The 56341-nt window shown below is 65.8% G+C and carries 50 protein-coding genes and 2 pseudogenes (2 of these 52 running past the window's edge); 18 read left to right on the top strand and 34 right to left on the bottom strand.

The genetic code is table 11. The annotated features are described in order from the left end of the window. On the bottom strand, positions 1–906 hold the 5' portion of the coding sequence (locus M3I54_RS10825; protein WP_309249600.1) for an anhydro-N-acetylmuramic acid kinase. It extends 249 nt beyond the left edge of the window; 906 of the gene's 1155 nt are visible here — the first part of the coding sequence; it begins with the start codon at positions 904–906; its stop codon lies beyond the left edge, outside the window. 350 nt (positions 907–1256) lie between these two features. On the opposite strand from M3I54_RS10825, the gene tyrS reads away from it, so the two are divergent. The 4 genes from tyrS (at position 1257) to M3I54_RS10805 (ending at position 5162) form a co-directional block, all read left to right on the top strand. Next, positions 1257–2522, top strand: a complete 1266-nt coding sequence (tyrS, locus tag M3I54_RS10820; protein ID WP_254335615.1) for a tyrosine--tRNA ligase — start codon at positions 1257–1259, stop codon at positions 2520–2522. Then, positions 2519–2989, top strand: coding sequence for a D-aminoacyl-tRNA deacylase (gene dtd, locus M3I54_RS10815; RefSeq protein ID WP_254335613.1), 471 nt, complete (start codon positions 2519–2521; stop codon positions 2987–2989). The genes tyrS and dtd overlap by 4 nt, the downstream gene beginning before the upstream one ends. A gap of 17 nt (positions 2990–3006) precedes the next feature. After that, positions 3007–3690, top strand: a complete 684-nt coding sequence (locus M3I54_RS10810) for a histidine phosphatase family protein (protein WP_254335604.1) — start codon at positions 3007–3009, stop codon at positions 3688–3690. Positions 3691–4010: 320 nt separating this feature from the next. After that, complete coding sequence (locus tag M3I54_RS10805; RefSeq protein ID WP_254335602.1) at positions 4011–5162, top strand: branched-chain amino acid ABC transporter substrate-binding protein; 1152 nt, start codon at positions 4011–4013, stop codon at positions 5160–5162. 89 nt (positions 5163–5251) lie between these two features. On the opposite strand, the gene M3I54_RS10800 is transcribed toward M3I54_RS10805, so the two are convergent. From M3I54_RS10800 to M3I54_RS10760, 9 genes are all read right to left on the bottom strand, one after another. Further along, the gene (locus tag M3I54_RS10800) at positions 5252–6118 is read right to left on the bottom strand and encodes an oxygenase MpaB family protein (RefSeq protein WP_254335782.1); all 867 of its coding nucleotides are present in this window, start codon (positions 6116–6118) and stop codon (positions 5252–5254) included. A 115-nt stretch (positions 6119–6233) separates the two neighbouring features. Further along, the gene (gene ruvB, locus M3I54_RS10795; protein WP_254335594.1) at positions 6234–7310 is read right to left on the bottom strand and encodes a Holliday junction branch migration DNA helicase RuvB; all 1077 of its coding nucleotides are present in this window, start codon (positions 7308–7310) and stop codon (positions 6234–6236) included. Between the two features lie 99 nt (positions 7311–7409). Continuing rightward, positions 7410–7991: a Holliday junction branch migration protein RuvA gene (ruvA, locus tag M3I54_RS10790; RefSeq protein ID WP_254335591.1), complete on the bottom strand. Its 582-nt coding sequence runs from the start codon at positions 7989–7991 to the stop codon at positions 7410–7412. 106 nt (positions 7992–8097) lie between these two features. Then, positions 8098–8640, bottom strand: a complete 543-nt coding sequence (gene ruvC / locus M3I54_RS10785; RefSeq protein ID WP_254335584.1) for a crossover junction endodeoxyribonuclease RuvC — start codon at positions 8638–8640, stop codon at positions 8098–8100. A 201-nt stretch (positions 8641–8841) separates the two neighbouring features. Beyond that, positions 8842–10407, bottom strand: coding sequence for a bifunctional phosphoribosylaminoimidazolecarboxamide formyltransferase/IMP cyclohydrolase (gene purH / locus M3I54_RS10780; protein ID WP_254335582.1), 1566 nt, complete (start codon positions 10405–10407; stop codon positions 8842–8844). Positions 10408–10477: 70 nt separating this feature from the next. Further along, the gene (locus M3I54_RS10775) at positions 10478–10711 is read right to left on the bottom strand and encodes a Fis family transcriptional regulator (RefSeq protein WP_254335580.1); all 234 of its coding nucleotides are present in this window, start codon (positions 10709–10711) and stop codon (positions 10478–10480) included. Further along, the gene (gene dusB / locus M3I54_RS10770; RefSeq protein WP_254335573.1) at positions 10708–11775 is read right to left on the bottom strand and encodes a tRNA dihydrouridine synthase DusB; all 1068 of its coding nucleotides are present in this window, start codon (positions 11773–11775) and stop codon (positions 10708–10710) included. The genes M3I54_RS10775 and dusB overlap by 4 nt, the downstream gene beginning before the upstream one ends. A 194-nt stretch (positions 11776–11969) precedes the next feature. Then, positions 11970–13250, bottom strand: a complete 1281-nt coding sequence (locus tag M3I54_RS10765; RefSeq protein WP_254335571.1) for a UbiH/UbiF/VisC/COQ6 family ubiquinone biosynthesis hydroxylase — start codon at positions 13248–13250, stop codon at positions 11970–11972. Positions 13251–13295: 45 nt separating this feature from the next. Further along, positions 13296–14720 (bottom strand): aminopeptidase P N-terminal domain-containing protein, encoded by a 1425-nt coding sequence (locus M3I54_RS10760; protein WP_254335768.1) that lies wholly within the window; start codon positions 14718–14720, stop codon positions 13296–13298. A 271-nt stretch (positions 14721–14991) separates the two neighbouring features. Here M3I54_RS10760 and M3I54_RS10755 point away from each other — a divergent pair, with 271 nt between their 5' ends. Continuing rightward, positions 14992–15603, top strand: coding sequence for a glutathione S-transferase N-terminal domain-containing protein (locus tag M3I54_RS10755; RefSeq protein WP_254335569.1), 612 nt, complete (start codon positions 14992–14994; stop codon positions 15601–15603). Positions 15604–15690: 87 nt separating this feature from the next. On the opposite strand, the gene M3I54_RS10750 is transcribed toward M3I54_RS10755, so the two are convergent. From M3I54_RS10750 to M3I54_RS10740, 3 genes are all read right to left on the bottom strand, one after another. Further along, positions 15691–17298 (bottom strand): FMN-binding glutamate synthase family protein, encoded by a 1608-nt coding sequence (locus tag M3I54_RS10750; protein WP_254335566.1) that lies wholly within the window; start codon positions 17296–17298, stop codon positions 15691–15693. A 247-nt stretch (positions 17299–17545) separates the two neighbouring features. Then, positions 17546–18736 carry a tRNA 2-thiouridine(34) synthase MnmA gene (mnmA, locus tag M3I54_RS10745; protein WP_254335564.1) on the bottom strand — a complete coding sequence of 397 codons (1191 nt, stop codon included), beginning with the start codon at positions 18734–18736 and terminating at the stop codon, positions 17546–17548. Between the two features lie 12 nt (positions 18737–18748). Continuing rightward, the gene (locus tag M3I54_RS10740; protein ID WP_254335562.1) at positions 18749–19255 is read right to left on the bottom strand and encodes an NUDIX hydrolase; all 507 of its coding nucleotides are present in this window, start codon (positions 19253–19255) and stop codon (positions 18749–18751) included. Positions 19256–19550: 295 nt separating this feature from the next. Here M3I54_RS10740 and M3I54_RS10735 point away from each other — a divergent pair, with 295 nt between their 5' ends. The 3 genes and pseudogenes from M3I54_RS10735 to M3I54_RS10725 all read left to right on the top strand — a co-directional run bounded on the left by M3I54_RS10735 (position 19551) and on the right by M3I54_RS10725 (position 22383). After that, positions 19551–20702: a Re/Si-specific NAD(P)(+) transhydrogenase subunit alpha gene (locus tag M3I54_RS10735; protein ID WP_254335560.1), complete on the top strand. Its 1152-nt coding sequence runs from the start codon at positions 19551–19553 to the stop codon at positions 20700–20702. 18 nt (positions 20703–20720) lie between these two features. Continuing rightward, positions 20721–21050: an NAD(P) transhydrogenase subunit alpha gene (locus M3I54_RS10730; RefSeq protein ID WP_028201972.1), complete on the top strand. Its 330-nt coding sequence runs from the start codon at positions 20721–20723 to the stop codon at positions 21048–21050. Further along, a pseudogene (locus M3I54_RS10725) lies at positions 21051–22383 on the top strand (NAD(P)(+) transhydrogenase (Re/Si-specific) subunit beta). 75 nt (positions 22384–22458) lie between these two features. On the opposite strand, the pseudogene M3I54_RS10720 reads toward M3I54_RS10725, so the two are convergent. The 7 genes and pseudogenes from M3I54_RS10720 to M3I54_RS10690 all read right to left on the bottom strand — a co-directional run. Further along, positions 22459–23151, bottom strand: a pseudogene (locus M3I54_RS10720) (helix-turn-helix transcriptional regulator); the annotation flags it as partial. Between the two features lie 78 nt (positions 23152–23229). Continuing rightward, a complete protein-coding gene (locus M3I54_RS10715) occupies positions 23230–23622 on the bottom strand; it encodes a VOC family protein (RefSeq protein ID WP_375542124.1) in 393 nt (130 codons plus the stop codon). Between the two features lie 304 nt (positions 23623–23926). Then, entirely contained in the window at positions 23927–25243 is a 1317-nt protein-coding gene (locus M3I54_RS10710; RefSeq protein WP_254335549.1) for a class I SAM-dependent RNA methyltransferase, read from the bottom strand. Positions 25244–25481: 238 nt separating this feature from the next. Further along, positions 25482–26195, bottom strand: a complete 714-nt coding sequence (locus tag M3I54_RS10705) for a membrane integrity-associated transporter subunit PqiC (RefSeq protein WP_254335547.1) — start codon at positions 26193–26195, stop codon at positions 25482–25484. Beyond that, positions 26192–27805: an intermembrane transport protein PqiB gene (locus M3I54_RS10700; RefSeq protein ID WP_254335545.1), complete on the bottom strand. Its 1614-nt coding sequence runs from the start codon at positions 27803–27805 to the stop codon at positions 26192–26194. The genes M3I54_RS10705 and M3I54_RS10700 overlap by 4 nt, the downstream gene beginning before the upstream one ends. Beyond that, positions 27802–28461, bottom strand: coding sequence for a paraquat-inducible protein A (locus M3I54_RS10695; protein ID WP_254335538.1), 660 nt, complete (start codon positions 28459–28461; stop codon positions 27802–27804). Before M3I54_RS10695 ends, M3I54_RS10700 begins: the two co-directional genes overlap by 4 nt. Further along, entirely contained in the window at positions 28458–29273 is an 816-nt protein-coding gene (locus M3I54_RS10690) for a paraquat-inducible protein A (RefSeq protein WP_254335536.1), read from the bottom strand. Before M3I54_RS10690 ends, M3I54_RS10695 begins: the two co-directional genes overlap by 4 nt. Positions 29274–29656: 383 nt before the next feature. Between M3I54_RS10690 and M3I54_RS10685 the strand changes: the two genes are divergently transcribed. Both M3I54_RS10685 and M3I54_RS10680 read left to right on the top strand, forming a co-directional pair. Then, a complete protein-coding gene (locus M3I54_RS10685) occupies positions 29657–30256 on the top strand; it encodes a YceI family protein (protein WP_254335533.1) in 600 nt (199 codons plus the stop codon). Between the two features lie 42 nt (positions 30257–30298). Further along, entirely contained in the window at positions 30299–30868 is a 570-nt protein-coding gene (locus M3I54_RS10680; protein WP_254335766.1) for a YceI family protein, read from the top strand. A gap of 87 nt (positions 30869–30955) precedes the next feature. Here the strand turns inward: M3I54_RS10680 and secF are convergent, their stop codons facing one another. From secF to queA, 5 genes are all read right to left on the bottom strand, one after another. Next, positions 30956–31906, bottom strand: a complete 951-nt coding sequence (secF, locus tag M3I54_RS10675; RefSeq protein ID WP_254335530.1) for a protein translocase subunit SecF — start codon at positions 31904–31906, stop codon at positions 30956–30958. Between the two features lie 15 nt (positions 31907–31921). Beyond that, complete coding sequence (gene secD, locus M3I54_RS10670; protein ID WP_254335528.1) at positions 31922–33979, bottom strand: protein translocase subunit SecD; 2058 nt, start codon at positions 33977–33979, stop codon at positions 31922–31924. Positions 33980–34146: 167 nt separating this feature from the next. Next, on the bottom strand, positions 34147–34476 hold the full coding sequence (gene yajC, locus M3I54_RS10665; protein WP_254335526.1) for a preprotein translocase subunit YajC: 330 nt from the start codon (positions 34474–34476) through the stop codon (positions 34147–34149). Between the two features lie 248 nt (positions 34477–34724). Continuing rightward, the gene (gene tgt / locus M3I54_RS10660; RefSeq protein WP_254335522.1) at positions 34725–35924 is read right to left on the bottom strand and encodes a tRNA guanosine(34) transglycosylase Tgt; all 1200 of its coding nucleotides are present in this window, start codon (positions 35922–35924) and stop codon (positions 34725–34727) included. Positions 35925–36031: 107 nt separating this feature from the next. Beyond that, positions 36032–37093, bottom strand: a complete 1062-nt coding sequence (gene queA, locus M3I54_RS10655) for a tRNA preQ1(34) S-adenosylmethionine ribosyltransferase-isomerase QueA (protein ID WP_254335520.1) — start codon at positions 37091–37093, stop codon at positions 36032–36034. A 291-nt stretch (positions 37094–37384) separates the two neighbouring features. On the opposite strand from queA, the gene recG reads away from it, so the two are divergent. From recG to ubiA, 6 genes are all read left to right on the top strand, one after another. Continuing rightward, complete coding sequence (recG, locus tag M3I54_RS10650) at positions 37385–39688, top strand: ATP-dependent DNA helicase RecG (RefSeq protein ID WP_254335512.1); 2304 nt, start codon at positions 37385–37387, stop codon at positions 39686–39688. Between the two features lie 150 nt (positions 39689–39838). After that, positions 39839–40798, top strand: coding sequence for a hydrogen peroxide-inducible genes activator (locus M3I54_RS10645; protein ID WP_028201988.1), 960 nt, complete (start codon positions 39839–39841; stop codon positions 40796–40798). Positions 40799–41192: 394 nt separating this feature from the next. Continuing rightward, positions 41193–42632, top strand: a complete 1440-nt coding sequence (locus M3I54_RS10640; protein ID WP_254335510.1) for a catalase — start codon at positions 41193–41195, stop codon at positions 42630–42632. Between the two features lie 88 nt (positions 42633–42720). After that, a complete protein-coding gene (locus M3I54_RS10635; protein WP_254335508.1) occupies positions 42721–42897 on the top strand; it encodes a hypothetical protein in 177 nt (58 codons plus the stop codon). A 167-nt stretch (positions 42898–43064) separates the two neighbouring features. Then, the gene (locus tag M3I54_RS10630; RefSeq protein ID WP_042262475.1) at positions 43065–43553 is read left to right on the top strand and encodes a Dps family protein; all 489 of its coding nucleotides are present in this window, start codon (positions 43065–43067) and stop codon (positions 43551–43553) included. 158 nt (positions 43554–43711) lie between these two features. Beyond that, positions 43712–44575: a 4-hydroxybenzoate octaprenyltransferase gene (gene ubiA / locus M3I54_RS10625; RefSeq protein WP_254335505.1), complete on the top strand. Its 864-nt coding sequence runs from the start codon at positions 43712–43714 to the stop codon at positions 44573–44575. Positions 44576–44648: 73 nt separating this feature from the next. On the opposite strand, the gene proC is transcribed toward ubiA, so the two are convergent. The 6 genes from proC to M3I54_RS10595 all read right to left on the bottom strand — a co-directional run bounded on the left by proC (position 44649) and on the right by M3I54_RS10595 (position 51810). Beyond that, entirely contained in the window at positions 44649–45464 is an 816-nt protein-coding gene (gene proC / locus M3I54_RS10620) for a pyrroline-5-carboxylate reductase (RefSeq protein WP_254335503.1), read from the bottom strand. Positions 45465–45486: 22 nt separating this feature from the next. Further along, entirely contained in the window at positions 45487–46185 is a 699-nt protein-coding gene (locus tag M3I54_RS10615) for a YggS family pyridoxal phosphate-dependent enzyme (RefSeq protein ID WP_254335501.1), read from the bottom strand. Positions 46186–46362: 177 nt separating this feature from the next. Next, complete coding sequence (gene glcF, locus M3I54_RS10610) at positions 46363–47592, bottom strand: glycolate oxidase subunit GlcF (protein WP_254335499.1); 1230 nt, start codon at positions 47590–47592, stop codon at positions 46363–46365. 18 nt (positions 47593–47610) lie between these two features. Continuing rightward, positions 47611–48699, bottom strand: coding sequence for a glycolate oxidase subunit GlcE (gene glcE / locus M3I54_RS10605; RefSeq protein ID WP_254335498.1), 1089 nt, complete (start codon positions 48697–48699; stop codon positions 47611–47613). Positions 48700–48840: 141 nt separating this feature from the next. Beyond that, positions 48841–50346 (bottom strand): FAD-linked oxidase C-terminal domain-containing protein, encoded by a 1506-nt coding sequence (locus M3I54_RS10600; protein ID WP_028201996.1) that lies wholly within the window; start codon positions 50344–50346, stop codon positions 48841–48843. Positions 50347–50394: 48 nt separating this feature from the next. Next, positions 50395–51810: an FAD-binding oxidoreductase gene (locus tag M3I54_RS10595; protein WP_254335497.1), complete on the bottom strand. Its 1416-nt coding sequence runs from the start codon at positions 51808–51810 to the stop codon at positions 50395–50397. Positions 51811–52007: 197 nt separating this feature from the next. Here M3I54_RS10595 and M3I54_RS10590 point away from each other — a divergent pair, with 197 nt between their 5' ends. Then, positions 52008–52589 carry a cob(I)yrinic acid a,c-diamide adenosyltransferase gene (locus M3I54_RS10590; protein WP_254335496.1) on the top strand — a complete coding sequence of 194 codons (582 nt, stop codon included), beginning with the start codon at positions 52008–52010 and terminating at the stop codon, positions 52587–52589. A gap of 237 nt (positions 52590–52826) precedes the next feature. Next, positions 52827–54029, top strand: a complete 1203-nt coding sequence (hmpA, locus tag M3I54_RS10585; protein ID WP_254335495.1) for an NO-inducible flavohemoprotein — start codon at positions 52827–52829, stop codon at positions 54027–54029. Between the two features lie 118 nt (positions 54030–54147). Here hmpA and M3I54_RS10580 read toward each other — a convergent pair whose 3' ends face one another. The 3 genes from M3I54_RS10580 to M3I54_RS10570 all read right to left on the bottom strand — a co-directional run. Then, entirely contained in the window at positions 54148–55152 is a 1005-nt protein-coding gene (locus M3I54_RS10580) for a GlxA family transcriptional regulator (protein ID WP_254335494.1), read from the bottom strand. A gap of 301 nt (positions 55153–55453) precedes the next feature. Then, positions 55454–55906, bottom strand: coding sequence for a GDP-mannose mannosyl hydrolase (locus tag M3I54_RS10575; protein WP_254335493.1), 453 nt, complete (start codon positions 55904–55906; stop codon positions 55454–55456). Positions 55907–56096: 190 nt separating this feature from the next. Further along, on the bottom strand, positions 56097–56341 hold the final stretch of the coding sequence (locus M3I54_RS10570; protein ID WP_375542123.1) for a hypothetical protein. It continues 1714 nt past the right edge of the window; 245 of the gene's 1959 nt are visible here — the last part of the coding sequence; its start codon lies beyond the right edge, outside the window — the gene reads right to left on this strand; the stop codon is at positions 56097–56099.

The raw sequence follows: 56341 nt of genomic DNA, 5'->3' as shown, positions 1-56341 counted from the left end.
GGCACGGCAATCACTCGCGTGACGCTCGATCTCGCGCGCCACGCTCACGGCGGTCAGTGCGACTAACGTGGCCTGCACGTCGGCGGCCGTGAGCGACTCGAAGCCCTTGAGCTTGTCGTCGAGCCACTGGGCGTTGAAAAGATCGCGGCCTGTGCTCTTGGGCGGCTGCTGCTCGAAGAACGGTTCGTCAAACAGGGCGTTCAGAAGCGGCTGATGCAAATTACCGCTCGCGGCGAACTTGCCGTTCTCGTCGTAGGGCTTGCCCAGGTGCCGTTCGGCCCACAGGTCGAGCAGGGCGTTGGCCGGGCCGCAGTCGAAGCCGCGCACGGCGCCCGTCGACGCGAGCACCGTGATGTTGCTGATGCCGCCGAGGTTGCAGACCACGCGCGTTTCTTCCTGCGAGCCGAACAGCGTCGCGTGGAACGCGGGCACGAGCGGCGCACCCTGGCCGCCCGAAGCGACGTCGCGGCTGCGGAAGTCGGCGATCACGTCGATATGCGTGAGTTCCGCAAGCAGCGCCGGGTTCTGGATCTGCACGGTGTAGCCTTTCTCCGGCCGATGCCGCACGGTCTGGCCGTGCGCGCCAATTGCGCGCACCTCGGCGGGGGAAACGTTGCTCCCGCGCAGCAACTCGTGGCAGCACACCGCATAGCGGGCGGCCAGCGCGTTGCCGGCGAGCGCTTCGCGCTCGATCTCGTTCTCGCCCGGCTGCTGCAACGAAAAGAGCGCCTCGCGCAGCCCCTGCGCGAAGCCGACGAACGCCTCGGCCAGCACCACTGGCCGCTGGCCCGCCTCGAAGCGCACGGCAATGCCGTCCACGCCATCCATGCTCGTGCCCGACATCAGGCCGAAATACACGCCGTCGGCGGCGTGTGCGCTCTCGTTTCGTGCGTCGCGTGGCGCCACGTTGTGCTCCTTTATCAATGCAATTCAGTGCCCTGCGAGGGAATTATCGGCGCAATGCCGCTCGAGCGTAAGCCGAAAGGCTGACTGTTGCGCACCGGCGCGACATGGGTGAGTCTGGCACCTGATCCCGGTTCAGGGTCGGCGCGCGTCACCGGCAAAGCGTATAGGCTCAATACGGATGGCGCGTCGCTCCGTCGACGGGCTGACCGTGACCGAGGCCGCGGCGCAGCCAGGCGTCACGCGTGCCGCGAGCAAACGCCTCGCGCGCGACCCGCAAACCTCAGCCTGGCGAGTCGAATCACGTAAAATCGCGGTCTAGACCCAGACTTAACGACAGAACCGATCGAAGCATGAGCAACGAGTCCACCTCCAGCAACGGCGCCAACACCGGCGCAAAAGACGCCTTTCCGGTCACCGACGAAGTCCGTCACGCGCTTGCCGTCACGAAGCGCGGCGTGGACGAACTGCTGATCGAAGAAGAATTCGAGCAGAAGCTCGCCCGCAGCGCGGCCACCGGCAAGCCGCTGCGCATCAAGCTCGGCCTCGACCCGACCGCGCCCGACATCCACATCGGCCATACGGTCGTGCTCAACAAGATGCGGCAGCTGCAGGATCTCGGCCACAACGTGATCTTCCTGATCGGCGACTTCACTTCGCTCATCGGCGACCCGTCGGGCCGCAACGCCACGCGTCCGCCGCTCACGCGCGAGCAGATTGAATCGAACGCGAAAACGTACTTCGAGCAGGCCGCGCTCGTGCTCGACCGCGAAAAGACCGAAATTCGCTACAACAGCGAATGGTCGATGCCGCTCGGCGCCGACGGCATGATCAAGCTCGCGTCGCGCTACACGGTTGCGCGTATTCTGGAGCGCGAGGACTTCACCAAGCGCTTCCAGAGCGGCGTGCCCATTTCGATCCACGAATTCCTGTATCCGCTCATGCAGGGCTACGACTCGGTCGCGCTCAATGCGGATCTCGAGCTCGGCGGTACGGACCAGAAGTTCAACCTGCTCGTTGGCCGCGAACTGCAAAAGCAGTACGGCCAGGAGCAGCAGTGCATTCTCACGATGCCGCTGCTCGAAGGCCTCGACGGCGTCGAGAAGATGTCGAAGTCGAAGAACAACTACATTGGCATCAGCGAGAAGCCCAACGACATGTTCGGCAAGCTCATGAGCATTTCGGACGTGCTGATGTGGCGTTACTTCACGCTGCTCTCGTTCCGGCCGATGGCCGAAATCGAAGGATTCAAGCGCGAAATCGAAGCGGGCCGCAACCCGCGCGACTTCAAGGTGCTGCTCGCTCAGGAAATCGTCGCGCGCTTTCACTCGCAGGCCGACGCCGAGCGCGCGCTCGAAGACTTCAACCATCGCGCCAAGGGCGGCGTGCCGGACGACATTGCGTCGATCACGCTCACGGGCGCGCCCCTCGCCATTGGCCAGTTGCTCAAGCAGGCGGGGCTCGTACCGTCCACGAGCGAAGCGCTGCGCAACATCGAGCAGGGCGGCGTGAAGATCGACGGCGCCACCGTCTCCGACAAGGGCCTCAAGGTCGAAGCGGGCGAGTTCGTCGTGCAGGTGGGCAAGCGCCGCTTCGCGCGCGTGACGCTCACCGCATGATTGCGCTGATCCAGCGCGTGCGCCGCGCCGAGGTGCGCGTGGCGGACGGTGGCAGTGAGCGCGTGACCGGCGCGATCGGCCAGGGGCTGCTCGCGCTGGTTTGTGCGGAGCGCGGCGACACCGAGGCCAACGCCGATAAGCTGCTCGCGAAGCTGCTCGGCTATCGCGTGTTCAGCGACGCGGCGGGCAAGATGAACCTGAGCGTGCAGAACATCGACGGCAACGGCGCCCCCGGCGGCCTGCTGCTCGTCTCGCAGTTCACGTTGGCGGCCGATACGAACAGCGGTCTGCGCCCGAGTTTCACGCCGGCCGCGCCGCCCGAAGAGGGGCGGCGTCTGTTCGATTATTTTGTCGCCGCCGCGCGCGAGAAGCATACGACCGTTGAGACCGGCGAATTCGGTGCCGACATGCAGGTGTCGCTCGTCAACGACGGCCCCGTCACGTTCTGGTTGCAAGTGCGCAACTGAACCATGCGCTTTTGACTATGAACACGCAGATTCTCTTTATCCGCCACGGCGAAACGGACTGGAACCGCATCAAGCGCATCCAGGGACATATCGACATCGCGCTCGCAGAAAGTGGCGTGGCGCAGGCGAAGCACCTCGGCGCGCGGCTCGCGAAAGAAGTGCAGTCGGGCGCCCGGCTCGACGCAATCTGGTCGAGCGATTTGTTGCGCGCGCAACAGACGGCGCAGCCCATTGCCGAAGCCCTGGGTCTGCCGATGCAGCTCACCGAAGGCCTGCGCGAGCGCAACTATGGCGCGTTTCAGGGCCACGACAGCGACGAAATCTCCGAGCGTTTTCCGGACGAGTATGCACACTGGCAAACGCGCGACCCCGGCTTCGCGCCGCCCGAAGGCGAATCGCAGCGCGAGTTCTACCACCGTGTGCTGCACGCGCTCGAGCCGGTCCTGGCCATGCATCCGGGCGGGCGTATCGCGTGTGTCGCGCACGGCGGCGTGCTCGACTGCGTGTACCGCTTTGCGAACGGCCTCGCGCTCGACGCGCCGCGCGCGTGGCCGCTGCTCAATACGAGCGTGAACGTCGTCGATTTCGAACGCGGCGACTACGTGACGCAGGCGCGCGTCGTCGCATGGGGCGACGTGGCGCATCTGGGCGGCGTCAGTGCCGACGACGGCTTCAAACGCACGCCGGAGGCGGGGCGCTAACCTGTCGTTTCAGACAGCGCGGTGCTCCGCCGCGCTGTCCTGTTCTTCCTGCCTTTCCCCTCCCTGCGCCGTTCTCGTGCCTCGCCAACGCTGCGGCACCATCGATTTCCTTTCCGCACGCTTGCAAGTTCTTTCCAAAGCCCAACCACAAAGTTAAGCGTCCTGCTAACATTTGTCCGACCTTTGGGCGCTCTGGCCACCGGGCTCCATGCCCGGCCCTGCGTTGAAGAGGGACGCGCGCGCATGACAAGCGTGAGACCGCGTGCCCAAGGTTGTGATACGAACGGGTATTCCCAGAAAAACACGCAGGAGAAAGCTCAATGATGTTCAAGCTTCACAAACTGCTGCCGGTGAGCGCAGCGGTCATGGCGCTCGCAGCGCTGTCGGCTAGCAATACGGCGGCGGCCGACCAGGTCGTCAAGATCGGCCACGTCGGGCCGCTCACGGGCGGTTCGGCCCACCTCGGCAAGGACAACGAGAACGGTGCGCGCCTCGCCATCGAGGAAATCAACGCCAAGGGCCTGACGATCGACGGCCAGAAGATCACGCTCGCGCTCGACGCCCAGGACGACGGCGCCGACCCGCGCCAGGCCACCCAGGTCGCGCAGAAGCTGGTCGACGACAAGGTCGCGGCCGTGATCGGCCATCTGAACTCGGGCGCATCGATCCCGGCATCGAAGATCTACAGCGATGCAGGCATCGTGCAGATCTCGCCGTCGTCGACCAATCCTTCGTACACGCAGCAGGGCTTCAAGACCACCTACCGTGTGGTCGCGACCGACGCCCAGCAAGGCCCCGCGCTCGCCGATTTTGCGGCGAAGAGCCTGAACGTGAAGACCGTGGCCGTGGTCGACGACTCGACCGCCTATGGCCAGGGCCTCGCGAACGAGTTCGAGAAGACGGCGAAGTCGCTGGGCATGAAGGTGCTCTCGCACGACGCGACCAACGATAAGGCCGTCGATTTCCGCGCGATCCTCACGAAGATCAAGGGCGAGAACCCCGACGCAATCATGTACGGCGGCATGGACGCCACGGGCGGCCCGTTCGCGAAGCAGGCCAGGCAACTCGGTTTGCGCGCGAAAGTGCTGTCGGGCGACGGCGTGTGCACGGAAAGCCTCGCGGAACTCGCGGGCGCGGCGACGGACAATATCGTCTGCTCGCAGGCCGGCATGGCGGTCGAGCGTATGAATGGCGGCGCGGCGTTCGCGGCGAAGTACGAAAAGCGCTTCGGTCACCCGATCGAATTCGATGCGCCGTTCACGTATGACGCGGTGTACATCGTCGTCGACGCGATGAAACGCGCGAACTCCACCGACCACGCGAAGATCCTCGCGCAGATCCCGACCACGGACTACAAGGGTGTGATTGGCGAGACGACCTTCGATTCGAAAGGCGACCTCAAGCACGGCGTGATCTCGCTCTACAACTACAAGGCGGGCAAGAAGACGCTGCTCGACGTGGTGAAGATGTAAGCACGCGGGCGCGCGCAGTCGCATCGGCGCGCCGCAAATGAAACGGCCAACCTGCGCGAGCGGGTTGGCCGTTGTTTATTCGGCAGCGCTTACTTCGCGGGTTTTGCTGCAGCCCGGCGCCGCGCGCGTTTCGATACGCCGTTGACGAGCGCCCAGCGCAATACCGGCGCGACGGCGAGCATGCCGGGCCGCACCATTGCGCGGCGGGCGAAGGCGAACGAGTCGAAGCCGAGCATCTGTTGCGCGAAGGGCGGCAACAGGTCGATGCCCGCGTTCCTGATGAGCGCGCCAGCGGGGCGCATCCCCGGGCTCGGCGCGGGCGCTTCCATGAGGACGCGCACAACTTCGAAGGTGCGGTCGCTCGCGACGAGTTCGGGCTGCATCGACTGCAGATACACAGCAATTTCGGCGCGCGAGCGCGGCACGTTCGTCGCGCCTAGCAGTTCGGCAATGCGCGCGACTTCGGCGTAGTACTGATCCTGCATCTCACCCGGCAGCGCGGGATTCACGAAGCGCAAATACGCGCCGAGAAAGCTCGAAACTTCGGCCACGTGCACCCAGGTTAGCAACGCGGGATCGCTCGCGCGATAGGGGTGGCCATCGGGCCCAGTGCCCGTCACGGCGAGGTGGATCCTCTTGACGCGTTCAATCAACGCCAGCGCGTCGGCGCGGCTGCCGTAAGTCGTACCGGCGATGAACGTTGCGGTGCGCCGCAGCCGCCCAAGTATGTCGATGCGAAACGTCGAATGGTCCCACACACCGGCGAGCGCAAGCGGATGCAGCGCCTGCAGCAGCAGCGCGCTGACCCCACCCGCCATCATCGCGGCGAAATCGGCATGGACCTTCCAGCAAACGGCGTCGGGGCCGAACAGGCCCGGGTCGCCCGGCGGATTCGAGTAATCGAGTTTTGGGCCGCTGCCCGTGGTGAGATGCGTGATGCTTTCGGCGAGCGTCATGCGCAGGCGGCGCGCGAGCTGACCGGCAACGCCGGTCGGTTCAGGAGCGTTGGGAGGCAGGCCGGCGTGATCGGACATCGTGCTCTCGCTCGCGCTGCGTTGAGGTTTGCGCGCCTTAGGACGCGTCCGGTTCCCAGTTGCCGCCCGTCGATGCGTCGTCCGGCGCCGTAAGGCCGAAGTGGCGGTAGCTGAGTTGAGTGGCCACGCGGCCGCGCGGCGTGCGTTGCAGATAGCCCTGCTGGATCAAATACGGTTCGAGCACGTCTTCGATCGTGTCGCGTTCCTCGCCGATTGCGGCGGCAAGGTTGTCCACGCCCACCGGACCGCCGTCGAACTTGTGCAGGATGGCTTCGAGCAGCTTGCGGTCCATCAGGTCGAAGCCCACGGGATCGACGTCGAGCATGCGCAGCGCGGCGTCGGCGACATTCGCGGTGATCGCGCCGTCTGCCTTCACCTCTGCGTAGTCGCGCACGCGGCGCAGCAGGCGGTTCGCGATACGCGGCGTGCCGCGCGAGCGGCGTGCGATTTCGAGCGCGCCGTCAGGGTGGATCTGCGCGCCGAGCAGCGAAGCCGAGCGCTGCACGATGCGCGAGAGCTCGCTTGCATTGTAGAACTCGAGGCGCGAGACGATGCCGAAGCGGTCGCGCAGCGGGTTCGTGAGCATGCCCGCGCGCGTGGTAGCGCCCACGAGCGTGAACGGCTGAAGGTCGAGCTTCACGCTGCGCGCGGCCGGCCCTTCGCCGATCATGATGTCGATCTGGTAGTCCTCGAGCGCCGGATACAGGATCTCTTCGACGACCGGCGAGAGCCGGTGAATTTCATCGATGAAGAGCACGTCGTTGGCTTCGAGATTGGTGAGCAGTGCCGCGAGGTCGCCTGCGCGTTCCAGCACGGGGCCCGACGTCTGCCGCAGATTGACCCCCATTTCGCGCGCGATGATGTGCGCGAGCGTGGTCTTGCCGAGGCCCGGCGGTCCGAACAACAGCACGTGGTCGAGCGGTTCGGAACGGCGCTTCGCAGCCTCGATGAAGATCTCGAGCTGGCCGCGCACCTTTTCCTGGCCGACATATTCGTCGAGCTGGCGCGGGCGCAACGCGCGTTCGAACGCTTCCTCACGCGTCGAGGCGGGCGTGGCGGCGATCACGCGGTCGGCGCCGGCGTGGTTGGCGGCGAGTTTGTCGGTTTCGATCATCCAGCGATTGTACCGCGCGGACTATGCGACGGCGGGCCCGTCCCGAGCACCACGATGGCGTCGCAACTAACAGCCCGCCTCGAGCGTGCGCGAGGGCGATCAGGCCTTTGAAAGCGCCTTGAGCGCGAGCTTGATGCCTTCCGAAACGCCGGTGCCGGCGGGGACGTTCTTGATCGCGGCGAGCGCTTCCTTCTCCGAATAGCCGAGCGCGAGCAGCGCGTTGAGGATGTCGTTTGCGTGGTCTGATGGCGAAGCGGCGGCGGCCATCGCGCCGAGGTCCGCGCCGAGCTTGCCCTTGAGTTCGAGCAGCAGGCGCTCAGCCGTTTTCTTGCCGATGCCGGGCACGCGCGTGAGGCGCGCCGCATCCTGCTGCGTGACTGCTTGCGAAAGGTCGTGCACGCTCATGCCCGAGAGCACGGCGAGCGCCATGCGCGCGCCGATGCCGCTGATCTTGAGCAGTTCGCGAAACGTCGAGCGTTCCTCCTGCGTGCCGAAGCCGAAGAGCAAATGCGCGTCTTCGCGCACGATCATCTGCGTGAGCAACACGATTTTTTCGCCGGTGCCGGGCAGGTTGTAGAACGTGCTCATCGGCACGTCGACTTCGTAGCCGACGCCGTTGCAGTCGATGAGCAGGTGCGGCGGGTTCTTTTCCAGCAATACGCCGGCAATGCGACCGATCATGGCGGGTTCTGTGATGAGGGAAAGCTCAAGAGTGTAGCGGAGGGCAGGGCAGTACGGAGCGCGCGGCCAGAACGTCGGCCGCTCGGCCTGGGCATCAGCCACGCATTCAGCCTATCAACCGTCCGCGGCGTACCCGCATGCCCTTCTTCGCGAGCGCGGGCGCGAGCCCGCCGAGCGTGGCAAGCGCGTCACCGCCGTGCGCGTGGCAGATCGCCATGCCGAGCGCGTCGGCGGCGTCGGTGCCGGGCGTGCCTGTGAGGGCGAGCAGGCGCACGACCATCTGCTGCATCTGCTCCTTGGTCGCGCGTCCGTAGCCCACCACGGCCTGCTTGAGCTGCAGCGCAGTGTACTCGGCCACCGGCACGCCGCCCGAAACCAGCCCGCAAATGGCCGCGCCGCGCGCCTGCCCGAGCAGGAGGGTCGACTGCGGATTGACGTTGACGAAGACCTTTTCGATTGCGGCCTGGTCGGGCGCGTGCTGGCGGATCAGCGTGGAAATGCCCTCGAAGATGGTGCCGAGGCGCGTGGGCAGATCGGCATCGGCGGTGCGGATGACGCCGCTTGCGACGTACGTGAGCTGATGGCCGTGACGCTCGATCACGCCGAAGCCGGTGACGCGCAAGCCGGGGTCGATGCCGAGAATTCTCATGAAATGCGGGGAGTGCCGGGTGTGCTTAGGATGTGCCTGCGATGGTACAACGAACGGCATGGATGCCGCGAGCCTTGACCCCAAGCGCAAGCGCCAGGCGCGGCGCAAAGAAAAAGCCCGCAAGACGCAAGTCCGGCGGGCTTTGCACAAGCGGCGCGTCACGTGCAGGTCACGCGCCGCATGCAACCAGGGCGGCGAAGATCAGTGACGGAAGTGGCGGATGCCCGTCATCACCATCGCGATGTTGTGCTCGTCGGCGGCGGCGATCACTTCGTCGTCGCGCATCGAGCCGCCCGGTTGGATCACGCAGGTCGCGCCCGCGTTCACCACCACGTCGAGGCCGTCGCGGAACGGGAAGAACGCGTCCGACGCCACGGCCGTGCCCGCGAGCTTGAGGCCCGCGTTCCCAGCCTTGATGCTGGCAATGCGCGCCGAGTCCACGCGGCTCATCTGGCCCGCGCCCACGCCCATCGTCATGCCGTTCGCGCAGAACACGATGGCGTTCGACTTCACGAACTTCGCGACGCGCCATGCGAACAGCAGGTCATCCATTTCCTTCGGCGTGGGGTGGCGCTTCGTCACCACGCGCAGTTCGTGCGGCTGCACGTTCTTCGCGTCGAGCGATTGCACGAGCAGGCCGCCGCCCACGCGCTTGAGGTCGAACGCGTTATGGCCGTTGCCCAACGCGATTTCGAGCAGACGCACGTTCTGCTTCGCGGCGAACACGGCCTTCGCCGCTTCCGAGAACGACGGCGCCATCAGCACTTCGACGAACTGCTTCGCCACGGCCTGAGCCGCGGCTTCGTCCACTTCGCGGTTGAACGCGATGATGCCGCCGAACGCCGAGGTCGGGTCGGTCTGGAACGCCTTCGAGTAGGCTTCGAGCGCATTCGCGCCGATCGCCACGCCGCACGGATTCGCGTGCTTGATGATCACGCAGGCCGGAGCGTCGAACGTCTTCACGCATTCCCATGCCGCGTCCGAGTCGGCGATGTTGTTGTACGAGAGTTCCTTGCCCTGAAGCTGCGTGTAGTTCGCGAGCGCGCCGGCGGGCGTCGTGAGGTCGCGGTAGAACGCGGCGCTCTGGTGCGGGTTTTCGCCGTAGCGCAGGTCCTGGACCTTGTCGAATGCGAGGTTCAGCACGGCCGGGTAGGTGTTGCGCGACTTGTGCTCGAGCGCTTCGGTGAGGCTCGTGAGGTAGTTCGTGATCGCGCCGTCGTACTGCGCCGTGTGCGAGAACACCTTGGTCGCGAGGCGGAAGTTCGTGGCGTAGCTCACGGTGTTGCCGTTCGCGCGCATCTCTTCGAGCACCTTCGCGTAGTCGGCCGGGTCGACCACCACGGTCACGTCGCGATGGTTCTTTGCCGCCGAGCGCAACATGGTCGGGCCGCCGATATCGATGTTCTCGATCGCGTCTTCGAGCGTGCACTCGTCCTTCGACACCGTCTGGACGAACGGGTAGAGATTCACGACCAGCAGGTCGATCGTCGGGATGTCGTGCTTTTCGAGCGCGGCCATGTGCTCGGGCAGGTCGCGGCGCGCGAGGATGCCGCCGTGCACCTTCGGGTGCAGCGTTTTCACACGCCCATCGAGCATTTCCGGGAAACCGGTGTAGTCGGCCACTTCGGTGACGGAAAGGCCCGCGTCCGCGAGCAGTTTCGCGGTGCCGCCGGTCGAGAGGATCTTGACGCCGAGGTCCGACAGCGACTTCGCGAAGTCGACGATGCCGGCCTTATCGGAAACGGAGATGAGCGCTTGCCTGATCATGATGGGTAACGAGGTAGATTGCCGAGAGATCGAGGGGTCCGCGCCGAAGGTCCAGAAAAACGCAGCGGCGTTACAGCAGGCCGTGCTGCTGGAGCTTCTTGCGCAGCGTGTTGCGGTTGATGCCGAGAAACTCGGCGGCGAGCGACTGATTGCCGCCTGCCTGCTCGAGCACCACCTCGAGCATCGGTTTTTCGACGCACGCCATCACCATTTCGTAGACGTCGTGCGGATTGCTGCCGTCGAGGTCCTGGAAGTAGATGCCAAGGCTCTCGCGGACGGATTGTTCGATGTTGTGCTTGCTCATGCTGCCAGTCGATCGGTTGATTCGTCGCTGCCGTCGCTGTCGTTGTTCTCGTCGTCGACGTAGACGAGGCGCTCGGAGCGCGCCTTCTGTTCGTCGAAGAACTGGTTGACGGCGACGAGCTGCTCGCGCGTGGTGTCCAGCGTATTCATGCGATGCCGGAACGTATTGGCGCCGCAAAGGCCGCGAGTGTACCAGCCGATATGCTTGCGCGCAGTACGCACGCCTGTAAATTCCCCATAAAACGCGTAGTGGTCCTCCAGATGCTCGTTCATGATCGACTGGATTTCGTCCACGCGCGGCGGCAGCAGCAGCTCGCCGGTCGCCAGGAAATGCTCGATTTCGCGGAACAGCCACGGGCGCCCCTGCGCCGCGCGGCCGATCATGATGGCGTCGGCGCCCGTGAGCGCGAGCACCTCGCGCGCCTTTTGCGGCGACGTAATGTCGCCGTTCGCGACCACCGGAATGCGCGCGGCGGCTTTTACCGCGGCAATCGTTTCGTACTCCGCTTCACCGTGATAGAGATCGGCGCGCGTGCGGCCGTGCACGGTGAGCATGGCAATACCGCAATCCTGTGCAAGGCGCGCGATGGTGAGCGCATTGCGGTTGTCGCGGTCCCAGCCCGTGCGGATCTTGAGCGTGACGGGCACGGCGTCGGGGCCTACGCCCACGGCGTCGACCACGGCCTTGACGATGCGTGCGACGAGCGGCTCGTTCTGCAGGAGTGCCGAGCCGGCCGCGACGTTGCAGACCTTCTTGGCCGGGCAGCCCATGTTGATGTCGATGATCTGCGCGCCGTTGGCGACGTTGTAGCGCGCGGCTTCGGCCATCATTTCCGGATCGGCGCCCGCGATCTGCACGGAGATGGGTTCCACTTCGCCCGCGTGGTTGGCGCGACGCATGGTCTTTTCGCTCTTCCAGAGCTGCGCGTTGGACGCGACCATCTCGGAGACCGCATAGCCCGCGCCGAGGCGCTTGCACAGCTGGCGGAACGGCCTGTCCGTGACACCCGCCATGGGGGCGACGAACAGGTTATTACGCAAGGTGTGACGGCCGATAGTGAACATGACGCGCGGGCGAGGCCGGTGCCGCGACCCGGATGGCATTCCGGCTGGCGCGGCGAACGGCGTGAATTTGAAATTGGGGAAACGCGTATTTTAGCGTAAGCGGGATGCGAGGTCGCGCGGCGCGGACCCTGGTCTTGTTCCAGAGCACCGTGGCGGTATTCAAAGAAAAACGTTGCGACCCTTAGCTCGCTGCTTCAAACCCGTTGCCCGAACATCATCTGCCGCGCGAGCGCCGTCTTCACGGGTGGTGCGAATTCGAGCGCCGTGAGCGCGAGCCCGCGCAGCGTGGCGAGCGGGCCAAAATCGACGGTAAACAGGCGTGCGAGCGTATCCGTCGCGCCGATCGTCATGCGCCGGTCGAACGCTCGGCGGCCCGCGAACTCGGCGAGCGCGCGCGGCGTGGCGCCGTGCTGCGCAAGCGAATCGGCGAGAGCGTGGGCGTCGCGCAGACCGAGATTGAGGCCCTGGCCCGCCACCGGATGCAGTGTTTGCGCCGCATTGCCGACCGCCGCGATGCGGCCGTGGCCCGAAACGAGGGCGTCGAGCGCGTTCAAGCCGAGCGGAAATGCCGCGCGAGCGTGAATCTGCGTGAAGCGGCCCATGCGCGCACCGAACGCCGCGCCGAGTTCGGCGAGGAAGTCGGCGTCTGAAAGCTGCGCGCGGCGCTCGGCCTGGGCGGGGGAGCAGCACCACACCAGCGCGTAATCCGCGCCGCGCACGCCGCCCATCGGCAGGAGCGCGATCGGGCCTTCGCTCGTGAAGCGCTCCCACGCGACGTGCGGCTGCGGGGCCGCGAGCGTCACCACGCCGACCAGCGCCGTTTGCCCGTAGTCGCGCGTGCGTTTGATTTCGGCGGCCGGCAGCGCGGCCTTCGCGTCGGTCTCGTCGGAATCGTCTTGCGCGTCGCGTTGCGGCGGCCCGCGATACAGCCCACCTTCGGCATTCACGAGGATGCGCGTGCGCAGATGCCGCTCGACCCCTGCGCTCACGACCGGCAGCGTCACGCCGTCGTTCTCTACGACGGGATCGTGCGCCCGCGTGTGATGCAGCCAGTGCACCTGCGTGCCGCGCACGGCGTGCGCGAGCGCTTGAACGATCGCGCCGTAACGCGCCACGTAGCCGAGCGCGGGCAAGTCGTAGTCGTGGCGGTCGATCAGCGTGCGCCCGAAATGGCCGCGCTGCGAAACATGGATGCGCTCGATGGGCGTGGCGTCGTGCGGCCACGCGAGCGCTTCGAGCAGCGTGCGGCTGCCCTGCGAAACGGCGATGGCGCGCGGGTCGCCGGCGCTGTCCTCGGGTTCGCGCGCGTCGATCAGCGCAATCGAGAGCCTTTGCGTGGCGCTGCGCCGCGCGAGCCAACCCGCGAGCGCGAGACCCACCGGCCCCGCGCCGACGATCGTCACGTCGTGGTCGAAATGGGCGTGCGCGTTCGCGCCGGTGGGAGTGTCGTTCGCGCTGCCGGAAACTGCGTTCATGTCGTTTGCTTCGCTTTGTGTGGAATCTTCGCGTCTGCGTCTGCGTCAGGCGCCGCGTTGCGCATCCTGCATGAGCGCTTCGATTTCATCTGCGGCAACGGGCACGCCGCGCGTGATCAACTCGCAGCCTGATTCGGTGACGATGGCGTCGTCCTCGATGCGGATGCCGATGTCCCAGTAGCGCTCGGGCACGTCCTCGGCCGCGCGGATATAGAGACCCGGCTCGATCGTGAGCGTCATGCCGGGGCGCAGCGTGCGCCAGGGCGGCGGGGCGTCGGGCTTTTCGGCGCTTGCCGCAACGCCACGTTCACCGCGTTCGCCGCGTTCGCCGCGTTCGCGATAGTCGCCCGCGTCGTGCACATCCATGCCGAGCCAGTGCCCGGTGCGATGCATATAGAAGCGGGCGTAGGCGCGCTCTGCGATCACGTCGTCGATGCTCGCAAAGCGCTGCCGGTCGATGATGCCGGTATCGAGCAGCCCCTGCGCGAGCACGCGCACGGCGGCGTCGTGCGGCACCTCGAAATTCACGCCGGCGCGCGTGGCGTCGATAGCGGCCTGCTGCGCGGCGAGTACGATGTCGTATAGCTCGCGTTGCGCGCTCGTGAAGCGGCCGCTCGCGGGGAACGTGCGTGTGATGTCCGAGGCATAGCCGTTCAACTCGCACGCGGCGTCGATGAGCACGAGGTCGCCCTCGCGCGCCACCGCGTTGCCCGCGGGGTAATGCAGCACGCACGCATTCGCGCCTGCCGCGACGATCGAGCCGTAGGCGGGCGCCTGCGCGCCGTGCTTGCGGAACGTGTAGAGCAACTCCGCCTCGATCTCGTATTCGCGCATGCCGGGCCGGCATGTCTGCATCGCGCGAACGTGCGCGAGCGCCGAGATCTTCGCGGCGCGGCGCATCGTGTCGAGTTCGTGCGCATCCTTGAACACGCGCATGTCGTCGAGCAGCGGCAGCAGGTCGTACGCGGCGGCCGGTGCTGTGACGCCGCTGCGCCCCCGTGCGCGCACCGCGTCGATCCAGCGCTTCACCTGCGCGTCGAAGCGATCGGAGGCCGCGAGCGCGTAGTGCAGCGCCGGACGGTTGGCGATGAACTGCGGGATGCGCGCATCGAGTTCGTCGACGGCAAACGCGGCGTCGAAGCCGAACGCTTCGCGCGCGGCGTCGGGACCGAAGCGAAATCCTTCCCACGTTTCGCGCTCGACGTTCTTCGCGCGGCAGAAGAGGAGGGCGGCGGGCTGATTCTCGCCCGCGTTCGCGTCGAGCACGAGCAGCGCCTCGGGCTCCGTGAAGCCGGTGAGGTAGTAGAAGTAGCTGTCGTGCCGGTAGGGATAGTCCGCGTCGCGATTGCGCAGCGCTTCGGGCGCGGTCGGCACGAGCGCGACACCGCCGCCTTGCGCGCGCAATGCCGCAAGCACACGTTCGCGGCGCGCGCGATAGAGCGCCGCGCCGCCGTCGGGGCCGCGCTGCATGTCGGCTGCGTCGGCCACGTTGGCCGCAGGTTGGGCTTCGCTCGAGGCGGCCGGGGCGCTTTGCTTGAGGGTCGAGTCCATCGTGAGATTGTAGCGCTGGCTACAGACGGACGCGCTGGCTCGCGGTGACCCAACGGACGCGCCGCTGTTGCCGGGTGTTGTCTCCTGCTTACATCATTTGTAGGAAAAATCCTGCACTGCAACAGACGGCGCGTCAGAAAAAAGCGAATCCAACGTATACTTCGGCCGGATTCCAGAAAAGGCAGGTGGTATGAAACTTATCGGTTCGCTCGGCAGCCCGTATGTCCGCAAGGCGCGGATCACGCTCGCTGAAAAGAAAATCGACTACAAGCTGGTGCTCGAAAACGTGTGGGGCGAGGAAACGGCGATTCACGATTTCAATCCGCTCGGCAAGGTTCCGTGTCTCGTGATGGATGACGGCGAAGCCGTGTTCGACTCGCGCGTGATCTGCGAGTACGTCGACATGCTTTCGCCCGTGGCCAAGCTCATTCCGCCCGCAGGACGTGAGCGTATTGAAGTGCGTTGCTGGGAGGCGCTCGCCGACGGCATGCTCGACGCCACTGTGCTGATCCGCCTCGAAGGCACGCAGCGCACGCCGGAGCAGCGCAATGAGGCGTGGGTGAAGCGTCAGGAGCGCAAGATCCACGAAAGCCTTATCGCGATGGCCAAGGGGCTCGACGGCAAGCCGTGGTGCGCGGGCAACCGCTACACGATCGCGGATATTGCCGTGGGCTGCGCGCTCGGCTATCTCGACTTCCGCATGCCGGAGCTGAACTGGCGCGAGGCGCATCCGGATCTCGCGCGCCACTTCGAGAAGCTCTCGCAGCGTCAGTCGTTCGTCGACACGGTGCCGCAAGGCTGACCTCCAGCCGATCTGCGGCTGATGTGAAAACGCCCGACGGCATTGCGTGCCGTCGGGCGTTTTCGTTCAAGTCGTGGATCGCCTTCCTCAGGCGATCTTTTCCTCAGCCGGCGCGAACGAATCGCTGCGCGCAACCGGCCACCACTTCTCGTACAGCTGATAGCGATAGCGGCCTTCGAGCAGATCGCCGGGCTTCAGGTACTTGAGCAGTTCCGACATCAGCTTCACTTCATACGACGACACGCGCCGCACGATGTGATGTGCGCGCAGATCCGATGGGCTCGTGAGACCGGCGGCCTGAATCAGCTCTTGCAGCGCGTGCAGCGTGTTGTGGTGGAAATTGAAAACGCGCTCTCCCTTGTCCGGCACGTTCAGCGCGCGCTGGCGCACGGGGTCTTGCGTGGCGACGCCGGTGGGGCAGCGGTCCGAGTGGCACTTCTGCGCCTGGATACAGCCCACGGCGAACATGAAGCCGCGCGCCGAATTTACCCAGTCCGCGCCGATCGCGAGCGTGCGCGCGATATCGAACGCGGTGATGATCTTGCCGCTTGCACCGATCTTGATCTTGTCGCGCAGGCCGATGCCCACGAGCGTGTTGTGCACGAGAAGCAGCCCTTCCTGCAGCGGCGTGCCGATGTGATCGGTGAATTCGAGCGGCGCTGCGCCCGTGCCGCCTTCCGCGCCGTCCACGACGATGAAGTCGGGCAGGATGCCGGTTTCCACCATCGCCTTGGCGATGCCGAAAAACTCCCACGGATGACCGATGCACAGCTTGAAGCCCGTGGGCTTGCCGCCCGAGAGCTTGCGCAGACGCTCGACGAATTCGAGCAGGCCGCGCGGCGTGGAGAATTCCGAGTGGCGCGCAGGCGAGACGCAATCCTGGCCGACGGGAATGCCGCGCGTTTCGGCGATCTCCGGCGTGACCTTCGCCGCGAGCAGCATGCCGCCGTGGCCAGGCTTCGCGCCTTGCGAGAGCTTCACCTCGATCATCTTCACCTGCGGCTCGCTCGCGAGGCGCTGGAATCTCTCGGCGCTGAAGGTGCCGTCATCGTTGCGGCAGCCGAAGTAGCCCGAGGCGATCTCCCAGATGATGTCGCCGCCATTCTCGCGGTGATACTTCGACATCGAGCCTTCGCCGGTGTCGTGCGCAAAGCCGCCTTTCTTCGCGCCCATGTTGAGCGCGCGGATGGCGTTCGCGGAGAGCGCGCCGAAGCTCATCGCCGAGATGTTGAAGATCGACATCGAGTACGGTTGCGCGCGGTTGGCGCCCACGAGCACGCGGAAGTCGCTGCCTGCGAGCTTCGTGGGTGCGAGCGAGTGGCTGATCCACTCGTGGCCCACGGCCTTCACGTCGAGTTCGGTGCCGTACGGGCGGCTGTCCACCGCGTTCTTCGCGCGCTGGTAGACGAGGCTGCGCTGGGCGAGCGAGAACGGCTTTTCGTCGGTGTCGTCCTCGACGAAGTACTGGCGGATCTCGGGGCGCACGAACTCGAACAGAAAGCGCAGATGACCCCAGATCGGGTAGTTGCGCAGGATCGCGTGGCGCTCCTGGAACATGTCGTAGAGGCCGAGCGCGACGAGCAGCGCGGGCACAATCACGCAGTACCACGACAGGTGATGGAGCGCAGCCGCGGCGACACAGGCCGCGAGCAGCAGCACCGCGCCCCACATGGCGAGATAACGTCGGGAAAACATTGGGGGAACTCCTCGAACTTGATTTAATGCGCGCACCTGCTCTCCTCTCGTAAAGGGGCGGTGCGCGTCAGCCGCGCGGTTGCTGGGCGCGGCTTGCCGGAATGATGCCGCAAGTTCGTGAATCTGGCGGGGAAGCGGGCAATGCCGTCCGAGCGGCGTTCGCCAGGACTCGAAGGTCCGATAAAAAAAACGCGGCGCCTTGGGCGCCGCGTGGTGTTTTCTTACGTTTTGCCTGACGCTGCTTGCGTCAAGCGATTGTCGCCGCAGCGGGCTTTTTGCGCGGTACGCGCTTCTTTTTCTTCGGCGCTTCGGGCGGCAGCACGGCGGGCACGTGGGGCGCGAGCGTCGTCACCGCCTCGATGATGCCGCCGCCCAGGCACACGTCGCCGTCATAGAGCACCGCCGACTGGCCGGGCGTCACGGCCCATTGCGCATCGGGAAAGCGCAGCGTGAACTGGCCCGCGCCGAATTCGTCTGCGGTATGGAACGAGCAGGGCGCATCGGCCTGGCGATAGCGCGTTTTCGCCCCGCATACGTGGTCCTGCGCCGGCGGCTCGCCCGCCACCCAGCTCACGTTGCCTGCGCGCAGCTCGTGCGCGAGCAGCCACGGATGATCGTGGCCCTGCACGACGTAGAGCGTGTTCGAGGCCATGTCCTTGCCCGCCACGAACCACGGATCGCCGCTGCCGTCCTTGCTGCCGCCAAGGCCAATGCCCTTGCGCTGCCCGAACGTGTAGAACGCGAGGCCGATATGCTCGCCTACGACACGGCCGTCGGGCGTCATCATCGGGCCGGGTTTGGTCGGCAGGTAGCGGTTGAGGAAGTCGCGGAACGGCCGCTCGCCAATGAAGCAAATTCCAGTGGAATCCTTCTTTTTCGCGTTCGGCAGGCCGATCTTTTCGGCGATCTCGCGTACCTTCGTCTTGGGGATTTCGCCAAGCGGGAACATCGTCTTCGAAAGCTGCGCCTGGTTCAGGCGGTGCAGGAAGTACGACTGATCTTTGGTGTGGTCGAGCGCCTTCAGCAGTTCGAAACGACCGTCACGCTCGCGCACGCGGGCATAGTGCCCCGTGGCGATCGTTTCCGCGCCGAGCGACATGGCGTGGTCCAGAAAGGCCTTGAACTTGATCTCGGCGTTGCAGAGCACGTCCGGGTTCGGCGTGCGCCCCGCGGAATACTCGCGCAGGAACTCCGCGAACACGCGGTCCTTGTATTCGGCGGCGAAGTTCACGGCCTCGACGTCGATGCCGATCAGGTCCGCGACCGACACCACGTCGATCCAGTCCTGGCGCGTCGAGCAGTACTCGCCGTCGTCGTCGTCTTCCCAGTTCTTCATGAAGAGACCGACGACGTCGAAACCCTGCTCCTTGAGCAGCCATGCGGTCACCGACGAATCGACGCCGCCCGACATGCCTACCACGACCTTGCGTTTGCTCATTTCGTTGCTGCCTTAGTTCATCTTGGGTGCGACCTTGGGCGCCGCTTTCGGTGCCGTCGCGTGCGTCTGGATGAAATCCAGCGGCACGCGCTTGCCAGCGAGGTAATCGTCGACACAGCGCATCACGAGCGGCGTCCGATGGCGCTCGCTCGCCGCGCGCATCTCGTCCACGCTCATCCACACCGTGCGGACGATATCCGGATCGAGCGCGCGGTTTTCCGCCTCGGCTGCGACACTGCCGCAGTACGTGAAGCGCACATATGTCGCACCGCTCTCGCCTGGCTTGCCGAAGTGCGTCATATACACGCCGACTAGCGCTTCAGGCGTGAACGCATGCGCGGTTTCCTCGAGCGTTTCGCGTACCACGGCCTCGTGCAGCGTCTCGCCCGCTTCCAGATGGCCGGCCGGCTGGTTCAGGCGCAGTCCGGCTGGCGTGTGTTCCTCGACGAGCAGAAAACGCCCGTCGCGCTCGACGATCGCGGCCACGGTGACGTGGGGTGCCCAGGTTTCCTCATTCATGGGGCGGTATTTTACCGGGACGGCGCGAACGCTGCCCGGGGCCGGATCGGGCCCCGACGGACTGCGTGCCCGGCTCGCCCGGCACAGCCGACCGCCCGGTCGGACAACACAGCGTGTCGTGTGCATCGCACAAAAGCGGGCAATTCCCGCTATAAAGCCGCCGCTGCTTTCGGTTAAAGTGGTGCCGTCGTTTGCCGTTGCAATGGATGCCGGCGCTTGAACGCCGTTTGTCGGCCTCCCTTCGCTCGATTCGAGCCAGAACAGCTAGAACAAGAAGGTCGAGGAGGAAACAACGATGCATATCGGAGTGCCTGCAGAGACGCGGGCGAACGAAACCCGCGTGGCCGCGACGCCGGAGACAGTCAAGAAGTACGTCGCCCAGGGCCACACGGTCACGATCCAGGCCGGCGCCGGCACCGCCGCGAGCTATCTCGACGAGGCCTACACGGCCGTAGGCGCGCAGGTCGCCGATGCGGCCACGGCCTTCGGTGCGGATCTCGTGCTCAAGGTCCAGTCGCCCACCGTCAGCGAATTGCCGTTCATGAAGCGCGGCGCGGTGCTGGTGGGCATGCTCGATCCCTTTAATGCGGAGAACGCGGCGAAACTCGCCGAGGCAGGCGTGACGGCCTTCGCGCTCGAAGCCGCCCCGCGCACCACGCGCGCGCAAAGCCTCGACGTGCTTTCGTCGCAGGCCAACATCGCCGGGTACAAGGCGGTGCTCGTGGCCTCGACCCTCTATCCGCGCTTCATGCCGATGCTCATGACCGCCGCCGGTACGGTGAAGGCCGCGCGCGTGCTGATTCTCGGCGCAGGCGTGGCGGGCCTGCAGGCCATTGCCACGGCGCGGCGCCTGGGCGCGGTGATCGAGGCCTCGGACGTACGCCCCGCTGTGAAGGAGCAGATCGAGTCGCTCGGCGGCAAATTCCTCGACGTGCCCTACGAAACCGATGAGGAACGCGAAGCGGCCGTTGGCGTGGGCGGCTATGCCCGGCCCATGCCGCCTTCGTGGCTGGCGCGCCAGTCGGCGCTGGTTCACGAGCGCGCCAGGCAGGCCGATATCGTCATCTCCACCGCGCTGATTCCCGGCCGCGACGCGCCTACGCTGTTGCCTTCGGAGACCGTGCAGGCGATGAAGCCAGGATCGGTGGTGATCGACCTGGCGGCAGGACGCGGTCCTGTTGCTGACGAGGCAAGCGGCCGGCGCGGCGGCAACTGCCCGCTCACCGAGGCGGACAAGGTGGTGACGCACCACGGGGTGCAGATTTGCGGCTACACGAATCTCGCCTCGATGGTCGCCGCCGACGCCTCCGCGCTCTACGCGCGCAACCTGCTCGACTTCCTGAAGCTGATCGTCACGAAGGAAGCCACGCTCAATATCGATCTCGCGGACGACATCGTCGCGGCCACGCTGCTGGCCCGCGACGGCCAGGTCACGCGCAAGGCATGACGAGGAGGAGACCAGGAAATGGAAGTCATCAACCATACCGTCATTAACCTGATCATCTTCGTGCTGGCCGTGTACGTCGGCTATCACGTGGTCTGGAATGTCACGCCCGCGCTGCATACGCCGCTCATGGCCGTGACCAATGCGATCTCGGCGATCGTGATCGTCGGGGCGATGCTCGCCACGGGCCTGACCGTGGGCGGACCGGGTAAATTCTTCGGCACGTTCGCCGTGCTGCTCGCGGCCGTGAACGTGTTCGGCGGGTTCCTCGTCACGCGGCGAATGCTGGAGATGTTCCGCAAGAAGGAGCCAAAAAAGCTCTCCGCCCCCGGCAGCAAGGAGGGTGCGTAAATGAGCATCAACGTCGTTACGCTGCTTTATCTGGTGGCGTCGGTCTGCTTCATCCAGGCGCTCAAGGGACTGTCGAATCCGAAGAGCGCGCGCGCCGGCAATGTGTTCGGCATGGTCGGTATGGCCATCGCCATTCTCACCACCCTTGCCCTGATCGTGAAGGAGTCCGCACAGTTCGGCTCGAACCTCGGGCTCGGGCTTGCGCTGTTGTTCGCGGCGCTCGTGGTGGGCGGCGGCCTTGGGGCCTACGTCGCGGCGCGCGTCGAGATGACGAAGATGCCCGAACTCGTCGCGGCCATGCACTCGCTGATCGGTCTCGCGGCGGTGTGCATCGCGTATGCGGTCGTCTCTGAGCCGGCAGCGTTCGGACTGGTTGCAGAAGACGCGCCATATCCGGGCTTCCTGCCGTACGGCAACCGCATCGAGCTGTTCATCGGCACGTTCGTTGGTGCGATCACGTTCAGCGGTTCGGTCATCGCCTTCGGCAAGCTCTCGGGCAAGTACAAGTTCCGCCTGTTCCAGGGCGCGCCGGTGGTCTATCCGGGCCAGCATCTGATCAACCTGTTCCTCGCGCTCGGCATGGTCGGCTTCGGCATCCTGTTCTTCATCACGCAGTCGTGGCTGCCGTTCATCATCATGACGCTGATCGCGTTCGCGCTGGGCGTGCTCATCATCATTCCGATCGGCGGCGCGGACATGCCGGTGGTCGTCTCGATGCTGAACTCGTACTCGGGCTGGGCGGCAGCGGGCATCGGCTTCTCGCTGAACAACGCCATGCTGATCATCGCGGGCTCGCTCGTGGGCTCTTCCGGCGCGATTCTGTCGTACATCATGTGCCACGCGATGAACCGCTCGTTCTTCAACGTGCTGCTGGGTGGCTTTCTACGGCCTCGCGGTGGCGCGCGCGCAGCATGCGCTGAAGGAGCTTACCGACAAGCTCGTGGAGAAGGGCGTGGACGTGCGCTACGCGATCCACCCGGTGGCGGGCCGCATGCCGGGCCACATGAACGTGCTGCTCGCGGAAGCCGAGGTGCCCTACGACATGGTGTTCGAGATGGAGGACATCAACAACGAGTTCGGCCAGACCGATGTCGTGCTCGTGCTCGGTGCGAACGACGTGGTGAATCCGGCGGCGAAGAACGATCCGAAGTCGCCGATCGCGGGCATGCCGATCATCGAGGCGTACAAGGCGCGCACCATCATCGTGAACAAGCGCTCGATGGCGGCGGGTTACGCGGGCCTCGACAACGAACTCTTCTACATGGATAAAACCATGATGGTGTTCGGCGATGCGAAGAAGGTGATCGAGGAGATGGTGAAAGCGGTGGAGTGAGCGCTGCTCGCATCAAACCTACGCGAGGGGCGCGCAGCGATGCGCGCCTTTTTCAATTCCGGCTGTGTTGACCGCTCACAGCGAAGGCGCATTCACGCGGCGCAGATAGTCGGCTAGCCGCCGCCCGCTCACATCGGGAAACTGCTCGAGCACTTCCACGTTCTCCATGCGCGCGATGTTGAAGTTGCGGAAGTCCTCGCGCATTTCGCACCAGGCGCCCACCGTCCATTGCGCGCCCCAGTACACGAGCCCAAGCGGCCAGATGCGCCGCTGTGTATGCGCGCCGATGCGGTCGCAGTACGCGAAGCGCACGACGAGCCGCGTGTCGACGGCGCGATGCAGCGCGTCGAGCTTGTCCGAGAACGCGTGATCCATGTGATACGCCGGCGCGAACACGGCAAGCCGTTCCAGCACGGCGCGCTTTTCCGCGGGCATCGCGGCGGCGATCTTCGCGAGCGCGCCGCGAGCGCCGCTCGCGAGCGCCGCGCCGCCCCACGATTCGGCCATGCGCGCGCCCACTGCGAGCGCGGTGAGTTCGTCGGCGGTGAAGGTGAGCGGCGGCAGACTCGCCGTGCGCGCGAGCCGGTAGCCGATGCCCGCCTCGCCTTCGATCGGCACGCCCGAGAGCTGCAGGTCGCGCACGTCGCGATAGACCGTGCGCGGCGAGACTTCGAGCCAATCAGCCAACTGCTGGGCGGTGGTGAGACGCCGGCCGCGCAGCAGTTCGGCGATGCGAAAGAGGCGGTCGGCGCGGCGGGTCATGGCGGGGCGCTCGCGAAGGCGGTCGCGGTGACTGGGATAAGCACAGATGATAGCGCCGGGCGGGCGCGGCGCCCGGCCGCGCGCTCAACCGAGCTTCGGCGCGTGCAGACCGACGCGGTTGCCTTCGGTATCGATGAAGAAGCCGATATAGCCGTAGTTGTTCGGCAACTCCACCGCGGGCCCTTGCTGCTTGCCGCCGGCTTTTTGCACGCGGTCGAGCACGGCCGTGACCGATGGCTGCGCGTTCAGATACACGAGCACGCCCTTCGGATCGGGCTTGGCGTCGTGCGGATTGAACACGATGCAGCCGCCGGTTTCAGTTTCGGTGTGAGCGAACAGCGCCATCGGCACGCCGCCGACCACTTCGCGCTGCAGCGCGGTGTCGAAGGCGGTTTCGTAAAAACGGGCGGCACGCTCCAGGTCGTGCGCGGGAATTTCGAACCACGAGATCACACGGGACAGATCGGTAGACACGATACAGCTCCTCGAAGGCAACGGCGGACGGTGAATGGCGGCAGCCGGGCGGCGGCAGCCTCGCCAAGTGGCGTAGAAGCAGTGTGCCAGGGGGCTGCTGACAGCGTGTTGTCAGTAGGTTTGACGCGCCGTGCCGCGCGAGCTTCGGCGGCCGTCGCGTTGCTATTCGCGCGATTCGATGCCGGCGTTCACGCTGCAGAAGATGTTTCCGGAGTCCGAGGGAGATCCGCTGGCGGTGGCGCAGAGCTGCGCCACGCGCGGCGCGGCGGCGGGTGGCAACGTCACCCGCCGTGCGCGTTTGCCAACGTCAGCTGGCGTCGTCGTTGCCGGCGGCGGGGTTCGCGCCGCCGTTGGCCGGACGCTGGCGCACGCTGCCCGCGATCAGGTCGAAGCGGAACAGGCGGCATTCGAGCGCGCCGTTGTAGAGCGGCGTCTTGGCGGCTTCGCGCAGGCGCAACTGGCCCGGCAGCTTGCGGTCCGAGGTGAGGACGAACGCGCGCCAGCCCGTGAAGCGCTGCTTGAGCGCGTCGCCGAGCGCCTGGAAGAACTCGGCGTCGGGCGCCTCGTCCTTGGCGCGGCGAAAGCCTTCGTCATCGTCGCCGCGCAGCTCGCGCGCCGTCGGGCGCGCCTCGCCGCGCGCATTGCGGCCGCGCACCTCGATACGCTCGCCGTACGGCGGATTCGCCACGAGAATGCCGGGCGCTGCCGAGGGCGGCGTCATGTTGCGCGCGTCAAGCTGCTTGAGCGTCACGCTGCCGAAGCCCGCGCGCTTGAAGTTCGCACGCGCCTTCTCGAGCATGACGTCGGAGATGTCACTGCCGTAAATCAGTAGATCGCCGGTTTTGCTTTGCGCGAGATTGCGTGCCGTGTTCGCCTCGCTCTTGAGGTGCCGCCACGCGGCCATGTCGGCCTGCTTGAGCGACTCGAAGCCGAAGCGGCGATCGAGCCCCGGCGCGATGTCGAGCGCGACTTGCGCGGCTTCCGCGAGGAAGGTGCCGCTGCCGCACATCGGGTCATAGAGCGGCGTGCCGGGCGTCCAGCCCGTGAGGCGCAGGATGCCGGCGGCGAGGTTCTCGCGCAGCGGGGCGGCGCCCTTGTCCAGACGCCAGCCGCGCTTGAAGAGCGGCTCGCCCGAGGTGTCGAGATAGAGCGTGCATTCGTTCGCCGTGAGGAAGGCGAAGACGCGCACGTCGGGATAGGCGGTATCGACGCTCGGACGCGCACCGGCCTTGTCGCGCATGCGGTCGCAGATCGCGTCCTTCACGCGCAGCGTGGCGAATTCGAGGCTTCGCAGCGGCGACTTGATTGCGGTGATGTCGATGCGGATCGTCTCGTTCGCCGAGAACCACTTCTCCCACTGCTGCTCGCGCGCGAGTGCATAAATGTCCTGTTCGCTGCGGTATGGGTGCTGGGCGATCTTCAGGAGCACGCGGCTCGCAATGCGCGAATGGAGGTTGGCGGCAATGCCGCCGGCCCAGTTGCCGCGGAAATGCACGCCGCCGGGCACCTCGGCGCCGACCTGGAGTGCACCGGGCGGCAGGCGCCGTTGCGCGGTTTCGGCCAGTTCGGCGGCGAGCGCGGCTTCGAGGCCGCGCGGGCAGGGGGCAAAGAAATCGAAAGACATGAAGGAGGATGGGACGCTGCGGGGAAGGCGCTATTGTACGCGGGTTGCGGGAGCGGCCAGACGTGTATGCCGCCTGCGCCGCTGGAGACCACTCAATGCCCGCATGTGGCCCGCCATTTGCCTTGTCCCTGACCGCTCATCCGAAAGCGTCGCGTGCGAGCCTTTAATGGTTCCGGATCGCCTTCCGGGCGTGGGGATCGGCTACGCCGCAGGGCGGCGTCAGCGAAAAACCGCCGGCTCAGCCGCCGGCGGCCGCCATCTGCGGACACGCGATACTCGGCGCCGGCTTCGCTCGCGCGCCAGCCTTCGCGCCATTCGCCGCCACGCTCACACGCGGCGCGGCGGCCAGCGCACGCACGCCGCTCGCGATCGACTGCGAGAGCGCCTCGACCGCTTGCCGGTGGCCGATGACGAGCGCGTCGTAGCCGTCGCCCACTTTCTCGTTGAGCACGCTGCGGCAGGTCAGGACCGTTTGCGTGTCGAGCGCGCGTACGCTCCATACGGCGTCGAGGAGCGCATGCGAGCCCGGCCACGATTCGAAGCGCTGCACGTTCACGCTCACGCGATAGACGGGCACGCCCTCGGGATGCGGCGAGCCGTACACGTCGATGGTGCCGAGCTGCTGCGTGAGATCGCCCGAGAGTGCCCGGCGGATCTCGTCGCCGGGCATCGAGGACCAGCGCTCCTGCTCGAGTACGCTCACCTGGTTAGCGTCGGTTTGCACGACGAACTGTGCCTTCGCCACTTGCGGAGGAACATCGACAGGCGCCAGCTCGATCAGCCACTGGGCGTTGCCCGCGCCTGGCGCAGCGGCGGTGCGAGCCGCATCGTCGGTCGGGCTGAGCGTGTAGAACCGGCTGGGGGGCGAACTGCAGCCCGCCAGCGCGGCTGCGATGACCAGCGCACCCAGCGCGCCGAGCGTGGCAAGGGAGGGGACTCGTCGGAACGTCATGGCTTGTCTCCAGATTTGCCGCGCAGCAGCGATTCGGGATGGCGCTCCAGATAATCGGAGAGCGCGTTGAGCGACTGCAGCGTACGCGTGAGTTCCTGCATCGCCTGGTGCACGTCGGACTGCAGCGGCGAATCCTGCTGCAGCGTGGACTGCGCGGCGCTGAAGGTCTTCTGCGCTTCGTCGAGCGTGCCCTGCAGCTGCGGCAGGATCTGGTCGTTCACCTTGCCGAACAGCTGGTTCGCGTTCTTGAGCGACTCGTTCAGGTTGTTGCCGATCTTGTCGAACGGAATCTGATCGAGCTTCTTCGCAATGTCCGCGACCTGCAACTGCAGTTCTTCGAGCGAGTTCGGCACCGTGGGCAGCTCGAGCGGGTCGTGGTTGAAATCGACCGCCGCGGGGCCCGCCTTCGGGAAGATGTCGAGCGCGACATAAAGCTGCCCGGTGATCAGGTTGCCGGTGCGCAACTGGCCGCGCAGGCCGCGTGCGACGAGCCGCCTGATCAGCTCCTGGCTTTGCGGCGTATGCGGCGCGGGCGCTTCGCCGCGGATGCGGCGCGACAGGCGCAGCGGGTAGAGGTCGATCGTCACGGGCATCGTGAAGTTGTGCTGTTTCGGGTCGTACTCGATGCCGATGTCGGTCACCTGGCCGAGCACGATGCCGCGGAAGTCGACCGGCGCGCCGACCGAAAGGCCGCGCAACGACTGGTTGAAGTACATGACCACGCGTTGCGGCGCGCCGTCCGGCTCGCGCATCGCTTCGCTCTCGTCGGAGGCGAGCGCGAACGTGGCGGTGTCGGGCGCTTGCGGGCCCATGGACTGGCCGGCCGGAGCCTGGAACGCGAGGCCGCCCACCACGATCGTGGCGAGCGACTGCGTGTTGACCTTGATGCCGCTCGAATCGAGCTGCACGTTCACGCCGCTCGCGTGCCACCAGCGCGTGTTGGTGCCCACGTACTGGTCGAATGGCGCGCTCACGAACACCTGCACCGTCACGCCGGTGCCGTCCTTGTCGAGCGAATAGCCCGTCACCTGGCCTACCTGGATGCGCCGGTAGAAGATCGGCGTGCCGATGTCGAGCGAGCCGAGCGTCGCGCTATGCAGTGTGTAGCGATGCCCCTTTTCGTCGATGGTCACGGCAGGCGGCGCTTCCAGCCCGACGAAGTCGCTTTGCGATTCCTGCGAGCGGCCGGCGTCCGCGCCGATATACGAGCCCGAGAGCAGCGTGGTGAGGCCCGAAACGCCGCTTGCGCCCACGCGCGGACGCACGACCCAGAAGCGGCTGTCCTTCACGGCGAATCGTTCGGCGTCCTTGGTGAGCTCGACCGTGACGATCACATGCGACAGGTTGGGCGAGAGCTTGATCGCGCGTACCGAACCGATGTCCACGTCCTTGTACTTGACCTTGGTCTTGCCGGGCTCGAGCCCTTCGGCGCTCACGAAGCTGATCGTGATGGTCGGGCCGCGCGTGGCGACCGACTTCACGACGAGCGCCACGCCGATCAATGCCGCGACGATCGGCACGATCCATACGAGCGAGGGCAGCCAGCGCCGCGGCTTGACGATCTCCGGCTCCGGCAGATTGGGCGGGGTCGGTCCTTTCGGACTATTCATGGGGGTTGATCCTGAGAGTGTTGCGCAGGTTTGTGTTTGTCTTCGTCCACCGGATCCCAGATCAAGCGTGGGTCGAACTGCATCGAGGCGATCATCGTCAGGATCACGACCGAGCCGAACGCGATCGCGCCGGGGCCGGCCGTGATGACCGCAAGCGACTGGAAGCGTACCAGCGCGACGGTTAGCGTGACAACGAACACGTCGAGCATCGACCAGCGCCCGATGAATTCGACGAGCCGGTAGAGCTTCGTGCGTTCCACGGGGCGCCATGTCGAGCCGCGCTGCGAGGTGAACGCGAGCAGCGCGAGCACCGAGAGCTTGAGCATGGGCACGAGAATGCTCGCGATAAAGACGATCACGGCGAGCGGCCAGTCACCCGAGGTCCAGAAGTAGACCACGCCGCTCATGATGGTGTCGTCCTCGTCGCCGACGAGCGAGGTCGTATGCATCACAGGCAGCAGGTTCGCGGGGATGTAGAGCAGCGCCGCGGCAATGAGGAGCGCCCACGTGCGCATGATGCTGTCCGGGTTGCGCTCGTGCACGGGCGAGCCGCAGCGTGCGCAGCGCACGTGCCGGGAGGCGCGCACGTGCGGCTGCACGTGCCCGCAGGCGTGACACGAGACGTAGCCGGCGTCGGCGGCGGTCTGATATTTCATTGGGGCCCCTTGGGGAGCGGGCCGCCGCGCGGCGGCGCCGGGTCTTGCGCGCGTGCACCGGGCTCGCGGATCTCGGGCTCGGAGAGCGGGTGAGCCGATGCCGATGACGGCGCGGCGGGCGAATACGGCGCGCGCGGTCCGCCCGGGCCCGCGTCACCCGCGATGCCGCCCGGACCCGCGCCGCCCTCGCGCGCCGCGCGTGCGGCGTCGCGCAGGCCGTCGGCGATGTCCCAGAGCGTGCGCGCATCGAACGTGACGACCACGGTGAACATCAGCGTGAGCGCGCCGAAGGCGAACAGCGCGGTTTCGGGAATCACGCGCGCGAGGCTCACCATTTTCACGATGGTGATGAGCACGCCCAGCATGAAGACCTCGAGCATGCCCCAGGGCCGCACGAACTGGATGGCGCGCAGCACGTGGTCGAAGCCCGGTGGAATGAAGCCGCGCCGCACCGGCAGCAGGACGTAGAGCAGCGCCACCATCTCCGTGAGCGGAAAGAGGATGGTTGCGCAGAACACGATCACCGCGATGATCTCCATGCCCTCATGCCACAGCACCACGAGGGCGCCGAACAGGCTCGACTCCGTAGTGATACCGTTCGCATCGAGCTCGATGATCGGGAACGACTGGGCGATGATGAAGGTGACGAGCGCCGCGACCGTGATGGCGCAGATGCGGTCGAGCCGGGACGCGGCGCTGCTGTAAAGCGTAGCGCCGCAGCGCGAGCAGCGCGCGGTCCGGCGGCCGAGCAGCCGCGGTTTGCGGTAGAGCGCGTCGCAATCGTGACACGCGATCAGTTTGTCCTGGGCCATGCGGGCAGGTGACGCAAAACGACGTGAACAAAGGATGCGCTACGGCGGCGCGCATGTCGGAAGGTGCGGACAGCGCCTCGCGCCATGTTACCAAACGCGCCCGGCGGCGTGCCGGAACGAGCCGCTGGCCTCCGACGGGGCGGCCGCAGGCGCTGCGGCGGGGTAAGCCGTCTGGCGGCGCTTGCGTGCGCGACGAACGGGCTGCGAGTGTGCCACGTTTGCGCCGTCCGCGTGTGCGAGCGCGGCTCGACACGGCACTTATCTCCAGATGTTTGCAGTCACTCGATTTGGATTATCTTTCGGGCATAGGACCAGGACGGCTGCGGAAGGTGGCCGCAGCCCATCCACGAAGCAAATGACTACGCAATCAAAGCGAGACGATCATGGAAGCATTGTCGAGGTGGATTCGTTCTTATCGGTGGCGTCCGGCGGTCGGGGCCGCGGCAGTGTGGGCCGGCGCCGCTGCGGTGCTGCTCGCCGGCGGGGCTGCCCACGCGCAGCTCGACGCGGCGAAGAGCACGATCGTCGCCGTCTCGCGCCAGATGAACGTGCCGGTTCAGGGCAGCTTCACGAAGTTCGACGCGCAGATCGACTTCGATCCGGCCAGGCCGGCGGGCGGCAGCGCGAAGATCACCGTCGACACGGCGAGCTATGATCTGGGAGACCCGACCTACAACGATTCGGTGCACGGGCCCGAATGGTTCGACGCGAAGACGTTCCCGCAGGCAACGTTCGTCTCGACCGCCATCGCGCCGACCGGAACGAACCAGTACAGCGTGAGCGGCAAACTGACGATCAAGGGGCACACGCAGAACGTGGCCGTGCCCGTCGTGCTCACGCAGCAGGGCGCGACGCAGACCTTCGACGGCACGCTGCCTGTTCACCGGCTCGCCTTCGAAATCGGCACCGGCGAGTGGAAGGACACCTCGATCGTCGCCGACGTAGTGTTCATCAAATTTCATATCGTCGTCGCGCACAAGTAGATCGACGACGCCCAGGAGGCGCTTTTGAACAAGCTCGTATTGATGGCCGCAGGGGGCGCCGTGTCGCTCGCCGCCCTGGTGACGCAAGCCGCGCACGCCGCTGATACTTACCAGCTCGATCCGAACCACACGTTTCCGAGCTTCGAGGCCGACCACTTCGGCGGTCTTTCCACGTGGCGCGGGAAGTTCACGAAGACCACGGGCACGGTCACGCTAGACCGCGCGGCGAAAACGGGCACCGTGGACGTGACGATCGATCCGGCGTCGATCCAGACCGGCAATCCGCGGCTCGACCAGCATCTGGTGGGCGACGACTTTCTCGATGTCGCGAAGTACCCCACGGCCACCTACAAGGGCACGCGCATCGTCTTCGACGGCGATACGCCCAGGGAGGTGATCGGCGAGTTCACGCTGCATGGCGTGACGCGGCCGCTCAAGCTCGAGATCGAGGCGTTCAAGTGCATCCAGCACCCCGTGCTCAAGCGCGAAGTGTGCGGCGTGGAGGCCGAGGCCGCATTCAACCGCGACGACTTCGGCATGGACTCGGGCAAGAAGTATGGCTTCAAGATGAAGACCACGCTGCATATCCAGGCCGAAGGGATCAAGCAGTAGGGAAGAGCGGCAGCGCGGCGAGGGCCGTTGCGTATGCACGAAAAAAAAGCCGGTTCGAGAGAACCGGCTTTTTTGCTGGTGCGCCGCTTAAACCTGCGCGCCCGCGTTCGGATCGTTCGGATCGAACTTTTCCTTCTTGTCCTTGATGAGGTCTTCGCGCTTCACGCCGAGCCACCTGGCGAGCGCCGCGGCAACGAACACCGACGAGTAGATGCCGAAGAGAATACCCACCGTCAGCGCCAGGGCGAAGTAGTGCAGCGTCGGGCCGCCGAAGAAGAACATCGAGAGCACCATCATTTGCGTACAGCCGTGGGTGATGATGGTTCGCGACATCGTGCTGGTGATGGCGTGGTTGATGACTTCGGTCACGCTCATCTTGCGCTCGCGCCGGAAGGTCTCGCGAATCCGGTCGAAGATAACGACCGATTCGTTCACCGAGTAGCCGAGTACGGCGAGCACCGCCGCGAGCACCGAGAGCGAGAACTCCCACTGGAAGAACGCGAAGAAGCCCAAGATGATCACGATGTCGTGCAGGTTCGCGATCACGCCGGCCACGGCGTACTTCCATTCGAAGCGGAACGACAGGTAGATGACGATGCCCGCCACAACGCAGGCGAGCGCGAGCAGGCCGTCTGTCGCGAGTTCCTTGCCGACCTGCGGGCCGACGAACTCCACGCGCTGCAACTGCACCTGCGCATCGGCCGCCTTGAGCGTGGACATCACCTGGTCGCTCTGCTGCGCGGAGCTCAGGCCTTGCTTGAGCGGCAGGCGGATCAGCACGTCGCGCGACGTGCCGAAGTTCTGCACCTGGGCGTCGCCATAGCCGATCTTCGTGAGCGAGTCGCGCAGCGGCTCGAGCGGCACCGCCTGCGGATACTGCACTTCGATGACCGTGCCGCCCGTGAATTCGATCGACAGGTGCAGGCCGCGGTGGAAGAGGAAAAACACCGCCGCGATGAAGGTCAGGAGCGAGATCGCGTTGAAGATCAACGCGTGCTTCATGAACGGGATGTCTTTGCGGATGCGGAAAAATTCCATGGTCTTGACTCCGTATCAGCGGGACGAGCCGGTGTTGTTGCCAGAGCCGCCGGTGCCGCCCTGGGCATCGCGGCGGCGCACGACCGGTTTGGCGCGCGCAGCACCTTTGGCGCCGGCCTTGACCGGCTCACGCTTCGTGGCAGTCGCGGCAACCGCGCGGCCCGTGTCGGTGCCAGCATCGGCACCGGCGAGCGCGGGCGTGCCTTCATCCGGTTCCGGACGCCACACCTGACCCACCGCGAGCGACTTGAGCTTCTTCTTGCCGCCGTACCAGAGGTTCACGAGACCGCGCGAGAAGAACACGGCCGAGAACATCGACGTGAGAATGCCGATACAGTGCACGATCGCAAAGCCGCGCACCGGGCCCGAACCGAACGCGAGTAGCGCGAGACCGGCGATGAGCGTGGTCACGTTCGAGTCGAGAATCGTCGCCCAGGCGTGTGCGTAGCCGTTCTGGATGGCCAGTTGCGGCGGCGCACCGTTGCGCAGCTCTTCACGCACGCGCTCGTTGATGAGCACGTTCGCGTCGATCGCCATACCGAGCGCGAGCGCAATAGCCGCGATACCCGGCAGCGTGAGCGTGGCCTGCAGCATGGAGAGCACGGCCACGAGCAGCAGCAGGTTCACCGACAGGCCGATCATCGAGATCGCGCCGAACAGCATGTAGTACGCGATCATGAACACGGCGATGGCGGCGAAGCCGTAGATCACCGAGTCGAAACCCTTGCGGATGTTGTCCGCGCCAAGGCTCGGGCCAACCGTGCGTTCCTCGATGATGTCCATCGGCGCGGCGAGCGACCCTGCGCGCAGCAGCAGCGCGAGGTCGGCGGCAGCCTGCGGCGTGGGCTGGCCCGTGATCTGGAAGCGATCGCCCAGTTCAGACTGGATGGTCGCCACCGTCAGCACTTCACCCTTGCCCTTTTCGAACAGCACCATCGCCATCGGCTTGCCGATGTTGTCGCGCGAGACGGCGCGCACCGCGCGGCCGCCCGCCGAATCGAGGCGGATGTTGACCGACGGACGCTGATGCTCGTCGAAGCCCGCCGAGGCGTCGATGATGCGGTCGCCGGTGAAGATCACCTGCTTGCGCAGCAGCACCGGCGCGGCATTGCCTTGCGTGAAGAGCTCGTCGCCCGGCGGCACCGGCGCGTTCACGTCCGGATGCAGGCCCATCGGATCGGCGAGGCGCGCTTCGAGCGTCGCCGTGCGGCCGATGATGTCCTTCGCCTTCGCGGTGTCCTGCACGCCCGGCAGCTCGACCACGATGCGGTCGTCGCCTTGCTGCTGGATCACGGGCTCGGCTACGCCAAGTTCGTTCACGCGGTTGTGCAGCGTCTGGATGTTCTGCTTGAGCGCGGCTTGCTGAACCGCCGTCTTCACGGCCGGCGTGAACGTGCCGACGAGCTGCACGCCGCCTTCGGGATTGTTCTGCGAAGCCCACTGCAGTTCGGTGATGCCGCCCGAGCCCGCGAGGACCTTGCGCGCCTGCTCGGCCGTGTCCGCGTCGGCGAAATTGACGACCACCGACTGGTTGACGCGGTTCACGCCGCCGTCGCGGATGTTCTTGTCGCGCAGGAGCGTGCGTACGTCCGAAGCGTCGGAGTCGAGCTTCTTGTTGAGCGCGCCGTTCATGTCGACCTGGAGCAGGAAGTGCACGCCGCCGCGCAGGTCGAGGCCGAGGTACATCGGCAGCGCGTGCAGCGACGTGAGCCAGTGCGGCGAGGCGCTCTGCAGGTTCAGGGCGACGATGTACTGCGGATCGTTCAGGTCGGCGTTCAGCGCTTTATTGAGCGCGTCTTTCAGGCGCAGCTGCGTGTCCGTGTCGGCGACGCGCACGCGGATGTTCGCGTTCATCGACGAGTTGTCGAACGTGACGTCGGTCGCCCGGATATTGTTCGCGGCGACCGCGGCCTCGACCTGGGCAAGCGTGCCTGAGTCGAGCCTGACGGTGGCTTTACCGCTCGACACCTGGACCGCGGGCGCTTCGCCGAAGAAATTGGGCAATGTGTACACGAAGCCGATGACGAGCGCCACCAGCATCACGACATATTTCCAGAGGGGATAACGGTTCATTGGTTGACCCAACGGGGGAGGGGAATGGCCTTAAGCGCTGCGCGCGCGTCCGGCGTTGCCTTCGGGGCGTACCTGCATTGACGTTTGCTGGTCAGTGGCTGCGAGGGCGGGCCGGGCGCGCGAGGCCGTTCTTTCAGAGGCAACGGCCTCGATGATTCCGTGAAGCGTTACAGCGACTTGATCGTGCCCTTCGGCAGGATGGTCGAGACCGACGACTTCTGCACGGTGATTTCCGTGCCATCGGCGATTTCGACGCCGACGTAGGCTTCGCTGACCTTGGTCACCTTGCCGACGATGCCGCCGCTCGTGATGACTTCGTCGCCCTTGGCCATGGCCGAGAGCATGTTGCGATGTTCCTTCTGGCGCTTCATCTGCGGACGGATCATGATGAAGTACAGCACGGCGAACATCAGAATGAGCGGCAGGAAGCTCATGATGCTCGATTCGGCACCACCTGCTGCACTGCCTTGCGCGAAGGCATTGGAAATGAACGACACGTTGGTCTCTCCGTTTTTTACGATCAAAAAGCGAGCCGGTTATTCTACCACCGGCATTCATCGCGGCGATGACGCAAAATAGGCTTTGCGATCAAGTGCTTATCTCGGACCACGCCCCGGCACGGCATGCGCGCGCGTGAAAACCGGGGCGGCTCGAGCGGACCGCATGCCTTGTCCGCGCCATTATTGCGAAAGGTTATTGTAATGTATCGCGGCCGGCACGAGACACGCCGTCGTGAGACGCCCTCTCAGTCCACGCCGCGTGCGCGCTGCCCGGCGAAGCGCTGGCGGAACGCCGCGAACGTCTTCGTCTCGATCGCCGCGCGCATCTCGCTCATCAGCTCCAGGTAGTAGTGCAGATTGTGGATCGTGTTGAGCTGCGCGCCGAGGATCTCGCCCACGCGGTGCAGGTGGTGCAGGTAGCCGCGCGTGAAGTTGCGGCAGGTGTAGCAGCCGCATTGTTCGTCGAGCGGGCGCAGCGAGTTGCGGTGCACGGCGTTGCGGATCTTGATGTCGCCAAAGCGCGTGAAGATCCAGCCGTTGCGCGCGTTGCGCGTGGGCATCACGCAGTCGAACATGTCGACGCCCGAGGCCACGCCCGCCACCAGGTCTTCCGGCGTGCCGACGCCCATCAGGTAGTGCGGCTTGTCGGCCGGCAGTTGCGGCGCGATGTGTTCCAGCACGCGCATCATGTCTTCCTTCGGTTCGCCCACCGAAAGACCGCCGATCGCGTAGCCGTGGAACGGCATCTGCGCGAGGCCGGCGAGCGATTCGTCGCGCAGGTCCTCGAACATGCCGCCCTGCACGATGCCGAACAGTGCATTCGGGTTACCGAGGCGGTTGAACTCGTCGATCGAACGTTGTGCCCAGCGCATCGACATGCGCATCGAGTCCGCGGCTTCCTTGTGCGTGGTGGGCACGCCGTTGGTCGCGTAGGGCGTGCACTCGTCGAACTGCATGACGATGTCCGAGTTCAGCACCTTCTGGATCTGCATCGACACTTCGGGTGAGAGGAACAGCTTGTCGCCGTTCACGGGCGAGGCGAAGCGCACGCCGTCTTCCGAGATCTTGCGCAGGTCGCCGAGCGAGAACACCTGGAAGCCGCCCGAATCCGTGAGGATCGGCCGGTTCCAGCCCATGAAGCGGTGCAGGCCGCCGTGCGCCTCGATCGTTTCCAGGCCCGGGCGCAGCCAGAGGTGGAAGGTATTGCCGAGGATGATCTGCGCCTTCATCTCTTCGAGCTCGCGCGGCTGCGTGGCCTTCACGGTGCCGTAGGTGCCCACGGGCATGAAGATCGGCGTTTCGACCACGCCGTGATTGAGCGTGACACGGCCGCGGCGGGCGAGGCCGTCGGTGCCGAGCAGTTCGAATTTCAGGCCATTTTGCGGGCGTTCGCCCAGATAGGCGCCGTGTTCGGCGCGTGCGTTGTTTTGATGACCGTCGGTCATACGGTTGACTCCTGTGCAACCGGAAAACAGTCCGGCGCAGATGGTGAAACGCCGCCGCGCGTTGCGGGTATGTCGCGCGACGGCCTGGAAAGCGTGTGTGCTGCCTGCTACTTGTTGAGCGCGTCGTCGGTTTTCGTCAACAGCATCGCGTCGCCGTAACTGAAGAAGCGATAGCGCTCATCAATCGCGTGACGGTACGCCGCGCGTATCGTTTCGATGCCCGCGAACGCCGAAACGAGCATCAAGAGCGTGGACTTCGGCAGGTGGAAGTTCGTCACGAGCCGATCGACCACGCGGAATGTGTAGCCAGGCGTGATGAAGATATCGGTTTCCGCCTGCGTTGCCGCGAGCGTGCGGCCTTCGCGGTCGGCGTCGCGCGCGGCGGCTTCGAGCGCGCGCATCGAGGTCGTCCCCACCGCGATCACGCGGCCGCCGCGCGCACGCGTGGCCGCGATCTTGTCGACGAGCGATTGCGGCAGCTCGTACCATTCGCTATGCATCTTGTGCTCGGCGATGTTCTCCACGCGCACCGGCTGGAAGGTGCCCGCGCCCACGTGCAGCGTGAGCGTGGCGCGCGCGACGCCTTGCGCGTCGAGCTGCGCGAGCAGGGCGTCGTCGAAGTGCAGGCCCGCCGTGGGCGCGGCCACCGCGCCTGGATTCTGCGCGAACACCGTTTGATAGCGCGTTTCGTCGCTCGCATCGGCGTCGTGTGTGATGTAGGGCGGCAACGGCAGACGGCCGTGTCGCTCGATCAGCGTGAGGCAGTCGTCGGGAAAGTGCAGCGTGTAGAACTGATCGACGCGCTCGCCCACCGTCACGTCGAACGCATCGGCGAGGCGCAGCACCGTGCCGGGGCCCGGGCTCTTGCTCGCGCGGATCTGCGCGAGCGCCGTGCGCGCGCCGGTCAGGCGCTCCACGAGCACCTCGATCTTGCCGCCACTGGCCTTCTGGCCGAAGAAACGCGCCTTCAGCACCTTGGTATCGTTGAAGACGAGCAAGTCGCCCGGCGCGATGCACGCGGGCAGGTCGGAAAAGCGGCGGTCGGTGAGACGCGCGGGTTGTGTCGTGTTATCGACCTCCAGCAGACGGCTCGCGCTGCGCTCGGGCAGGGCGGTCTGCGCGATCAGTTCCTCGGGGAGGTCGAAATCGAAATCGGAAAGCTTGAACATGCGGCCTGAAGTAACGGAAATGCGCCGGAGGCCCGGCGCGCGGCGGCTTGGCGGAGCCGAACCGTCAAGCGGTTGCGCCCCAAAAAGCGGCTGCAATGGCCGTTCGTGCGTGACGAACCACCAAGTTGCATGGGACCGGTTAAGGGCTAAAGCCCTAACTCCGGATCGACACGGCTATGATTGCGGGACGTGCGCGATAGCGATGCGCGCGGCGTGCCTGATGGCAGAAGCCGTCGCGCTGCACGCGCCGCGCCATGCCGGAAAGCCGATATTGTACTTGCGAAGCTGCCCATGCCCCCATCCGTTAGCCGATTGATGTCCGAACCCGACTCCGCGAGCGAAGCGCCCGACGACGCGCGCACGCCCGAGGACGGCGCGCGCAAGGAGCAACCGGACACGACGGAAGGCGCCGCACCGCCCGCGCGCAAACGCGCCGCGAAGAAATCCGCAGAAAAAGCCGTAGAAAACGCCGTAGAAAAAGCTGCAGAAAAAGCCGCGTCCAAAGACAAGCCCAAGCTCACCAAAACCGCCGACCGCCTCGCCAAACTCGGTCTGCGCAGCGACATCGATCTCGTGTTGCATCTGCCGATGCGCTACGAGGACGAAACCACGCTCACGCCCATCGGCGAACTCCTGCCGGGCGGCATCGCGCAAACCGAAGGCGTGGTGTTCGACAACGAGATCGTCTACCGGCCGCGCCGCCAGCTCGTCGTGAAGCTGCAGGATCACAACGGCGACGAGCTTCATTTGCGCTTCCTGAACTTCTATGGCTCGCAGGTCGCGCAGATGGCGATCGGCAAGCGGTTGCGCGTGCGCGGCGACGTGCGCGGTGGCTTCTTCGGCATGGAGATGGTGCATCCGGCGGTGAAGGTCGTCGAGGGCGACGCGCCGCTGCCGCAGGCACTCACGCCGGTGTATCCGTCCACGGCGGGCGTGAGCCAGGCGTATCTGCGCAAGGCGATCGACAACGCGCTTTCGCGTGCGCATCTGCCTGAATTGCTGCCGGATGCGGTGGCGCACGAGTTCATGGAGCCGCTGAATCTGCCGCCATTGATGGATGCTGTGAAGACGCTGCACCACCCGCCCGTGAACGCCGACGAGCATGAGCTGATCGACGGCACACATCCCGCGTGGACGCGCATTAAATTCGAGGAGCTGCTCGCGCAGCAACTGTCGCTCAAGCGCGCGCACGAAGAGCGCCGCACGCGCGCTGCGCCCGCGATGGCTCGCCACGTCGCGGGGCGCAAGAGCGAAGAGACGCTGCTCGCACGTCTGCGCGGCGCGCTGCCGTTCACGCTGACGCTCGCGCAGGAGCGCGTGGTGGCGGAAATCGCGCACGATCTCGAACAGCCGCACCCCATGCAGCGTCTGCTGCAAGGCGACGTGGGCAGCGGCAAGACCGTGGTCGCGGCGCTCGCGGCCGCGCAGGCCATCGACGCGGGCTACCAGGCCGCGCTCATGGCGCCCACTGAAATCCTCGCGGAACAGCACGCGCGCAAGCTGCGCGGCTGGCTCGAGCCGCTCGGCGTGCAGGTGGCGTGGCTCGCGGGCAGCCTCAAGGCGAAGGAAAAGCGCGCGGCGCTCGAAGCCGCGGCGCTCGGCACGGCGCAGCTCGTGATCGGCACCCACGCGATCATTCAGGAGGCCGTGGAATTCGCGCGCCTCGGCCTCGTGATCGTCGACGAGCAGCATCGCTTCGGCGTCGAGCAGCGGCTCGCGCTGCGCGCCAAGGCGCAGAATGCGAAAGCGCCTGGCGAGACGCATCGCGAGTTCCAGCCGCATCAGCTGATGATGTCGGCTACGCCGATCCCGCGTACGCTCGCCATGACCTACTACGCGGACCTCGACGTCTCCACCATCGACGAACTGCCGCCCGGCCGTACACCGATCCTCACGAAGCTCATCTCCGACGCGCGCCGCGAGGAAGTGGTCGCGCGCGTGCGCGCGGCGGCGCTCACGGGTCGTCAGGTGTACTGGGTATGTCCGCTGATCGAGGAAAGCGAGACGTTGCAGCTGCAAACGGCCGTCGAGACTTACGAAACGCTCGTGGCTGCGCTACCGGAACTCACCGTGGGCCTCGTGCACGGCCGTCTGGCTTCCGCGGACAAGGCCGCCGTCATGGATGCGTTTTCACGCAACGAAGTGCAACTGCTCGTGGCGACGACGGTTATCGAAGTGGGCGTGGATGTGCCCAACGCCTCGCTGATGGTGATCGAGCATGCCGAGCGCTTCGGCCTCGCGCAATTGCACCAGTTGCGCGGGCGCGTGGGGCGGGGCAGCGCCGCTTCGGTGTGCGTGCTGCTCTATACCGGGCCGTTGTCGCTCACGGGCCGCGCACGCCTGCAAACCATGCGCGAGACCACCGACGGCTTCGAGATCGCACGCAAGGACCTCGAAATCCGCGGCCCCGGCGAATTCCTCGGCGCGCGTCAATCTGGCGCGGCGATGCTGCGCTTCGCGAGCCTCGAGAACGACGCGTGGCTCATCGAGCCCGCGCGCGGCGCAGCCGAACGTCTGCTGCACGAGTTTCCGCTCGTCGTCACGCAGCACCTGAACCGTTGGCTCGGCGCCCGCGAGCAGTACCTGAAAGCGTAAATAGTCCATTGCGCGGAACCTGCGCGCGCCTGCGCCGTCTGACCCTTTTGTGCTGATCACGCCCCGCATAGGGGTGTTGATTATTGGCGAATCACCGCCATAGGTGTATAACTACAAGCTATTGATTCACCTTTTTTGATTGGTCCCCGAATGACGCTCACTGAATTGAAATACATTGTCGCGGTAGCTCGAGAGCGCCACTTCGGACGGGCCGCGGAAGCCTGCTTCGTGAGCCAGCCGACCCTTTCGGTCGCCATCAAGAAGCTCGAAGACGAACTGAACGTGCAAATCTTCGAGCGCGGCACGAGCGAGGTGAGCGTGACGCCCATCGGCGAGCAGATCGTCACGCAAGCGCAGCGCGTGCTCGAACAGACGCTCGCGATCAAGGAAATCGCCAAGCAGGGCAAGGATCCGCTCGTGGGGCCGCTGCGCCTGGGCGTGATCTATACGATCGGGCCCTACCTGCTGCCCACGCTCGTCAAGCAGATGATCAAGCGCGTGCCGCAAATGCCGCTCATGCTGCAGGAGAACTACACGCTCAAGCTCATCGAGCTGCTCAAGCAAGGCGAGATCGACGTGGCGATCATGGCACTGCCGTTCCCCGAAACCGGCCTCACGCTGCGGCCGCTCTACGACGAACCGTTCGTCGTGGCGCTGCCTTCGGGCCACGCGTGGGAACAGCGCCCGAAGATCGACCCGGACGACCTCAAGCAGGAAACCATGCTGCTGCTCGGCAGCGGGCATTGCTTCCGCGACCACGTGCTGGGCGTGTGCCCGGAACTGATGCGCTTCTCGCAGAACGCCGACGGCATCCAGAAGACGTTCGAAGGCTCGTCGCTAGAGACCATTCGTCATATGGTCGCGAGCGGCGTAGGCATTACCGTGCTACCGCGCATGTCGGTGACCGAGGTGAAGCCGCACGCCGGCGGCGTCGATTCCGGGCTGCTTTCCTACGTGCCGTTCGACGAACCCGTGCCGGACCGCCGCGTGGTGCTCGCGTGGCGCAAGAGCTTCACGCGCATGCCGGCAATCGAGGCGGTCGTCGACGCCATTCACGCCTGCGAGCTGCCCGGCGTGAGGAAGATCGAGGCGCCTGCCGAGGCAGCCTGACGTACATCGCACCGTGCGCTTTCGGGCTGCGCGGAGCGTTTCCCTCTCCAGCGCGGCATTCGCCCGCGCCGCAATTCCCCGGCCTTGCGTTTCTTGCGACCCCAATAACCTGCGTCTATTCGATAGATTAAATAAATCAAATTATATATATCGATAGTCGATGCTAAAGTTTCCCCTAACCGATCCCGACCGGAAACTACTGGAGGAAGCGATGCAAACCACCCACTCGAACACTCCCGCACCCAGCACCCCGGCACGCGCCCATTCTGGCCTTCGCACCGTGTGGTTCTCGCTGCTCGTTGACCGCGCGCTGTCCGCCTGACGGCCTCACGCTGTCCCGGCGCAAATTTCACCGAATTCCAGAACACACACGCAAGCAAGGAAGGAATCCAGCATGACCGACCGTACTCTCACCTCGGCAGCCGGCGCACCCGTCGTCGATAACCAGAACTCGCTCACCGCCGGTCCGCGCGGCCCCGTGATGCTGCAGGACGTGTGGCTCCTCGAAAAGCTCGCGCACTTCGACCGTGAAGTGATTCCCGAGCGCCGCGTGCACGCGAAGGGCTCGGGCGCGTTCGGCACGCTCAAGGTCACGCACGACATCTCGCGCTACACGAAGGCCAAAGTGTTCGGCGAAGTCGGCAACGAAACGCCGCTGTTCATCCGCTTCTCGACCGTGGCGGGCGAGCGCGGCGCGGCCGACGCCGAGCGCGACGTGCGCGGCTTCTCGATCAAGTTCTACACGGAAGAGGGCAACTGGGACATCGTCGGCAACAACACGCCAGTGTTCTTTATTCGCGATCCGCTCAAGTTCCCGGACTTCATCCACACGCAAAAGCGCGATCCGCGGACCAACATGCGCAACAACGTGGCCGCGTGGGACTTCTGGTCGCGTCATCCGGAGTCGCTGCATCAGGTGACGATCCTCATGAGCGATCGCGGCATTCCGAAGAACTATCGTCAGCAGCACGGTTTCGGCTCGCACACGTTCTCGTTCATCAACGCGAATAACGAGCGTTTCTACGTGAAGTTCCACTTCAAATCGGCGCAGGGCGTGGAGAACTACAGCGACGCCGAAGCCGCGCAGGTGATTGCTCAGGACCGCGAATCGGCGCAGCGCGATCTCTTCAACGAGATCGAAAAGGGTAATTTCCCGAAGTGGAATTTCCGCATTCAGGTGATGCCCGAGGCCGATGCCGCGAAGGTGCCGTACAACCCGTTCGACATCACGAAGGTGTGGCCGCACAAGGACTATCCGCTGATCGACGTGGGCACGATCGAGCTGAACCGTAATCCGGAAAACTATTTCGCCGATGTCGAGCAGGCCGCTTTCACGCCGGCGAACGTGGTGCCGGGCATCGGCTTCTCGCCGGATCGCTTGTTGCAGGGGCGCTTGTTCTCGTATGGCGACACGCAGCGCTATCGCCTGGGTGTGAACCATCACCAGATTCCGGTGAATGCGCCGCGCTCCCCGCTCCACTCGTTCCATCGCGACGGCGCAATGCGCACCGACGGCAACCTGGGCGGCAACGTGAACTACGAACCGAGCCGTTTCGGCGACTTTGGGCAGCGTGCGCAGGCGGGCGAGCCGCCGCTCGCGGCCGGTGCGGTCGATCACTACGATCACCGCGAAGACGACGACTACTACAGCCAGCCGGGCGCGCTGTTCCGGTTGTTCGATGCGGGCCAGCGCGAGCGGCTTTTCGCGAACATCGCACGGCATATCAACGGCGTACCGGCGGAGATCGTGGAGCGTCAGATCGAGCACTTGCGCCGCGCCGATCCGGCGTATGCGCAAGGCGTGATCGACGCGATCGCGAAGCTGGCGAAGTAAGGACGCGGGCGCGGTGTGTTGTCACAACGCTGAGACAGCGAGCCGCGCCTGAAGCAGGAATTCGAGGAAACACCACAGGAGCACGATCATGACCCGAACGATGACGATGACCCTCAAGACCATGGGACGCGGCGAGGCCGCCACGATGGCGCGCACGCGCGCGGAAGGCACGCAGATCGTGCGTCGCGTGGTGGGCTTCGCGATCGTGGCGAGCGGTTTCGTGGCGATCGCGATGCAAGGTCTCGCGCACCTGGCGGGACACTGAACGAGGCGGGCACGTTGCTGGACAGTAGGGCCGGATGAGCCGGTTTTCTGATATTTCCAGGCTACACTGACGACCGATCGAGCGTTCGCGCGCGGCTGATGAAAAGCGCGCGCGTCGCAACCGGTTCGCCAAGCAGGCGTAGTCTCATTGCTACACAAGGAGTCGTCATGGCCAAAAAAGCAACCGTACAGCACGTGAATATCGGCATCAGCGACAAGGATCGCAAGAAGATCGCGGAGGGTCTCTCGCGCCTGCTCGCGGACACCTACACGCTGTATCTGAAGACGCACAACTTCCACTGGAACGTCACGGGGCCGATGTTCAACACGCTCCACCTGATGTTCGAAGGGCAGTACAACGAACTCGCACTGGCCGTGGACGCCATCGCCGAGCGTATTCGTGCGCTGGGCGTGCATGCGCCGGGCAGCTACAAGGAATTCGCGAAGCTTTCGTCGATTCCCGAAGCGGACGGGGTGCCGGCCGCTGAAGACATGATCCGCCAGCTGGTGGAAGGGCAGGAAGCCGTGGTGCGCACCGCGCGCGCGATCTTCCCGTCGACGGAAGCGGCCAACGACGAACCGACCGCCGACCTGCTCACGCAACGCATGCAGACGCACGAAAAGACCGCGTGGATGCTGCGCTCGCTGCTGGCCTGAAGCCGATGCGGCGCCCGGGCGCTGCACCTGAAGCACGACCAGCACGATGAAAGGCCCGCCGAATGTCCGGCGGGCCTTTGTTTTTGCGCGGGTGCGGCTCGCGGCGACGGCGCGCCGCCCTGGCCTACAATAGCGGCATCGCTTTTCCCGCCCCGATCATGTTCGCCCGACTCCCGCTCTATTTGCGGCTCGTCCGCATGGACAAGCCGATCGGCAGCCTGCTGCTGCTGTGGCCGACGCTCAACGCGCTATGGATCGCCTCCGATGGCCATCCGCCCCTCTCGCTGCTGATCATCTTTACGGTCGGCACCGTGCTGATGCGCTCGGCGGGCTGCGCGATCAACGACTACGCCGACCGCGACTTCGACCGCCATGTGAAACGCACGGCCGAACGCCCCATCACGTCGGGCCGCATTCGCGCCTGGGAAGCGGTGGCGATTGCCGCGGGCCTCGCGCTCGTGTCGTTCCTGTTGATCCTGCCGCTCAATGCGCTGACGAAGCAGCTTTCGGTCGTGGCGCTGTTCGTGGCGGCGTCGTATCCGTTCACCAAGCGCTTTTTCGCGATTCCGCAGGCGTATCTGGGCATTGCGTTCGGCTTCGGCATTCCCATGGCATTCGCCGCCGTGCAGGATCACGTGCCAGCGCTCGCGTGGATCATGCTGGCCGCGAACGTGTTCTGGTCCGTGGCCTACGACACCGAATACGCGATGGTCGATCGCGACGACGACATCAAGATCGGCATTCGTACCTCGGCGCTCACATTCGGCCGGTTCGACGTGCTCGCGATCATGCTCTGCTATGCGGTCACGCTCGGCATTTACGTGTGGGTGGGCGTGACGCTGGGTTTCGGCTGGCTCTACTGGCTCGGCTGGGCGGCGGCCGTGGGCTGCGCTATTTACCACTACACGCTCATCAAGAACCGCGAGCGCATGCCGTGCTTCGCCGCGTTCCGCCACAACAACTGGCTGGGCGGCGTGCTGTTCGTCGGGATTGCTGCCCATTACGTCGTCGCGGGACTCTGAGGCCCGATCGATTAAAAAAAGCGCCGGGGTATGACACACCCGGCGCTTTTTCTATCTGGACGCGGCCGCTGGCTTACTGCTTGCCGAATTCCTCGCCCATTTCCTTCGCGCGTGCATCGGCCGCGAGCGCGCCCTTGACGATGGCGGCCTTCACGCCCGAAGCGTCGAACGACGCGAGCGCCGCGGCGGTCGTGCCGCCCTTGGAGGTCACGCGCTCGCGCAGCACGGCGGGCGGCTCGTCCGATTGCAGCGCAAGTTGCGCCGCGCCCGTGAACGTGGCGATGGCGAGCGCGCGGCCCTGCTGCTCGTCCATGCCGAGCTGGCGCGCCGCTTCTTCGAGCGCTTCGATGAAGTAGAACACGTAGGCCGGGCCGCTGCCCGAGATGCCCGTGACCGCGTCGATCTTCGTTTCGTCGTCGAACCAGACCGTTTGGCCGACTGCGCCGAGCACATCCGAAGCGAGCTGTCGGCCCGTTGCGTCCACGCCGCTGCTCGCGACGAGGCCGGTTGCGCCCATGCCGATCAGCGCGGGCGTGTTCGGCATCGTGCGCACGACGCGCGCGTGGCCGTTCAGCCAGCGCGAGAGGTCGTCGATGCGAATGCCGGCCATGATGCTGATGACGACCTGATGGGCGCCCAGGTGCGGGGCGATGCCCTCGGCCACGGCCTTGGCGATTTGCGGCTTTACTGCGATCAGAACCGCGTCATACGAAGCGAGCGCGGCGTCCGCGGCGGCGCCGGTGCGCACGCCGAACTGCTCGGCGCTGCGCTTGCGGGCGTCCTCGTTCGGATCGATCGCGTAGAGATTGTCGGCCGGAACGCCCTTGCGGATCAGGCCGCCGATGAGTGCGGCGGCCATGTTGCCGCCGCCGATGAAGGCAATTTTCATGGTGATGGAATCGTTCAGTGAATCAGTGAGAGTAGTCGCGCGCGCCGAAAATCGCGGTGCCGACGCGTACGATCGTCGCGCCTTCGAGCACCGCGGCTTCGAGGTCGGCCGACATGCCCATGGAGAGCGTGTCGAGCGCGAGGCCTTCTGCGCGTAGCGCTTCGAACAGCTCGCGCAACTGGCGGTGCGGCACGCGTTGCGCCTCGAGCGAGGTGTCCGGCTCGGGAATCGACATGAGCCCGCGCAGGCGCAGGTTGGGCAGGGCGGCGATCTGGCGCGCGACCTGCTGCGCTTCTTGCGGGGTGACGCCGCTCTTGCTGGCCTCGCCGCTCACGTTGACCTGGAGGCAGACGTTGAGCGGCGCCATGCCGGCGGGACGTTGCGCCGAAAGGCGTTCGGCGATCTTCAGACGATCGACCGAATGGACCCAGTCGAAACGCTCGGCTACGGGGCGTGTCTTGTTCGATTGGAGCGGCCCGATGAAATGCCATTCGATACTCGCGCGCAAGTCGGCGAGCGCCTCGATCTTGTCCACGGATTCCTGCACGTAGTTCTCGCCGAACGCGCGCTGGCCGGCAGCGTGAGCGGCGCGCACGTCCTGCGCAGGAAATGTTTTCGAAACCGCGAGCAACTCCACGCTTTGCGGGTCGCGGCCGGCGTTGCGGGCGGCGGCGGCGATGCGCTCGCGGACAGCTTCGAGATTGTGGGAGAGATCGGTCATCGGGCTTGAGGGCTGGCGCGTGAATCGGCAAGCGCCGCTTTTGGATCCAAAACGAACAGAACGACGGCCATTATACGGACTGCGCACGGCGCGAAACATTGGCCAGAAAGGCGATACCGAATGGCTGGCTGTTGGCGCGCCGTGGGTCTCGTTACGCTGGTTCCGTTCCCGATGGGCTCAATTCGTCGCCAGCATATGTTCGACCAGTTCAATCCAGTGCGTGACCGGAATCGCGGTGCCGCTTTGCAGGTGCGTGATGCAACCTATGTTGGCGGAGACGATCAACTGCGGCTCCAGCGCCTGCAGCCGGTCCACTTTCTGGTTGCGCAGCGTGTAGGAAAGGCGCGGCTGCATGATCGAATACGTGCCCGCGGAGCCGCAGCAAAGGTGGCTGTCGGCCGGCAGCCGCACGTCGAGTCCGAGCGCAGTGAGCAGCCTTTCCACGCCGCCGCGCAACTGCTGGCCATGCTGCAGCGTGCAGGGAGGATGCCAGGCCACCGTCTTGATGCCGCGCCGCCTCGTCGAGGCCACGAGCGCTTCCTCGAATGCGGGCAGCAGCTCCGAAAGATCGCGGGTGAGCTCGACCACGCGGCGCGCTTTCTCCACATAGGCCGGATCGTCGCGCAGCAGGTGCGCGTATTCCTTTACCGTCGCGCCGCAGCCCGAGGCGTTCATCACGATCGCTTCCGCGCCTTGCTCGATGTAGGGCCACCACGCGTCGATGTTCGCGCGCACGTCGTCGAGCGCGTCGTCGGCGTAGCCCATATGCAGGCGGATCGCGCCGCAGCAGCCCGATTCCGGCGCCACGATCGTTTCGATGCCAAGCGCGTCCAGCACGCGCGCGGTCGCGATGTTGATGTTGGGCATCATCGAGGGCTGCACGCAGCCTTGCAGCATCAGCATCTTGCGCGCGTGCTTCGCCGTGGGCCACGCGAGCGAGCGCTGGCGCACGGGCACCTTGTCGCGCAGGCGCTTGGGCAGAAGCGGCCGCACCTGCTGGCCGAGGCGCATGGCCGGTGTGAAGAGGGCGCGGCGCGGCAGCAGGCCCGCGAGCAGGCGGCGCATGACGCGCTGGCGCAGCGGACGCTTCACCATCTGTTCGGCATGCTTGCGGCCCACTTCCACGAGGCGCCCGTACTGCACGCCAGAAGGGCAGGTGGTCTCGCAACTGCGGCACGTGAGGCAGCGGTCGAGGTGCGTGAGCGTGCTCTTGGTGACCGGCGCGCCTTCCACCATCTGCTTCATGAGATAGATGCGCCCGCGCGGGCCGTCCAGCTCGTCGCCGAGCAACTGATAGGTCGGGCAGGTCGCGGTGCAGAAGCCGCAATGCACGCACTTGCGCAGGATCGCGTCGGCTTCGTCGCCGTCGGGGGTGTTGCGTATGAAGTCCGCGAGGTTCGTCTGCATCGCCGCGTGTGGGTGTCGTCAGAAGTCGGAATACAGCCGGCCGCGATTGAAGATGCGGGCCGGGTCGAAGGCGGCCTTCAAGCCGCGATGGATCTTCATGAGCGGCGCGGCCAAAGGCGTGAAGACGCCCGCGCTGCGGTCGTAGTCGCGCCCGGTGCGGAACATCGTGGCGTGACCGCCGGCTTGCTTCGCGCTGATACGCACCGTTTGCGCGTCGGTTTCCGTGATCCACCAGCGCTGCGCGCCACCCCATTCCATGAGTTGCGCGCCCGGCAGTTGCAAGGGCTCCGCGATCGAGGGCAGGGCGAGCCGCCACAGCGCCGCGTTGGGCGCAATCGACGCAAAGAACGGATCGGTCTGCTCGCGCAGGCCCGCCCAGAAGCGTTCGGCTTCCACGGCGTCCACCACTTCGCCGCCCAGGCTCGCGCGGGCTGTCTTCACAGCGGCTTCCGCGCCCGCGAGGCGTACCGCGAGCGTGCCGTTGCGCCAGGCGCTCGCCGTCATCGGCAGCGGGCGGCCGCCCCATTCGTTGAGCTTGCGCACGGCGTCGGTGCCGTTCATATCGAATTTGAGCGTGGTTTCCGCTTGCGCCACCGGCAGCACCTTCACCGAAAGCTCCAGCAGCAGGCCGAGCGTGCCGAGCGACCCGGCCATGAGCCGCGAAACGTCGTAGCCCGCCACGTTTTTCACGACCTGGCCGCCGAAATGCAGGACTTCGCCGTGGCCGTTCATGAGCACCGCGCCCAGCACGAAGTCGCGCGGTGCGCCCGCGCTGGCCCGCCGTGGCCCGGCGAGGCCTGCGGCAATGCAGCCGCCCAGGGTGGCCTGGGCGCCGAAGTGCGGTGGCTCGAACGCGAGCATCTGGGCGTGGGCCGCGAGCGCCGTTTCGATCTCCGCAAGCGGTGTGCCGGCGCGCGCCGTGATCACCAGTTCCGCCGGGTCGTACGCGATGATGCCGCGGTGCGCGCGCGTGTCGAGAATCTCGCCTTCGAGCGACTGGCCGTACCAGTCCTTGGTGCCCCCGCCGCGAATGCGCAGCGGCCGCCCATCGGCGCTCGCCAGCCGGATGCGTTCGGACCAGTCCGAGACGATGTCGTCCTCTTCCATGTCGTGATGGTCGCGCTCGTTCGTTATATGGTTCGTTCGATTGTACTGAGCGAACCTCTCCTGACAACCCGGAGCGGACCCTCATGTGGGTCACGCGATATGCATAGACGGCGCGGTGCTTCGTGCGTGTTTGCGCGTCTGTCAGAAGCGCGGCAACTCGGGGTGCGGCAGCAGATTCCCCCGCACGTGCATGCGCCCGTACTCGGCGCAGCGCGCACGCGTGGGGATGCCCTTGTCGGGGTTGAGCAGCCTGGCCGGGTCGAACGCGTGTTTCACCGCATGAAACGCGTCGCGCTCCTGGGGCGAGAATTGCACGCACATCGAATTGATCTTCTCGATGCCCACGCCGTGCTCGCCCGTCACGGTGCCACCCAGCTCGACGCAGGTTTCGAGAATGTCCGAGCCGAAGGCCTCTGCGCGGTGCCATTCGTCGAGGTCGTTGCCGTTGAAGAGAATGAGCGGGTGCATATTGCCGTCGCCGGCATGGAATACGTTGATGCAGCGCAGTCCATACTGCTTTTCCATTTCGTGGATGCGCGCGAGCAGCGGCCCGATCGCGCGGCGCGGCACGGTGCCGTCCATGCAGTAGTAGTCGGGCGAGATGCGGCCCGCCGCCGGAAACGCATTCTTGCGGCCCGACCAGAAGCGCAGGCGTTCTTCCTCGGTGCGCGAGATCTGGATGCGCGTGGCGCCATGCTCGCGCAGCACCGTGGTCGTGCGCGCGATCTCGTCGGCGACTTCCTCGGGCGTGCCGTCGGCTTCGCACAGCAGGATCGCGGCGGCGTCGAGGTCGTAACCGGCGTTCACGAACTCCTCCACAGCGCGCGTGGCCGGCTTGTCCATCATTTCCAGGCCCGCCGGAATGATGCCCGAGGCGATGATGCCCGCTACGGCGTCGCCGCCTTTCACGACGTCGTCGAAGCTCGCCATGATGACCTGCGCGGTTTGCGGGCGCGGAATCAGCTTGACGGTCACTTCGGTCACGATGGCGAACATGCCTTCGCTGCCGATCATTACCGCGAGCAGATCGAGGCCTGGTGCATCGGGCGCGAGCGAGCCGAATTCGACGATCTCGCCGTCCATCGTCACGGCGCGCACGCGCAGCACGTTGTGCACCGTGAGGCCGTACTTGAGGCAATGGACGCCGCCCGAATTCTCCGAAACGTTGCCGCCTATCGTGCAGGCGATCTGCGAAGACGGATCCGGCGCGTAGTAAAGGCCGAAGGGCGCCGCCGCTTCAGAAACGGCCAGATTGCGCACGCCGGGCTGCACGGTGGCCGTGCGCGCGTAGGGATCGACTTCGAGAATGCGCTTGAAACGCGCGAGCGAAAGCACGATGCCGTGCCGGATCGGCATGGCGCCGCCCGAGAGGCCGGTGCCCGCGCCGCGGGGCACGACCGGCACGTCGAGGCGCCGGCAGATCTGCACGATGCGTTGCACTTGCGACTCGGTCTCCGGCAGCGCCACGGCGAGCGGCAGCCGCCGGTAGGCGGCGAGCCCGTCGCACTCGTAGGCGACGGTGTCCTCCTCCCGATGCAGCAGGCAATGCGCCGGCAGCACGGCCATCAACGCCTGGACTACCTCGCGCTGGCGTTGCGCGAGGGCTTCCGGGCTCAACTCGGGCAAGTTCGCCTCGGGTGCGTTCATGTCTCCTCCCGTCTGTTGCGCTTGTGTGCGCTTCTCTGCGCTTGTCGGTTACGCCGCCCAGCTGAAGATCTTGCCCGGATTCATCAGGTTGTGCGGATCGAGTGCGTGCTTGATCGCGCGCATCGTGTCGACGGTGTCCGCGCCGTGCTCTTCCACGAGGAACTCCATCTTGTGCAGGCCCACGCCGTGCTCGCCCGTGCAAGTGCCGTCCATCGCGATCGCACGCTGCACGACGCGGTGATTCAGGCGCTCGGCCTCGCTGATTTCCTCGGGCTTGTCCGGGTCGATCAGGATCGCCACGTGGAAGTTGCCGTCGCCCACGTGGCCGACGATCGGGCAGGGCAGCGGCGAGGCTTTGAGATCGGCTTCCGTCTCGATCACGCATTCGGCGAGGCGCGAGATCGGCACGCACACGTCGGTCGTCACGGCGCGGCAGCCGGGCTTGAGCTGCAGCATTGCGAAGTAGGCGTTGTGGCGCGCGTTCCACAGGCGGCTGCGGTCCTCGGGGCGCGTGGCCCACTCGAAGCCTTCTCCGCCGTGCTGCGCGGCAAGCTCCTGCACGAGCTGCGCCTGCTCCGCGACGCCCGCCTCGGTGCCGTGGAATTCGAAGAAGAGCGTGTGCTTTTCGCGCAGCGTGAGGTTCGAATGCTTGTTGATCGCGCGCACCGCGAGCGAGTCGATAAATTCCACGCGCGCGATCGGCACGCCAATCTGGATCGTCTCGATCACCGTGCGCACGGCCTGGGCCATCGAAGGGAACGCGCACACCGCCGCCGAGACTGCCTCGGGCTGCGGATAGAGTCGCACCGTGATTTCAGTGATCACGCCGAGCGTGCCTTCCGAGCCGACGAAAAGACGCGTGAGGTCATAGCCCGCCGACGACTTGCGCGCGCGCGTGCCGGTTTTGACCACGCGGCCGTCGGCGAGGACGGCGGTGAGACCCAGCACGTTCTCGCGCATCGTGCCGTAGCGCACGGCGTTGGTGCCCGAGGCGCGTGTGGCCGTCATGCCGCCGATGCTCGCATCGGCGCCCGGGTCGATCGGGAAGAAAAGACCCGTGTCGCGCAGCGCTTCATTGAGTTGCTTGCGCGAGATGCCAGGCTCGACCGTCACGGTGAGATCTTCGGCATTGATCGAGAGCACCCGGTTCATCTGCGAGAGGTCGATCGACACGCCGCCCTGTACGGCCAGCAAGTGACCTTCGAGCGACGAGCCGTTGCCGTAGGGAATGATCGGCACGCCATGACGGGCGCACAGCTTGACGATGGTCTGGATGTCCCCGGTGCTCTGCGCGAACACCACGGCGTCGGGCAGTTGCGGGTCGAAGGGCGATTCGTCACGGCCGTGATGGGCGCGTACGGCTTCGGAAGTGGAGACGCGTTCGCCGAATGCGCTGCGCAGTTGATCGAGGAGTTCGGTGGGGAACGGGCGGCGTGCGAGGGCCGGCGGCGCGGGGTGATTCACGCGTGTGTCTCCTTCGTATGGGTATGACTTCTGGCCCGGTCCATTTTACGCTTAACGTCTGCGCCGCAAAGCCGCGCTCTCTATGCTGCGGTGCACGAAACCTATAATGGCCGGCAGGCGTGGACTTACAGCCTTACACGGCGCCGGGCGCGCGTCAGGCGCGGCTTGCGTGAATTTTCAGCTTCGGAGAGCACAACATGGGCAATCGCCTGAGCAAGATTGCAACACGCACCGGCGACGACGGCTCGACCGGACTCGGTGACGGCAGTCGCGTGCGCAAGGATGACGCGCGCATCGCCGCGATCGGCGACGTCGACGAGCTGAATTCGCAGATCGGCGTGTTGCTGTGCGAAACGCTCCCAGACGACGTGCGCGAGGCGCTCGTCGCAATCCAGCACGACCTCTTCGATCTGGGCGGCGAGCTGTGCATACCGGGCCACACGCTCGTGACCGACGAACACCTCGCGCGGCTCGATGGCTGGCTCGAGCATTACAACGCCGCGCTGCCGCCGCTCAAGGAGTTCATCCTCCCAGGCGGCTCGCGGGCGGCGGCGCTCGCGCATGTGTGCCGCACCGTATGCCGGCGCGCCGAGCGCGCGGTCGTTGCACTGGGCGCCTCAGCGAACTCGGGCCCGCCGCTCGCCGATACGCCGCGCCGCTACGTCAACCGGCTCTCCGACCTGCTGTTCGTGCTCGCGCGCGTGCTCAACCGGGCCGCCGGCGGCAGCGACGTGCTCTGGAGGCACGACCGGGGCGCGGGCAAGGGCGAGGGCGTGTAAGGCATAAAAGGGCGCGAGAGCGCGCCGCCCGACCGGAGCGTCCAATCGCATCGCCATCCCCCGAAAGAGACTCTTTCCCGCACCGCAAAAGTCCCGCCGAAGCGCGCTCCACGGCCTCCCGCCGCGCGTTCACGCCTGGCGCAATCCGGAAATTGCTGGGGTGCGACAAAATGCCTGGGTCGGGCTGCCGTGGTAAAGATGTATCTTGTGTGAATCTTTACCACGGAGAAGCCGTAAATGACTGCGCTCACCGCCGACCAGATGGCCCGCGTGAAGGCCACTGCGCCCGTTTTCGCCGAGCACGGCGCCACGATCACCAAGCATTTCTACAAGCGGATGTTCGCCGCGCACCCCGAGCTCAAGAACATCTTCAACCAGACGCATCAGCAAAGCGGCAGCCAGCCCGAAACGCTAGCCCGCGCGGTGTATGCCTACGCGGCGAACATCGACAATCTGGGCGCGCTCGGCGGCGCGGTCACGCACATCGCGCACAAGCACGCGAGCCTGAACATCCGTCCGGAGCACTATCCGATCGTCGGCCGCCATCTGCTCGGCGCAGTCGTGGACGTGCTCGGCGACGCAGTGGACCAGCCCACGCTCGACGCCTGGGCAGTGGCCTACGAGCAACTCGCGAACATCATGATCGGCACTGAGGCGAAGCTGTACGAGGGCGCTTCGTGGAGCGGCTTCCGTCCGTTCAAGGTGATGCGCAAGCAAGTCGAAAGCGACGAGATCACCTCGTTCTATCTCGCGCCGGCCGACGGTGCATCCGCGGGCGGTTTCGAGCCGGGCCAGTACGTAAGCGTGACGCGCTTCGTCGACAAGCTCGGCGTGGACCAGCCGCGTCAGTACAGCCTCTCGGACGCGCCCCACGGCAAATGGCTGCGCATCTCGGTGAAGCGGGAGGCTGGCCGCGGCGAAGCGCAGCCGGGCCACGTGTCGAACATCATGCATGACGGCGTGGAAGAAGGCGCGGTGGTGCATGTGAGCGCGCCGATGGGCGAGTTCACGCTCGATCGCACGAAGACGTCGCCGGTCGTGCTGATGAGCGGTGGTGTGGGCATCACGCCGATGAAGTCGATGCTCTCCACGCTGATCGCCGAGCGCAGCGAGCGCAAGGTGACCTTCGTGCATGCATGCCGCAACACCAAGGTGCACGCATTTCGCGACTTTCTGCGTCACGCTGTCTCCGAGTACCCGAACGTCAAGCGCGCGGTGTTCTACGAGGAAATCGGCGCAGACGACCGCCAGGGCGTGGACTACGACTTCGAAGGGCGTATCGATATCGGGCGCATCGAAGCGGATGTGCTGCTGCCCGACGCCGACTACTACCTGTGCGGCCCCGTGGCGTTCATGCGCGAACAGCGTGAGGCGCTCGTTGCCCGCGGCGTCGACGCTTCGCGCATCCACACGGAGATCTTCGGCTCCGGCATGCTGTAACGCCGCACACCAGGTACGCTGACATTACACGCTGAGTACGCCGAATCAAAAAACGCCGCGCGAAAGCGCGGCGTTTTGCGTATGCAGCGGTAAAACATGTATCGAATTGCGACTGGCATCACTCGCCCGAAGCCCGCCGGTTCACAGCTCGATACCCCGACGGCGAAATCGAGAGCCTGCGCCGGAAGATCCGCGCGAGACGCTCGCCGCGCGGCACGCCGCAGCGTTGCGCGATTTCGTCGATGGGAAGATTGGTTTGCGCGAGCAAGAGGCAACTGGCATCGAGCCGGGTGCGCAGCAGATATTCGGACGGCGTCAGGCCCGTTTGCGTCTTGAAGTGGCGCAGGAAGTTTCGCATGCTCATCTGTGCGACGCGCGCCGCATCGGCAACCGAGATCGGCTGATGGTAGTTCTCGCGCAGCCAGTGCGCGGCCGAGTTGATCTTGCCGTTTGCGCTGTCCGCCTCGCCATCGTCGAGCATGGGGCCGAGGCGTTCCCAGGAGCCCGGCATCGAGTCCTCGGAAACGCGCTGCGCAAGCGCCACGCCGTGATTGCGCTTGACCACCTTGAGCGCGGCGACGAGCGCCTCGGAAGGCGTCACGACCGAAGCGCCGGCGTTGCGCGCTTCCAGCGCCCGGCGTAGCCGCTGCGCCGAGCTTGCAGTATTGCCGCCCGTGCGCAGGAAGGGCACATCGGCGGCGGCGAGTACGGCGCGTCCCTCGCCGAGTGCGCGGATGATGCGCACTTTCGGTGCGAGCATCTGCAGCCGCGTGATGAGCCGCGCGTTGTCGCGCGCCTCCATCGCACCGGGGCCGCCGGCGATAAACAGTGTGTCGAAGCCGCTGCGTAGCGGGCCATGCAGGCTCTCGGACCATATCCGCAGGCCGCAACCGCTGGCCACATTGCCGCCAGGCTCGGAAAGCATGACGATCGAATAAGCAGGAAGCGTGTCGGCGCAGGCATCGTTCGCGAGACGAAACACATCGGCGAGCAAGGTCACGTCCCCGAGCGGGAAGCCCTCGAAAACCAGGATGCCGATGCGTTTGGCCACGTGTCCGAAATTTAAGTGAGCGCCGCGCGGCTGGAAAGCGCCTTGCCGGCAGACCACCCTATCGATGTACATAGCCGGTTCCTCGCGCAGAAAGGATTCGCAGGAGTACGTTGCGTTTTTGCGCCGCGCGCCCTGATCCGGCTGTGTGGGGCTGTTACATGCGGTCACATCACGCTCTCGGGATTCATGATAGGCCGGTGAGCCGCTGGCGCACGGCGCAGTCTGAAAATGCCGAGAAGTTGGCAGAATGGCTCGGTATGCGCCGGGCAAGGTGGCTCGGCCTCTCAGCGTTGCACCCCGGGTCTCGCGGGGCACGCACGCGCGCCCCGCGGACAAAATCCACGACGCGCATGTGTCGTTCACTGGAGCGTTTTCAGCGGAAATATTGTTTCGAGTTCTTGTGCACGTCATCGCGCATGAGCAGTTCCTCAGGCCACAGCCACGCGTACTGGCTGTGCTGATCGAAGCGCCCGACAGGCACGGTGCTGTCCAGCATGAACGCGTACGCAAGCACAACGTAATGGGTGCCGATACCGTTTTCCGCCGCGAAGTTGTCCGGATAGTGATGCTCGTACACGCCGACAAAGCGCGCAGCCGAGCGCTGCATGCCTGCAATGCCGAGCTCTGTTTCGACGATGCGCGTGAACGCGGCATCGAGCCACTCGTCCTTGCGGATGCGCCCACCCGGCACGAACCACTTGCCGCGCGCCGGGCGATTGCGTCGCTCGCCCACGAGCACGCGGCCGTCGGCGTCGGCGACGATGAGGTCGATCCCGACAAGCGGTGCGAGCCGCACCACCTCGAGGAATTCGGTAGGCGACAGCATGGACGAGCGGATCCGTGGAGTGTCGGTCGTGTCGATATGATTGTCTCGAGCGCAGTCGCTGCGCGCGCGGCGCATGACAATCAGGCGTCGCGTTGAAGAGCAGTCTAGGCGGGTCAATATCGGGTTGCACTGTCCAGAGCCGCCTAAGTCTCGCTATCGTGGGCCAAGATGCGAGCCGCGGCCCTCTCGCTCAAGGCTTCGGCGCGACGTAGCCCGCGGGCGTGACGGCATTCGATCTGGCGACCTCGGCGTTGTCCGACACCACATACACGGGCGATTCGGTCAGGCGTAGCGGGAGCATGCCATCGTTGTAAGTCATCGTGGTCGGGTTGCCCATCATGTCGAACACGCTCACCTGGCCCGCGCGCCCGCGCGCGTCCACCTGAAGCGTGTAGTTCGTCGCGCGCGTGGCATCGAAGCCGGTCTTCGCGCTCC

Source organism: Paraburkholderia sp. CNPSo 3274, assembly GCF_024206475.1.
Lineage (GTDB): Bacteria > Pseudomonadota > Gammaproteobacteria > Burkholderiales > Burkholderiaceae > Paraburkholderia.
This window is presented reverse-complemented; position numbering and strand designations above follow the sequence as displayed.

Bases quoted from the DNA above. Each gene is read 5' to 3' on its own strand.
- M3I54_RS10755 (WP_254335569.1), top strand. From the start codon at position 14,992: ATGAAACTTATCGGTTCGCTCGGCAGCCCGTATGTCCGCAAGGCGCGG.
- M3I54_RS10740 (WP_254335562.1), bottom strand. From the start codon at position 19,255: ATGAATGAGGAAACCTGGGCACCCCACGTCACCGTGGCCGCGATCGTC.
- M3I54_RS10580 (WP_254335494.1), bottom strand. From the start codon at position 55,152: ATGTACATCGATAGGGTGGTCTGCCGGCAAGGCGCTTTCCAGCCGCGC.
- M3I54_RS10705 (WP_254335547.1), bottom strand. From the start codon at position 26,195: ATGACGTTCCGACGAGTCCCCTCCCTTGCCACGCTCGGCGCGCTGGGT.
- queA (WP_254335520.1), bottom strand. From the start codon at position 37,093: ATGTTCAAGCTTTCCGATTTCGATTTCGACCTCCCCGAGGAACTGATC.
- recG (WP_254335512.1), top strand. From the start codon at position 37,385: ATGCCCCCATCCGTTAGCCGATTGATGTCCGAACCCGACTCCGCGAGC.
- M3I54_RS10685 (WP_254335533.1), top strand. From the start codon at position 29,657: ATGGAAGCATTGTCGAGGTGGATTCGTTCTTATCGGTGGCGTCCGGCG.
- proC (WP_254335503.1), bottom strand. From the start codon at position 45,464: ATGAAAATTGCCTTCATCGGCGGCGGCAACATGGCCGCCGCACTCATC.
- M3I54_RS10640 (WP_254335510.1), top strand. From the start codon at position 41,193: ATGACCGACCGTACTCTCACCTCGGCAGCCGGCGCACCCGTCGTCGAT.
- M3I54_RS10635 (WP_254335508.1), top strand. From the start codon at position 42,721: ATGACCCGAACGATGACGATGACCCTCAAGACCATGGGACGCGGCGAG.
- M3I54_RS10590 (WP_254335496.1), top strand. From the start codon at position 52,008: ATGGGCAATCGCCTGAGCAAGATTGCAACACGCACCGGCGACGACGGC.
- dusB (WP_254335573.1), bottom strand. From the start codon at position 11,775: ATGTTCACTATCGGCCGTCACACCTTGCGTAATAACCTGTTCGTCGCC.
- secF (WP_254335530.1), bottom strand. From the start codon at position 31,906: ATGGAATTTTTCCGCATCCGCAAAGACATCCCGTTCATGAAGCACGCG.
- M3I54_RS10630 (WP_042262475.1), top strand. From the start codon at position 43,065: ATGGCCAAAAAAGCAACCGTACAGCACGTGAATATCGGCATCAGCGAC.
- M3I54_RS10750 (WP_254335566.1), bottom strand. From the start codon at position 17,298: ATGTTTTCCCGACGTTATCTCGCCATGTGGGGCGCGGTGCTGCTGCTC.
- glcF (WP_254335499.1), bottom strand. From the start codon at position 47,592: ATGCAGACGAACCTCGCGGACTTCATACGCAACACCCCCGACGGCGAC.
- M3I54_RS10800 (WP_254335782.1), bottom strand. From the start codon at position 6,118: ATGACGCTCGCCGAAAGCATCACGCATCTCACCACGGGCAGCGGCCCA.
- hmpA (WP_254335495.1), top strand. From the start codon at position 52,827: ATGACTGCGCTCACCGCCGACCAGATGGCCCGCGTGAAGGCCACTGCG.
- purH (WP_254335582.1), bottom strand. From the start codon at position 10,407: ATGATCAGGCAAGCGCTCATCTCCGTTTCCGATAAGGCCGGCATCGTC.
- M3I54_RS10810 (WP_254335604.1), top strand. From the start codon at position 3,007: ATGAACACGCAGATTCTCTTTATCCGCCACGGCGAAACGGACTGGAAC.
- dtd (WP_254335613.1), top strand. From the start codon at position 2,519: ATGATTGCGCTGATCCAGCGCGTGCGCCGCGCCGAGGTGCGCGTGGCG.
- tgt (WP_254335522.1), bottom strand. From the start codon at position 35,924: ATGACCGACGGTCATCAAAACAACGCACGCGCCGAACACGGCGCCTAT.
- ruvB (WP_254335594.1), bottom strand. From the start codon at position 7,310: ATGATCGAAACCGACAAACTCGCCGCCAACCACGCCGGCGCCGACCGC.
- tyrS (WP_254335615.1), top strand. From the start codon at position 1,257: ATGAGCAACGAGTCCACCTCCAGCAACGGCGCCAACACCGGCGCAAAA.
- M3I54_RS10600 (WP_028201996.1), bottom strand. From the start codon at position 50,346: ATGAACGCACCCGAGGCGAACTTGCCCGAGTTGAGCCCGGAAGCCCTC.
- mnmA (WP_254335564.1), bottom strand. From the start codon at position 18,736: ATGAGCAAACGCAAGGTCGTGGTAGGCATGTCGGGCGGCGTCGATTCG.
- ruvA (WP_254335591.1), bottom strand. From the start codon at position 7,991: ATGATCGGTCGCATTGCCGGCGTATTGCTGGAAAAGAACCCGCCGCAC.
- secD (WP_254335528.1), bottom strand. From the start codon at position 33,979: ATGAACCGTTATCCCCTCTGGAAATATGTCGTGATGCTGGTGGCGCTC.
- M3I54_RS10700 (WP_254335545.1), bottom strand. From the start codon at position 27,805: ATGAATAGTCCGAAAGGACCGACCCCGCCCAATCTGCCGGAGCCGGAG.
- M3I54_RS10775 (WP_254335580.1), bottom strand. From the start codon at position 10,711: ATGAGCAAGCACAACATCGAACAATCCGTCCGCGAGAGCCTTGGCATC.
- M3I54_RS10710 (WP_254335549.1), bottom strand. From the start codon at position 25,243: ATGTCTTTCGATTTCTTTGCCCCCTGCCCGCGCGGCCTCGAAGCCGCG.
- M3I54_RS10575 (WP_254335493.1), bottom strand. From the start codon at position 55,906: ATGCTGTCGCCTACCGAATTCCTCGAGGTGGTGCGGCTCGCACCGCTT.
- M3I54_RS10735 (WP_254335560.1), top strand. From the start codon at position 19,551: ATGCATATCGGAGTGCCTGCAGAGACGCGGGCGAACGAAACCCGCGTG.
- ubiA (WP_254335505.1), top strand. From the start codon at position 43,712: ATGTTCGCCCGACTCCCGCTCTATTTGCGGCTCGTCCGCATGGACAAG.
- M3I54_RS10695 (WP_254335538.1), bottom strand. From the start codon at position 28,461: ATGAAATATCAGACCGCCGCCGACGCCGGCTACGTCTCGTGTCACGCC.
- M3I54_RS10730 (WP_028201972.1), top strand. From the start codon at position 20,721: ATGGAAGTCATCAACCATACCGTCATTAACCTGATCATCTTCGTGCTG.
- M3I54_RS10765 (WP_254335571.1), bottom strand. From the start codon at position 13,250: ATGAACGCAGTTTCCGGCAGCGCGAACGACACTCCCACCGGCGCGAAC.
- M3I54_RS10760 (WP_254335768.1), bottom strand. From the start codon at position 14,720: ATGCAGCGCGGCCCCGACGGCGGCGCGGCGCTCTATCGCGCGCGCCGC.
- M3I54_RS10615 (WP_254335501.1), bottom strand. From the start codon at position 46,185: ATGACCGATCTCTCCCACAATCTCGAAGCTGTCCGCGAGCGCATCGCC.
- M3I54_RS10805 (WP_254335602.1), top strand. From the start codon at position 4,011: ATGATGTTCAAGCTTCACAAACTGCTGCCGGTGAGCGCAGCGGTCATG.
- glcE (WP_254335498.1), bottom strand. From the start codon at position 48,699: ATGGAAGAGGACGACATCGTCTCGGACTGGTCCGAACGCATCCGGCTG.
- M3I54_RS10680 (WP_254335766.1), top strand. From the start codon at position 30,299: ATGGCCGCAGGGGGCGCCGTGTCGCTCGCCGCCCTGGTGACGCAAGCC.
- M3I54_RS10645 (WP_028201988.1), top strand. From the start codon at position 39,839: ATGACGCTCACTGAATTGAAATACATTGTCGCGGTAGCTCGAGAGCGC.
- M3I54_RS10690 (WP_254335536.1), bottom strand. From the start codon at position 29,273: ATGGCCCAGGACAAACTGATCGCGTGTCACGATTGCGACGCGCTCTAC.
- ruvC (WP_254335584.1), bottom strand. From the start codon at position 8,640: ATGAGAATTCTCGGCATCGACCCCGGCTTGCGCGTCACCGGCTTCGGC.